This is a genomic window from Flavobacterium daejeonense DSM 17708, from assembly GCF_000425425.1.
In the GTDB taxonomy this organism is placed as follows: domain Bacteria; phylum Bacteroidota; class Bacteroidia; order Flavobacteriales; family Flavobacteriaceae; genus Flavobacterium; species Flavobacterium daejeonense.
In genome coordinates this window covers 115,343-173,013 of the sequence record NZ_AUDK01000007.1, presented here as the reverse complement: position 1 = coordinate 173,013, position 57,671 = coordinate 115,343, and the positions used below count along the sequence as shown (strand labels likewise).

General features: G+C 33.8%; 48 protein-coding genes, 3 tRNA genes and 1 pseudogene (1 of these 52 cut by a window edge). 32 read left to right on the top strand and 20 right to left on the bottom strand.

What is annotated here, in order from left to right:
* The 7 genes from H599_RS0108290 to lon form a co-directional block, all read left to right on the top strand.
* Nucleotides 1-827, top strand: the 3' portion of a protein-coding gene (locus tag H599_RS0108290; protein WP_026713706.1) for a glucose-1-phosphate adenylyltransferase. The gene continues 454 nt to the left of window position 1, outside the view; only the last 827 of its 1,281 coding nucleotides appear in the window; the start codon falls outside the window, past its left edge; it ends in the stop codon at nt 825-827.
* Between the two features lie 66 nt (nt 828-893).
* Complete coding sequence (gene glgB / locus H599_RS0108285; protein WP_026713705.1) at nt 894-2,798, top strand: 1,4-alpha-glucan branching protein GlgB; 1,905 nt, start codon at nt 894-896, stop codon at nt 2,796-2,798.
* Between the two features lie 193 nt (nt 2,799-2,991).
* Nucleotides 2,992-5,388 (top strand): glycoside hydrolase family 31 protein, encoded by a 2,397-nt coding sequence (locus H599_RS0108280; RefSeq protein WP_026713704.1) that lies wholly within the window; start codon nt 2,992-2,994, stop codon nt 5,386-5,388.
* Nucleotides 5,389-5,421: 33 nt separating this feature from the next.
* Nucleotides 5,422-6,240 (top strand): M48 family metallopeptidase, encoded by an 819-nt coding sequence (locus H599_RS0108275; protein WP_026713703.1) that lies wholly within the window; start codon nt 5,422-5,424, stop codon nt 6,238-6,240.
* Nucleotides 6,241-6,367: 127 nt separating this feature from the next.
* Nucleotides 6,368-7,702 (top strand): MFS transporter, encoded by a 1,335-nt coding sequence (locus H599_RS0108270; protein WP_026713702.1) that lies wholly within the window; start codon nt 6,368-6,370, stop codon nt 7,700-7,702.
* A gap of 35 nt (nt 7,703-7,737) precedes the next feature.
* Nucleotides 7,738-8,628, top strand: a complete 891-nt coding sequence (locus H599_RS0108265) for a DUF6252 family protein (RefSeq protein ID WP_026713701.1) — start codon at nt 7,738-7,740, stop codon at nt 8,626-8,628.
* Nucleotides 8,629-8,853: 225 nt separating this feature from the next.
* Complete coding sequence (lon, locus tag H599_RS0108260) at nt 8,854-11,304, top strand: endopeptidase La (RefSeq protein ID WP_026713700.1); 2,451 nt, start codon at nt 8,854-8,856, stop codon at nt 11,302-11,304.
* A gap of 94 nt (nt 11,305-11,398) precedes the next feature.
* On the opposite strand, the gene H599_RS0108255 is transcribed toward lon, so the two are convergent.
* On the bottom strand, nt 11,399-12,130 hold the full coding sequence (locus tag H599_RS0108255; RefSeq protein ID WP_035141340.1) for a Dph6-related ATP pyrophosphatase: 732 nt from the start codon (nt 12,128-12,130) through the stop codon (nt 11,399-11,401).
* Between the two features lie 100 nt (nt 12,131-12,230).
* On the opposite strand from H599_RS0108255, the gene H599_RS0108250 reads away from it, so the two are divergent.
* Nucleotides 12,231-14,291 carry a M1 family metallopeptidase gene (locus H599_RS0108250; RefSeq protein WP_026713698.1) on the top strand — a complete coding sequence of 687 codons (2,061 nt, stop codon included), beginning with the start codon at nt 12,231-12,233 and terminating at the stop codon, nt 14,289-14,291.
* 7 nt (nt 14,292-14,298) lie between these two features.
* Nucleotides 14,299-15,207 carry a patatin-like phospholipase family protein gene (locus H599_RS0108245; protein WP_026713697.1) on the top strand — a complete coding sequence of 303 codons (909 nt, stop codon included), beginning with the start codon at nt 14,299-14,301 and terminating at the stop codon, nt 15,205-15,207.
* Here H599_RS0108245 and H599_RS0108240 read toward each other — a convergent pair.
* Nucleotides 15,199-15,720, bottom strand: coding sequence for a DUF7935 family protein (locus H599_RS0108240; protein ID WP_026713696.1), 522 nt, complete (start codon nt 15,718-15,720; stop codon nt 15,199-15,201). The two genes, H599_RS0108245 and H599_RS0108240, sit on opposite strands and share 9 nt — an antisense overlap.
* 109 nt (nt 15,721-15,829) lie before the next feature.
* Between H599_RS0108240 and H599_RS0108235 the strand changes: the two genes are divergently transcribed.
* Both H599_RS0108235 and H599_RS0108230 read left to right on the top strand, forming a co-directional pair.
* Complete coding sequence (locus H599_RS0108235; protein WP_026713695.1) at nt 15,830-18,163, top strand: ATP-dependent helicase; 2,334 nt, start codon at nt 15,830-15,832, stop codon at nt 18,161-18,163.
* A gap of 90 nt (nt 18,164-18,253) precedes the next feature.
* Nucleotides 18,254-18,874, top strand: coding sequence for an L-threonylcarbamoyladenylate synthase (locus H599_RS0108230; RefSeq protein ID WP_026713694.1), 621 nt, complete (start codon nt 18,254-18,256; stop codon nt 18,872-18,874).
* 148 nt (nt 18,875-19,022) lie between these two features.
* Here the strand turns inward: H599_RS0108230 and H599_RS0108225 are convergent, their stop codons facing one another.
* The 3 genes from H599_RS0108225 to H599_RS0108215 form a co-directional block, all read right to left on the bottom strand.
* On the bottom strand, nt 19,023-19,853 hold the full coding sequence (locus H599_RS0108225; protein ID WP_026713693.1) for an OmpA/MotB family protein: 831 nt from the start codon (nt 19,851-19,853) through the stop codon (nt 19,023-19,025).
* A gap of 76 nt (nt 19,854-19,929) precedes the next feature.
* A complete protein-coding gene (locus H599_RS0108220; RefSeq protein ID WP_026713692.1) occupies nt 19,930-20,919 on the bottom strand; it encodes a glycosyltransferase family 2 protein in 990 nt (329 codons plus the stop codon).
* Nucleotides 20,920-20,925: 6 nt separating this feature from the next.
* The gene (locus H599_RS0108215; protein ID WP_026713691.1) at nt 20,926-21,381 is read right to left on the bottom strand and encodes a type I restriction enzyme HsdR N-terminal domain-containing protein; all 456 of its coding nucleotides are present in this window, start codon (nt 21,379-21,381) and stop codon (nt 20,926-20,928) included.
* Nucleotides 21,382-21,486: 105 nt separating this feature from the next.
* On the opposite strand from H599_RS0108215, the gene holA reads away from it, so the two are divergent.
* From holA to ettA, 5 genes are all read left to right on the top strand, one after another.
* Nucleotides 21,487-22,491 (top strand): DNA polymerase III subunit delta, encoded by a 1,005-nt coding sequence (holA, locus tag H599_RS0108210; RefSeq protein WP_026713690.1) that lies wholly within the window; start codon nt 21,487-21,489, stop codon nt 22,489-22,491.
* Nucleotides 22,492-22,549: 58 nt separating this feature from the next.
* Complete coding sequence (locus H599_RS0108205) at nt 22,550-22,732, top strand: CAL67264 family membrane protein (protein WP_026713689.1); 183 nt, start codon at nt 22,550-22,552, stop codon at nt 22,730-22,732.
* 239 nt (nt 22,733-22,971) lie between these two features.
* Entirely contained in the window at nt 22,972-24,450 is a 1,479-nt protein-coding gene (locus tag H599_RS0108200; RefSeq protein WP_026713688.1) for an alkaline phosphatase PhoX, read from the top strand.
* A gap of 75 nt (nt 24,451-24,525) precedes the next feature.
* On the top strand, nt 24,526-26,349 hold the full coding sequence (locus H599_RS0108195; RefSeq protein WP_051590682.1) for a cytochrome-c peroxidase: 1,824 nt from the start codon (nt 24,526-24,528) through the stop codon (nt 26,347-26,349).
* 98 nt (nt 26,350-26,447) lie between these two features.
* Nucleotides 26,448-28,142: an energy-dependent translational throttle protein EttA gene (gene ettA, locus H599_RS0108190; protein WP_026713686.1), complete on the top strand. Its 1,695-nt coding sequence runs from the start codon at nt 26,448-26,450 to the stop codon at nt 28,140-28,142.
* Nucleotides 28,143-28,209: 67 nt separating this feature from the next.
* Here the strand turns inward: ettA and H599_RS0108185 are convergent, their stop codons facing one another.
* Nucleotides 28,210-29,997 (bottom strand): ABC transporter ATP-binding protein, encoded by a 1,788-nt coding sequence (locus tag H599_RS0108185; protein WP_026713685.1) that lies wholly within the window; start codon nt 29,995-29,997, stop codon nt 28,210-28,212.
* 203 nt (nt 29,998-30,200) lie between these two features.
* Here H599_RS0108185 and H599_RS0108180 point away from each other — a divergent pair.
* Both H599_RS0108180 and H599_RS0108175 read left to right on the top strand, forming a co-directional pair.
* Nucleotides 30,201-30,275: transfer RNA gene (locus H599_RS0108180), tRNA-Val, on the top strand.
* A gap of 27 nt (nt 30,276-30,302) precedes the next feature.
* A tRNA-Val gene (locus tag H599_RS0108175) sits at nt 30,303-30,377 on the top strand.
* Nucleotides 30,378-30,632: 255 nt separating this feature from the next.
* Here the strand turns inward: H599_RS0108175 and H599_RS0108170 are convergent.
* Nucleotides 30,633-30,959 carry a hypothetical protein gene (locus H599_RS0108170; RefSeq protein WP_026713684.1) on the bottom strand — a complete coding sequence of 109 codons (327 nt, stop codon included), beginning with the start codon at nt 30,957-30,959 and terminating at the stop codon, nt 30,633-30,635.
* A gap of 19 nt (nt 30,960-30,978) precedes the next feature.
* Nucleotides 30,979-31,329 carry a heavy metal-binding domain-containing protein gene (locus H599_RS0108165; protein WP_026713683.1) on the bottom strand — a complete coding sequence of 117 codons (351 nt, stop codon included), beginning with the start codon at nt 31,327-31,329 and terminating at the stop codon, nt 30,979-30,981.
* Between the two features lie 333 nt (nt 31,330-31,662).
* Between H599_RS0108165 and H599_RS0108160 the strand changes: the two genes are divergently transcribed.
* Nucleotides 31,663-32,670 carry an LLM class flavin-dependent oxidoreductase gene (locus H599_RS0108160; RefSeq protein ID WP_026713682.1) on the top strand — a complete coding sequence of 336 codons (1,008 nt, stop codon included), beginning with the start codon at nt 31,663-31,665 and terminating at the stop codon, nt 32,668-32,670.
* A gap of 2 nt (nt 32,671-32,672) precedes the next feature.
* Here H599_RS0108160 and H599_RS0108155 read toward each other — a convergent pair whose 3' ends face one another.
* The 9 genes and pseudogenes from H599_RS0108155 to H599_RS0108115 form a co-directional block, all read right to left on the bottom strand.
* Nucleotides 32,673-33,605, bottom strand: coding sequence for a hypothetical protein (locus H599_RS0108155; RefSeq protein ID WP_026713681.1), 933 nt, complete (start codon nt 33,603-33,605; stop codon nt 32,673-32,675).
* Between the two features lie 20 nt (nt 33,606-33,625).
* Nucleotides 33,626-34,477, bottom strand: a complete 852-nt coding sequence (locus tag H599_RS0108150) for a substrate-binding domain-containing protein (protein WP_026713680.1) — start codon at nt 34,475-34,477, stop codon at nt 33,626-33,628.
* The gene (locus tag H599_RS21190; protein WP_155960762.1) at nt 34,474-35,376 is read right to left on the bottom strand and encodes a GNAT family N-acetyltransferase; all 903 of its coding nucleotides are present in this window, start codon (nt 35,374-35,376) and stop codon (nt 34,474-34,476) included. Before H599_RS21190 ends, H599_RS0108150 begins: the two co-directional genes overlap by 4 nt.
* A 42-nt stretch (nt 35,377-35,418) precedes the next feature.
* A complete protein-coding gene (locus tag H599_RS0108140) occupies nt 35,419-36,291 on the bottom strand; it encodes a nucleoside phosphorylase (RefSeq protein ID WP_026713678.1) in 873 nt (290 codons plus the stop codon).
* Between the two features lie 99 nt (nt 36,292-36,390).
* Nucleotides 36,391-36,723 carry a translation initiation factor gene (locus H599_RS0108135; protein ID WP_026713677.1) on the bottom strand — a complete coding sequence of 111 codons (333 nt, stop codon included), beginning with the start codon at nt 36,721-36,723 and terminating at the stop codon, nt 36,391-36,393.
* A 98-nt stretch (nt 36,724-36,821) separates the two neighbouring features.
* The gene (locus tag H599_RS0108130; RefSeq protein WP_026713676.1) at nt 36,822-37,772 is read right to left on the bottom strand and encodes an isopenicillin N synthase family dioxygenase; all 951 of its coding nucleotides are present in this window, start codon (nt 37,770-37,772) and stop codon (nt 36,822-36,824) included.
* Nucleotides 37,773-37,921: 149 nt separating this feature from the next.
* Nucleotides 37,922-38,002 (bottom strand) — tRNA-Tyr (locus H599_RS0108125).
* A 184-nt stretch (nt 38,003-38,186) separates the two neighbouring features.
* A pseudogene (locus H599_RS0108120) lies at nt 38,187-38,582 on the bottom strand (TlpA family protein disulfide reductase); the annotation flags it as partial.
* A gap of 12 nt (nt 38,583-38,594) precedes the next feature.
* Complete coding sequence (locus H599_RS0108115) at nt 38,595-39,362, bottom strand: DUF4369 domain-containing protein (protein ID WP_026713674.1); 768 nt, start codon at nt 39,360-39,362, stop codon at nt 38,595-38,597.
* A 231-nt stretch (nt 39,363-39,593) separates the two neighbouring features.
* On the opposite strand from H599_RS0108115, the gene H599_RS0108110 reads away from it, so the two are divergent.
* The gene (locus tag H599_RS0108110; protein ID WP_026713673.1) at nt 39,594-39,815 is read left to right on the top strand and encodes a hypothetical protein; all 222 of its coding nucleotides are present in this window, start codon (nt 39,594-39,596) and stop codon (nt 39,813-39,815) included.
* Nucleotides 39,816-39,851: 36 nt separating this feature from the next.
* Here the strand turns inward: H599_RS0108110 and H599_RS0108105 are convergent, their stop codons facing one another.
* Nucleotides 39,852-41,396, bottom strand: coding sequence for a hypothetical protein (locus tag H599_RS0108105; RefSeq protein ID WP_026713672.1), 1,545 nt, complete (start codon nt 41,394-41,396; stop codon nt 39,852-39,854).
* A 154-nt stretch (nt 41,397-41,550) separates the two neighbouring features.
* Here H599_RS0108105 and H599_RS19375 point away from each other — a divergent pair, with 154 nt between their 5' ends.
* From H599_RS19375 to acs, 8 genes are all read left to right on the top strand, one after another.
* Nucleotides 41,551-42,726, top strand: coding sequence for a 2-isopropylmalate synthase (locus H599_RS19375; protein WP_051590678.1), 1,176 nt, complete (start codon nt 41,551-41,553; stop codon nt 42,724-42,726).
* A gap of 55 nt (nt 42,727-42,781) precedes the next feature.
* The gene (gene leuB, locus H599_RS0108095; RefSeq protein ID WP_026713671.1) at nt 42,782-43,900 is read left to right on the top strand and encodes a 3-isopropylmalate dehydrogenase; all 1,119 of its coding nucleotides are present in this window, start codon (nt 42,782-42,784) and stop codon (nt 43,898-43,900) included.
* Between the two features lie 272 nt (nt 43,901-44,172).
* Entirely contained in the window at nt 44,173-45,846 is a 1,674-nt protein-coding gene (gene ilvD, locus H599_RS0108090; protein ID WP_026713670.1) for a dihydroxy-acid dehydratase, read from the top strand.
* 47 nt (nt 45,847-45,893) lie between these two features.
* Nucleotides 45,894-47,582, top strand: a complete 1,689-nt coding sequence (ilvB, locus tag H599_RS0108085; protein WP_026713669.1) for a biosynthetic-type acetolactate synthase large subunit — start codon at nt 45,894-45,896, stop codon at nt 47,580-47,582.
* A 4-nt stretch (nt 47,583-47,586) separates the two neighbouring features.
* The gene (gene ilvN / locus H599_RS0108080; protein ID WP_026713668.1) at nt 47,587-48,117 is read left to right on the top strand and encodes an acetolactate synthase small subunit; all 531 of its coding nucleotides are present in this window, start codon (nt 47,587-47,589) and stop codon (nt 48,115-48,117) included.
* A gap of 15 nt (nt 48,118-48,132) precedes the next feature.
* A complete protein-coding gene (ilvC, locus tag H599_RS0108075; RefSeq protein WP_026713667.1) occupies nt 48,133-49,605 on the top strand; it encodes a ketol-acid reductoisomerase in 1,473 nt (490 codons plus the stop codon).
* 264 nt (nt 49,606-49,869) lie between these two features.
* Nucleotides 49,870-50,316: a VOC family protein gene (locus H599_RS0108070; protein ID WP_026713666.1), complete on the top strand. Its 447-nt coding sequence runs from the start codon at nt 49,870-49,872 to the stop codon at nt 50,314-50,316.
* 421 nt (nt 50,317-50,737) lie between these two features.
* Nucleotides 50,738-52,645: an acetate--CoA ligase gene (acs, locus tag H599_RS0108065; RefSeq protein WP_026713665.1), complete on the top strand. Its 1,908-nt coding sequence runs from the start codon at nt 50,738-50,740 to the stop codon at nt 52,643-52,645.
* Between the two features lie 41 nt (nt 52,646-52,686).
* On the opposite strand, the gene H599_RS0108060 is transcribed toward acs, so the two are convergent.
* Together H599_RS0108060 and H599_RS0108055 are read right to left on the bottom strand one after the other, a co-directional pair.
* On the bottom strand, nt 52,687-53,286 hold the full coding sequence (locus H599_RS0108060; RefSeq protein ID WP_026713664.1) for an exonuclease domain-containing protein: 600 nt from the start codon (nt 53,284-53,286) through the stop codon (nt 52,687-52,689).
* A 3-nt stretch (nt 53,287-53,289) separates the two neighbouring features.
* Nucleotides 53,290-55,194 (bottom strand): DUF294 nucleotidyltransferase-like domain-containing protein, encoded by a 1,905-nt coding sequence (locus H599_RS0108055; protein ID WP_026713663.1) that lies wholly within the window; start codon nt 55,192-55,194, stop codon nt 53,290-53,292.
* A 256-nt stretch (nt 55,195-55,450) separates the two neighbouring features.
* Between H599_RS0108055 and H599_RS0108050 the strand changes: the two genes are divergently transcribed.
* The 4 genes from H599_RS0108050 to H599_RS0108035 all read left to right on the top strand — a co-directional run bounded on the left by H599_RS0108050 (nt 55,451) and on the right by H599_RS0108035 (nt 57,634).
* On the top strand, nt 55,451-55,759 hold the full coding sequence (locus H599_RS0108050) for a hypothetical protein (RefSeq protein WP_026713662.1): 309 nt from the start codon (nt 55,451-55,453) through the stop codon (nt 55,757-55,759).
* Nucleotides 55,760-55,762: 3 nt separating this feature from the next.
* Nucleotides 55,763-56,065: a hypothetical protein gene (locus H599_RS0108045; protein WP_026713661.1), complete on the top strand. Its 303-nt coding sequence runs from the start codon at nt 55,763-55,765 to the stop codon at nt 56,063-56,065.
* Between the two features lie 8 nt (nt 56,066-56,073).
* Nucleotides 56,074-56,289 (top strand): hypothetical protein, encoded by a 216-nt coding sequence (locus H599_RS0108040; RefSeq protein ID WP_026713660.1) that lies wholly within the window; start codon nt 56,074-56,076, stop codon nt 56,287-56,289.
* A gap of 148 nt (nt 56,290-56,437) precedes the next feature.
* The gene (locus tag H599_RS0108035) at nt 56,438-57,634 is read left to right on the top strand and encodes a hypothetical protein (protein WP_026713659.1); all 1,197 of its coding nucleotides are present in this window, start codon (nt 56,438-56,440) and stop codon (nt 57,632-57,634) included.
* Nucleotides 57,635-57,671 lie beyond the last annotated feature (37 nt).

Genomic DNA, 57,671 nt, shown 5'->3' with positions numbered 1-57,671 from the left:
TTGCAACTTTACCTGTTAATGCTAAGGACGCACCTGAATTTGGTATTTTGAAAACAAACAGTGAAAGTTGTATTGAGTCTTTTATTGAAAAACCAGTAAAAGAATTATTGCCGGATTGGGTTTCAGATGTTAGTGAACAAATGAAAGCTGAAGGAAAAAATTACCTGGCTTCAATGGGTATTTATATTTTTAATAAAAAGCTTTTGGTGGATTTAATGGCTAATCCTGATACCAAAGATTTTGGAAAAGAAATTATTCCTCAGGCAGTTGGAAAACAAAAAATCCTGAGTTATCAATATGAAGGATATTGGACAGATATCGGAAATATTGATTCTTTCTTTGAAGCAAATATTGGTTTAACCGAAGATATTCCTAAATTCAATTTGTTTGATGATGTGAATAAAATTTATACCCGACCAAGATTATTGCCTCCTTCCAAATTTAAAAATGCAATGGTTGATAAATCTTTAATTTCGGAAGGTTCTATTATTAATGCTAAAGAAATTGTTCATTCCGTAATTGGAGTTCGTGCCCGAGTAGGAAAAGATACTGTCATTAAAAATACTTATGTGATGGGAAATGATTTCTATCAAAGTATTGAAGATATGGAAGAGGATACTAAAAACAATAAAATTCTGGTTGGAATAGGTGAAGGTTGTTTTATAAATAATGCTTTAGTAGATAAAAATTGCCGCATAGGAAACAATGTTTATATCAACGGTGGCAGTCATTTAGAAAATACTACTAATGATTTGTATGCTGTAAAAGAAGGAATTGTAGTTATTAAAAAAGGTGTGACTTTACCGGATAATTTCAAGATTGAATAAGTTAATTAACTGTTTTTATTTATCAATATTCTATTTTGTAAAATTTAGAATAATACCAATACGACTATGAGTAAAGTTATTTCGCATTCCCTTTTTACTGATTTTGATATTAACTTATTCAAAGCTGGAAAACATTTTAGATTATATGAAAAGTTAGGAGCTCATTTAATAGAATTAAATGGAGTTCAGGGTGTTTATTTTGCTGTTTGGGCTCCTACGGCTCATTCAGTTTCTGTGGTTGGCGATTTTAATTATTGGACACAAGGAGAACACGAGCTTTATGTACGTTGGGATTCTTCAGGAATATGGGAAGGATTTATACCTAACATTGAAAAAGGAACAAATTACAAATACAAAATACTATCTAATATTGAAGGTGTTATCACTGAAAAAGCCGATCCGTTTGCTTTTTATTGTGAAAAACCGCCGCATACTGCTTCGGTAATTTGGGATCTTGATTATAAATGGGATGATTCTAAATGGATGCAAACCCGTAAAGAACATAATGCACTTGATAAGCCGTATTCTGTTTACGAAGTTCATCTGGGTTCTTGGAAGCGTGGAGAGGGAAATCAATTTTTGAGTTATCATGATTTAGCCGAAGATTTAGTAAGTTATGTTAAAGAGATGGGATTTACTCATGTTGAGTTTATGCCTATTATGGAATATCCCTATGATCCTTCATGGGGGTATCAATTAGTTGGATATTTTGCACCAACTTCCCGTTTTGGAGATCCTCAGGGATTCATGTATTTGGTTGATAAATTGCATCAGGCAGGTATAGGTGTTATTCTGGACTGGGTTCCGTCACATTTTCCGGATGATTCTCACGGATTAGGCTATTTTGATGGTTCGCATTTGTATGAACATCCGGATCGTAGAAAAGGCTATCACCCTGATTGGAAAAGTTTGGTGTTTAATTACGGAAGAAATGAAGTTCGTTCGTTTTTAATTAGTAATGCCTTATTTTGGTTGCATCATTATCATATTGATGGTTTAAGAGTAGATGCTGTAGCTTCGATGCTTTATTTGGATTATTCAAGAAATGATGGCGAATGGGAACCAAATATCTTTGGAGGAAGAGAAAATTTAGAAACCATTAGTTTTTTAAAAGAATTCAATGAAGTAGTTTATGTTAATTATGAAGGTGTTCAGACAATTGCCGAAGAGAGCACTTCGTTCCCGATGGTTTCCAGACCAACAGATGCAGGAGGTTTAGGTTTTGGAATGAAATGGATGATGGGATGGATGCATGACACTTTAAAATATTTCCAAAGAGCAACAGTTTATAGAAAGTACCATCAAAATGATTTAACATTTTCGATGACGTATGCTTTTACAGAGAATTTTATGTTGCCTTTATCTCATGATGAAGTGGTTTATGGAAAAAAATCCATTGCTGACAGAATGCCCGGAGACGAATGGCAAAAATTTGCCAATTTACGACTTCTTTATGGTTACATGTTTACACATCCGGGAACAAATTTATTGTTTATGGGAGGTGAATTTGGTCAAATGGCTGAGTGGAATTTCCAAGAAAGTTTAGATTGGCATCTGTTGCAATATCCTGTACACAATGGAGTTCAGCAATATATTAAGGATTTGAATGCTTTGTACAAATCGGAACCTGCTTTATACGAAAAACAGTTTAGCCATGAAGGTTTTGAATGGATTAATTATTCCGATCATCAAAATGCGGTACTTTCTTATATTCGAAAAGGAAATAATCCAAAAAACGATTTAGTAGTTGTTTGTAATTTTACACAAATGGTTCGCAAAAATTACAGAATCGGAGTTCCAAGAAAAGGAAAATTAAAAGAAATTTTCAATAGCGATTTAGAAAGGTACCAGGGAAGCAATGTGTTGAATACTTCCCAATTAAAAGTGGAATCTTCTCCTTATGATGGCAGAGATTATTCGGTTGAATTGTTAGTGCCGCCATTAAGTGTGACGGTTTTTAAAATTTTATAATCTTTTTAAAAAGAGACTTATATGAATAAATAATTTAAATTGTAAAGAAGTATTAATTTTGAAGTTAATACTTCTTTTTTTTGAAAAATACTCAACTATAACGTTTTCGTGAATATAAATGCTATTATTTATTTATAAAAAGGATTTTTCGTAAGTTTGAGAGAGAGCGTAATATTAATCAAAAGGCATAGAGATGATTACAAATACTGAATTAGAATACAAAGGGGATTTATATCCGTCAAAAATAGTTTCATATACACTTGATGTCGATTCGGTCTATTTTTATACAGACAATAATGTAATTTTAAAACTGACCGTTTTAAGAGATAGTTTAATTCGTTTTCGTTTCACTACGAAAGGTTATTTTAGCAACGATTTCTCTTATGCCATTGACAAAAGTCATTCTCATGGATATAACCATTTAGAAGTAATTGAAGAGAAGAATTATTACCAAATTACGACCAATAAAATTGTATGTAAAATTCAAAAAGCTGATTTAAGAGCTTCTATTTACGATTTAAAAGGAAATGTAATTCTGGAAGATGAATTAGGTTTTCACTGGGAAGAATGTTACGAATTTGGAGGAAATATTGTAAAAATGAGTAAATCTTCCCGTGACGGAGAGTGTTTTTACGGATTAGGTGATAAAGCCACTCAATTGAATCTTAAAGGGAAAAGGGTTGAAAATTTTGCAACAGATCAATATGCATTTCAAAAAGAACAGGAACCTTTGTATAAAGTAGTTCCTTTTTATATAGGCTTACATCACAAACAGGCTTATGGGATTTTCTTTGACAATACCTTTCAATCTTTTTTTGATTTTTGCCATGAAAGAAGAAATGTAACCAGTTTTTGGGCTCATGGTGGCGAAATGAATTATTATTTTTTCTACGGTCCAAATATGCAGGATGTGGTAACTTCCTATACGGATTTGACCGGCAAACCGGAATTACCGCCATTATGGGCTTTAGGTTACCATCAGTGTAAGTGGAGTTATTATCCGGAAAGTAATGTAAAAGGGGTGGCAGCCAAATTTAGAGAATTGCAAATTCCATGTGATGCCATCTATCTGGATATTGATTATATGGAAGGGTTCAGGTGTTTTACCTGGAACAAAGAATATTTTCCAGACCCAAAAAGAATGGTTTCTGAATTAGCCGAAGATGGTTTTAAAACCATTGTGATTATCGACCCAGGGATAAAAATTGACAAAGATTATTGGGTTTATAAAGAAGCTTTAGCCAAAGATTATTTTTGCAAAAGAGCCGATGGTCCTTACATGAAAGGAAAAGTTTGGCCGGGAGAATGTAATTTTCCTGATTTTACAAATCCGGAAGTTAGAGAATGGTGGGCGGGATTATTTAAAGAATTAATTTCGGATATTGGAGTAAAAGGCGTTTGGAATGATATGAATGAGCCAGCTGTTATGGAAGTTCCTAATAAAACATTCCCAAATGATGTTCGTCATGATTATGATGGGAATCCTTGTAGCCATAGAAAAGCACATAACATTTATGGAACGCAAATGGCAAGAGCGACTTATCATGGTGTGAAACGCTTTGCATATCCAAAAAGACCTTTTATTATTACAAGATCGGCTTATTCAGGAGCTCAACGTTATACTTCATCGTGGACAGGAGATAATGTGGCCAGCTGGGAACATCTTTGGATTGCTAATATTCAAGTACAAAGAATGTCAATCTCAGGTATGGGATTTACCGGATCAGACATTGGTGGTTTTGCGGAGCAACCTTCCGGAGAATTGTATGCCCGTTGGATACAATTAGGTGTTTTTCATCCTTTCTGCAGAACGCATTCGTCAGGGGATCACGGAAATCAGGAACCTTGGGCTTTTGATGAAGAAGTGATTGATATTACCCGGAAATTTGTTAGTCTCCGTTACCAATTATTACCGTATTTATACACCATGTTCTGGCAATATATTGAAGAAGGAACTCCTATGTTAAAACCATTGGTGTATTTTGATCAGGAAGATATTCAAACGCATTACCGAAATGACGAATTTATTTTTGGAAATCAAATTTTAGTTTGTCCAATTTTAGAGCCAAATGCATTGGGAAGAAGAATGTATATTCCTCGCGGACAATGGTATAATTACTGGAATAATACTTTAGTAAAAGGAGGAAAAGAAATGTGGGTAGATACTAAATTTGATGAAATTCCTGTTTTTGTAAAAGCAGGTGCGATTATTCCAAAATATCCGGTGCAGCAATATGTAGGCGAAGTAGAGTTTGATGAATTGACTTTAGATGTTTATTATAAAGAAGGAAAAGAAAAATCGGTGGTTTATGAAGATGGACAGGATGGTTATGATTATAAAAAAGGAAGATTTAGCTTTTTGTCTTTTCAAATGACAGGAAAGGAAAAAGAAGTCAATATTCAGTTGCACAAAGAAGGGAAATATGATACCAACTATACCAAATTTAAAATCAACTTTATAGGCTTGCCTTTTGATATTAAAATTATAGAAATTGACAACGAAGAAATAACTTTTGATGCTAAAAGTTTTAAAGAAAATCAATATTTAATTGTGCCTAAGGATTTTAATGTTTTGCATATTATTGGATAATAATCGTACTTTTGTTAGTAAAATAAAACTATCATGAAAAATAATTTAGTATTTATAGGAATTGCAACTTTAGGTTTGATTTATTCTTGTGCAACAAACCCGTTGACAGGAAAAAAAACGTTGAATTTTGTTTCTAATAACGAATTGTTTCCTTCTTCTTTTCAGCAGTATGGAACTTTTTTGAAGGAAAACAAAGTAATTTCCGGTACAGCCGATGCTAAAAAAGTAGAAACGGTTGGTATTAAAATCAAAACTGCTGCTGAGCGTTATTTAGCTTCTTTGGGACAGAATGATTATTTGAAAGATTACCAATGGGAATACAAATTAGTGGATAGTAAGGAAGTAAATGCCTGGTGTATGCCCGGAGGAAAAATTGTAGTGTATTCCGGAATTTTGCCAATTACTAAAAACGATGCGGGATTAGCGACAGTAATGGGACATGAAGTTTCGCACGCATTAGCTAATCATGGAGCGCAACGTATGAGTGCTTCACAGTTGCAAACATTAGGTGCTGCGGGTGTTGCTGCTGCAACCGGAAATATGAGCGCAGAGAAACAACAAATGTGGCAACAATATTATGGAATTGGATCAAATGTAGGTGGTATGCTTCCTTTTAGCAGAAGCCATGAAACTGAAGCCGATAAAATAGGTTTGATATTAATGGCAATTGCAGGATATAATCCGGAAGAAGCAATTAGTTTTTGGACCCGAATGTCAGCTAATTCAGGAGGTCAGGCGCCGGCTGAGTTGTTAAGTACACACCCTTCAGATGCTACCCGAATTGCGAATTTAAAAGCAATGGTTCCTGAAGCCAAAGCTGTTGCAGCTAAGTTTGGTGTAGTTTTTAAATAAGATAATCAGGAAAAAAGTTATAGGCCAATTCGTTTGAATTGGCTTTTTTTATGTTTGTTGGGATTATTTTTTGAAGTTTTAGTTAAAACCATTTTTAAATAATAAATTCGTCAAAAAAATCAGAATCATGAGTCACTTAAAAAAAGGAGATAAGAAGTTGTTGAACGCCTGGGCATTTTATGATTGGGCTAATTCGGTTTATCCGTTAGTCATTACATCAGCCATTTTCCCTATTTTTTATGAAGCCTTATTTTCAAAAACAGGACATTATATAACGGTCTTGGGTTTTAGTGTGAAAAATTCGGCCTTAATTAGTTTTGTTACGGCGTTAGCCTTTTTAAAAGTAGCTTTTTTATCGCCTCTTTTATCCGGAATCGCTGATTATGTGGGAAACAAAAAGTTTTTCATGAAGTTTTTCTGCTATATGGGCGCTTTGTCCTGTATGGCTTTGTATTGGTTTGATTTAGGAAATATCTATTCAAGTTTGCTTTTTTATTTTTTAGGATTAATAGGTTTCTGGGGAAGTTTGGTTTTTTATAATTCCTATTTGCCGGATATTGCTTTTGAAGAACAACAGGACTCGATTAGTGCTAAAGGGTATTCTTTAGGCTACATTGGCAGTGTGATTCTTTTGCTTGTAAATTTGGCAATGGTAATGAAACCGGAATTGTTCAATATTACCGATGTTGCTGGAGAACCATCAGCTATGAAAGCAATGCGCTATTCCTTTGTGATGGTTGGTGTTTGGTGGATTTTATTTAGTCAATATACTTATTTTTATTTGCCAAAAGGCTGTAGAGATTCTCAACAAAAAGTGACCAAATCTATCGTTTTTAACGGATTTAAAGAGCTTAAAAAAGTTTGGTTTTTATTGGAAGAGAATGTACGTCTAAAAAAATATTTAAGCAGTTTTTTTGTTTACAGTATGGCGGTACAAACAGTAATGCTTGTGGCGACTTATTTTGGTTCTCAGGAGATTAGTTGGGAATCCAAAGAACAAAGCACTGTCGGGTTGATTATTTGTATTTTATTGATTCAGATAATTGCTGTTATTGGAGCTTTTACTACTTCAAAAGCTTCAGCAAAGTTTGGAAATATACCTGTTTTGCTATTTATAAACAGTATTTGGGTTGTTTTATGTATTGCGGCTTATTTTATAAAATTACCGATACATTTTTACATCATGGCCGCTTTGGTCGGTTTGGTGATGGGAGGAATTCAGTCTTTGTCCAGGTCAACCTATTCTAAATTTTTACCGGAAACAGAAGACACGGCTTCTTTTTTTAGTTTTTATGATGTAGCTGAGAAAATAGGAATCGTTATTGGAATGCTGGTATATGGTATTATTGATCAAATAACAGGAAGTCCAAGATTCGCTATTGTGTTTTTAGCTGTTTTCTTCATTCTTGGAGTAGTTTTGTTAAGAAAAGTACCTAAAAAAATAGTAGGAAAAATAAAATAAAAAATTATATTTGGAGTTCAAAAAAAGCTCCAATTATGAAATCTATCCAATTTAGACCACAAATTTTTGTTTTGTTTCTGGCAACATTGTTTGCTTCCTGCGTTTATGAACCTATTGATGGTACTGTAGAATCCGATCCCGGCTCAGGAGAAAATACTTCCGGTGAATTTAAAGCCGATTTTAGTGGAAAAACCTGGACAGCAGCCGAGACAGAGGTTGTTATTTCAGAAAATTTCATTGAAATTGCTGCTTTTAAATCAAATGGAGAAGTTTTTTCTTTGATTATTGAAGGGGCTTCAGAAGGTACTTATGCCGCTAATATTAATGTTTTGGCTTATGTGCCTGCAGATTCTGAGTATGGTTATTGGGGGCTTAATGATAATAATCCGGATGAAAACACAGGTTCAATTACGATTACAAAAATAGATACCGAAAAGAAAACTATTTCAGGGACCTTTCAGTTTAAAGGTTATTGGTCCGATTATGATAATCCAAGAACACCAATTCAATTTACAAATGGAGTTTTTACCGATTTACCATATATTACCGAAGCTGAAACAAATGATAGTTTTTCGGCAAAAGTAGGCGGAACCAATTTTGTGAGTACTGATATTATGGCAGAAGTTTTGGGTGTGAATACTGATGATTGGATTGCCATTGGTGCTGAAGATGCTAATATGAATGTTATTTCGGTTTCTTTAAAAAGTGATTTAGTAGCCGGAACAACCTATTCCATAACTGCAAACCGATCAACCGATGATGTTCAGGCTTCTTATGAAGATGATAATGGAGAGCATGTAGCCGTTTCAGGGAGTGTTACAATTGTTTCAATTACAGATGACAGGGTGAAAGGAACTTTTTCGTTTACAACTAATGGTTCAACATCATTTAACATAACTGAAGGAAGTTTTGATGTTGCTTATTGATTGAGAATTTAATTTTTTAGGAATTGCCCTTAAAAAGTAGTTTGCTTTTTCAGGGCAATTTGCTTTTTAGGTGTGTTTTTATGGCACAAAGATTGTTTTATAATGGATGCATAATACTGTTAATAGTGATTATTATTTGATTTTCAGTAATGTAACAGTGTGTTAATACTAACTTTGTTATTAAATGGTAAATAAATTTAATGACAAAAAGACTTAAATTTTACTATGTCAAAACATAAAATACTTACACTTGACAATTTGTCACAACAAGAATTCGATTCAGAAGCGGAATTAATACCATTATTAACTCCTGAAGATGAAGAAGAAATGATTAAAGAGCAATTGCCGGAATCTTTACCGATTCTTCCTTTGCGAAACATGGTGTTGTTTCCTGGAGTTGTAATTCCTATTACTGCGGGTCGTGATAAGTCGATAAAATTAATCGATGATGCGAATGCCGATGGTAAAATTATAGGTGTTGTTGCCCAAAAAAATGAAGATATTGAAGATCCTACTAAAGAGGATATCAATTCTATTGGTACAGTTGCACGTATTTTAAGAGTGCTTAAAATGCCTGACGGAACCACTACAGTTATTTTGCAAGGGAAAAAGCGTTTTGAAATCGAATCGATTACATCGGAAGAGCCTTATCTTTCAGCTATTATTAAGGATTTTTCAGAAGACAGACCTGAAAGTGATGATTCTGAATTTTTAGCCATATTGGATTCTATCAAAGAATTAGCAATCCAAATAATTAAGGTGAGTCCTAATATTCCGAGTGAAGCTACTTTTGCTATAAAAAATATCGAAAGTCAGTCTTTCCTAATCAATTTTGTGACTTCTAATATGAATTTATCTGTTAAAGAAAAGCAAGATTTGTTAGCAATCAATAATTTAAAAGACAGAGCTTTAGAAACTTTAAAATATATGAATGTCGAGTTGCAGAAATTGGAACTTAAAAACGATATTCAGTCTAAAGTTCGTTTTGATTTAGATCAGCAACAAAGAGAATATTTCCTGCACCAACAGATGAAAACCATTCAGGAAGAATTAGGTGGTTCGACTCAGGAGGAGGAAATGGATGAAATGTTAGTAAAGTCTAAAACTAAAAAATGGGACGAAAAAACGCAGCAGATTTTTGAAAAAGAACTGACTAAAATGCGTCGCATGAATCCGCAGGCTCCTGATTACAGCATTCAAAGGAATCACTTAGAATTGCTGTTGGATTTGCCTTGGAATGAATTTTCTAAAGATAATTTTGATTTAAAAAATGCTCAAAAAATTCTGGATAGAGATCATTTTGGATTAGATGAAGTAAAGAAAAGAATGATTGAGCACTTGGCTGTTTTGAAGTTAAGAAACGATATGAAATCGCCAATTATTTGTTTGACTGGACCTCCGGGAGTGGGAAAAACTTCTATCGGACGTTCGGTTGCTGAAGCTTTAGGTCGTGAATATGTTCGTATTTCTTTGGGTGGATTACGCGATGAAGCAGAAATTCGCGGTCACAGAAAAACCTATATCGGAGCGATGCCCGGAAGAATTATTCAGAGTTTGAAAAAAGCAGGAACTTCTAATCCGGTTTTTGTTTTAGACGAAATCGATAAATTATCGAATAGTAATCACGGAGATCCTTCATCTGCTTTGTTAGAGGTTTTAGATCCGGAGCAAAATAGTGCTTTCTACGATAATTTTGTAGAATTGGGCTATGATTTGTCTAAGGTGATGTTTATCGCTACTTCAAATAATATGGGCGCTATCCAGCCGGCATTAAGGGATAGAATGGAAATCATCAAAATGTCAGGTTATACCATCGAAGAAAAGGTTGAAATCGCTAAACAACATTTGTTTCCGCGTCAGTTAAAAGAACATGGGTTAACTTCGAAAGATTTGACCATTGGTAAAAAACAATTGGAAAAAATTATTGAAGGATATACCCGTGAATCAGGTGTTCGTGGTTTAGAAGCCAAAATTGCACAGGTGATTCGTAATGCGGCTAAATCTGTAGCAATGGAAGAGGAATACAATAAAAAAGTAACCGACGAAGATATTGTAAAAGTACTTGGTGTTCCTCGTTTGGAGCGTGACAAATACGAAAACAATGATGTTGCCGGAGTAGTTACGGGATTAGCCTGGACAAGTGTCGGAGGGGATATTTTGTTTATAGAATCTTTGCTTTCGCCGGGAAAAGGAAGTATGAGTATTACCGGAAATTTAGGCAATGTTATGAAAGAATCGGCAACGATTGCTTTGGAATATATCAAAGCCAATGCGGAGCAATTAGGTTTGAATCCGGAAGTATTGACTAAATATAATATTCATTTACATGTACCGGAAGGAGCAACGCCTAAAGACGGACCAAGTGCCGGAATTGCGATGTTGACTTCTTTGGTTTCTTTGTTTACACAAAAAAGAATAAAGAAACACATTGCAATGACCGGAGAAATTACGCTGAGAGGAAAAGTGTTGCCGGTAGGCGGAATCAAAGAAAAAATCCTGGCTGCTAAAAGAGCTAATATCAAAGAAATCATTTTATGTCACGAAAATAAAAGTGATGTAGATGAAATCAAACCGGAATATTTAAACGGTGTTACTTTTCATTATGTAAAAGAAATGAGCGAAGTTTTGGCCATTGCTATTACCAATCAAAAAGTAAAACACGCTAAGAAATTGTAAAATACAGCTTTTAATAAGTCTTGTAAATAAAATTTACCGCAAATTCGCAAATTAGTTTACTTTATAATAATTTGCAAATTTGCGGTTTTTTGTATTATTTAGGAATCAAATCGCAATACCAAAAACCGTAATCGTAGGCGGTTGAATCATCAGAATCGCAGGCGGTGTTTGAGGATTCTTGTTTGGGTTTTTCGTATTTTCGATAAACGATTTCGCCGGTTTCAAATTCAATTGGTTTTTGGAAAATAGGTCCGTCAAAACAAAAAGTGTGAAATTCTCCGTTTTCTCCACATACATCCACGTTTTCCGGTAAATCATCAATAAATTGCTGGTCAATGATTCTGCCCACGAAACTTTGGTCTAAATAACGCTCGTTTACGCAAACAACGATTGTTTTAAAACCTGAAGCAATAAATTCCTGTATCAAATCTTTAGTTGGGATTTTCCAAATTGGGAAAACTCCTTCGAATCCAATTGTAGCCAATTTATCTTCGCGATATTGGCGTAAATCTTCCAGAAAAATATCTCCAAAAACCGAATGGGTAATGCCTTTTTCTTTTAGTTTTTCTAACGTTTGCTGCATCACATTTTCGTAAACTTCCATAGAAGGCATTTCCGGAATTTGCATGATTTCCAACGGAATTCCGATGCTTTTGGCTTGTTGTTCTAATAATTCAACCCGAACACCGTGCATGGAAATTCGCTGAAATTGATGATTGACACTGGTTAACAGGTATTCAATTTTAAAATCGGGATTTTGAAGTATTTTGTATAAGGCTAAAGCAGAATCTTTTCCGCTGCTCCAATTAAAAAGGGCTTTTTTCAAGGTGATTTTATTAAAACTTTATGAGGTAAACATACAAAAATACTTCGATTTGTTGGTGAAACCTTTGTAACTTTGAAAATCTGCTATAATTATTTTTTTGATGAAATACCTGTTTCTTTTTCTTTCCACCTTTGTTTTTGCCCAGCAAACTAAAAATATCGATTTTACTTCTGTTGCTGCCCGTTTACAATTAAATACTGATGAAAAATCGATTTCAGGAAATGTAAATTATTCTTTTACAATTTTAAATCCGATTGATACTTTGAAAATTGACGCTCAAAATATGCAGTTTTCTAAAGTAGAATTGAATCATGAAAACATTTCGTTTATCAATTCCGGAAAACAGCTTTTGATTGTTTTTCCTTTTCGAAAAGGTAAAAACCAAATTAGTTTTGAGTACAAAGCAACACCAAAACAAACGCTGTATTTTGTGAATTCTGAAAAAGATACCGATTTGCAAATTTGGACACAGGGGCAGGGTAAATATACCAGTCATTGGTTTCCAAGTTTTGATGATGTAAATGAAAAAGTAATTTTTAATCTTGAAGTTTCGTTTAAATCAGATTATAAGGTAGTTAGTAATGGTGTTTTAAAGCAAAAAAGCAATATTGAAAATATCACTAAATGGACTTATGAAATGGAAAACCCAATGAGTTCTTATTTGTTAATGTTGGCTATTGGAAAATTTGAAAAACAACAACTATTAAGCAAAAGTAAAATTCCTTTAGAATTATATTTTGAACCAAAAGATAAGTCACGTTTTGAGCCAACGTATCGTTATTCAAAACGGATTTTTGATTTTTTAGAAAAGGAAATTGGAGTGAAATATCCTTGGAAAGTTTATAAACAAGTTCCGGTTCGGGATTTTTTGTATGCTGGGATGGAAAATACTTCCGCAACTTTATTTGCAACCCGCTATATGGTGGATTCTATTGGTTTTGTAGATCGAAGTTATACCAATGTTGATGCGCATGAATTAGCACATCAGTGGTTTGGCGATTTGGTTACGGCTCGCAGTGGGAAACATCATTGGTTGCAGGAAGGTTTTGCAACTTATTATGCGTTGTTAGCTGAAAAATCTATTTACGGAGAAGATTATTTTTATTCTAAAATGTACGAATCCATTCAGCAAATAAAATATGCTTCAGGAACGGACACCATTCCGATTTTGAGTGATAAAGCGAGTTCAATGACTTATTACCAAAAAGGAGCCTGGGCTTTGTTTGTGTTACATCAGGAAATTGGTGATAGAAAATTCAAAAGACTGGTAAAAAATTATCTGAAAAAATATGCTTTTAAAACGGTAACTACCGAAGATTTTTTAGCTGAAGTTAGAAAAGTAAGTAATTTTGATACGGATTTATTTTCTAAAGAATGGCTCGAATCAACTATAATTAATACTACTAAAATCAATAAGTTACTTTATAAAAATAAAATCACTAAGTTGATGCTCGAAGTTGATAAACGAAAGTCTGAATCTTTAGCAACCAAACAAGGTTTTTTTAAAATGATTCTCATGTCGGATGCTCATTATCTTTTAAAAGAGATGGTGGTTAATCAACTTAGAAATGAAAGTTTTGAAGCAAAAAGAGAATTATTGGAATTAGCTTTAAATAGTAAAAAGCTGCAAGTTCGTCAGTCGGTTGCTTATAATTTGCCAAAAATTCCGGAAGCATTCAGAATGGAGTACGAAAGTTTGTTGGAAGATGATTCGTATCAAACTCAGGAAATTGTCTTGTTATATTTGTGGCGCAATTTTCCTAAACAGCGTTTGGAATATTTGGAGAAATCTAAAAAATGGATTGGTTTCAACGATTTCAATTTGCGCACTTTATGGCTGTCTTTGGTTTTAATGACTCCTGAATACGTTTGTGATAAACAGGCTGTAATTATCGAATTAATTGATTATTCATCTGAAAAATATGAAGCTACAACCCGACAAAATGCATTGGAAAAACTCATTGGTTTTAAAATTATCAACGACACTGTTTTGATTAATTTAGTTAAAGCCACTACGCATCATATGTGGCAATTTTCAAAATTTGGACGCGACAACATTCGAATATTATTGAAAAATCAGGAATACAGGACAGCTTTTATTCGAATTTTACCTAATTTAAGCGACAAAGAACAATTTCAACTGAATCGATTATTAAATTAAAATATTTATGCGGGCATTGGTTATTTCCGGAGGAGGAAGCAAAGGCGCTTTTGCGGGCGGCGTGGCGCAATTTCTATTGGAAAATAAAAAAGTAAAATATGATTTGTTTATTGGAACTTCTACCGGAAGTTTGCTGATTCCTCATTTGGCACTGGGAAATATTGACAAAATACATCGTATTTATACCAATGTGAACATGGGTAAAATATTTAATATCAATCCGTTTGTCGTTAAAAAAAAGAATGGTGTTGATGTAGTAAGCATCAATCACTTTAATGTTTTGTTGCAGTTTTTTAAAGGGAAAAGAACCTTTGGCGAAAGCAAAAAACTACGTTCGTACATCAAGAAAAATTTACCAATTGGGGAATTTAATCAATTGAAAGCTCAGGAAACGGATGTGGTGGTTACAGTAACGAATCTGACTAATAATCAGGCAGAATACAAGTCGATTAAAGACTGTACGTATGACGAATTTTGCGACTGGATTTGGATTTCGAGTAACTATATTCCTTTTATGAGTATTGTAAATATCAAAGGAAAAGATTATGCTGACGGCGGATTTTCCAGCTTGGTTCCAATCCAGGAAGCTATTAATCGCGGGGCAACTGAGGTGGATGTTGTTATTTTAGAAACAGAAAAATCAACGCCCAGAGTTGCTATAGGAAAAAATCCTTTTTCATTACTGATTGATTTGTTTCAAATAGAATTGGATCAAATTGAAAAGCATGATATTCTTATCGGAACCTTATCGGCTTCACATAATAATGTAAAACTGAATATGTATTACACTCCGATTGATTTAACTAATAATGCTTTGATTTTTAATAAAGTAAAAATGGCGCAATGGTGGGAGGAAGGTTTTCAGTATGCCAAGAAAAAAAGCGAAGCTTTGGAATTGAAAAGCAGTTTACCATAATTCGGCAATTTCATTTTTTATAAAAGCCAAAGCGGTATTGTTAGGAGCATTTTTTTCTAATAATTCACTGATTACAAAAGTTCTCAATTCGTCGGCATTGTTTACTTTTTTATTTTTTGCAGCGGCGCGAATCATTTGAATAATCGCATTTTTAGCGGTTAAAATAACAGCCCAGCATTGGTCGGAAATATAAATTTGTTGGGCAATATTGTGTTCAAATTCCTGTTCGATATGCGCAATAATGTAATTTTCGTAATCATTTTTGTTGTCAGAAATCGGATTAATTCGCACTACCAATTGCGAAGGATTAATACGTTCCATAAACAAAGCCATTCTCTCGTAAGCCTGTAATCTCAACGGTAAAGCAATTTTTTGGTTGTCTCTTTGAATCAGCCAGCGTCTTGTTTTTTGCTGGTCTTTAAAATGAGCCTGAAATAAAAAATAGGCAACTCCTCCTGTAATGATAGAAGGAATAGTGTAAGCGAGTATTTCGATGATGTTTGTAGAATTCATTGGTGTAAATTTTGAAAGCAAAAATATGCTTTTTGTTGGGAATTAGAATGAATCATTGCTACTATAATTAATTCTTAAATACTTATTTTTGCATAAACAGTTTTAGATAATGCAACAATATATTTCTCAACTTAACGAAGCACAACGCGAACCGGTATTACAAAAAGATGGACCAATGATTATTATTGCCGGAGCCGGTTCGGGAAAAACCCGTGTGTTAACCATAAGAATTGCTTATTTGATGTATCAGGGCATTGATGCATTCAATATTTTATCGCTTACGTTTACCAATAAAGCGGCTCGTGAGATGAAAAATCGTATTGCTGACATTGTGGGAGCGAGTGAGGCAAAGAATCTTTGGATGGGAACTTTTCACTCTATTTTTGCTAAAATTTTGCGTTCGGAAGCAGATAAATTAGGTTATCCGTCAAATTTTACGATTTATGATTCTCAGGATTCGCTTCGTGCTATTTCGGGAATTATCAAAGAAATGCAATTGGATAAAGATATTTACAAACCAAAACAAATTTTGGGACGAATCTCTACTTTTAAAAATAGTTTGATTACGGTAAAAGCGTATTTTAACGATCCCGATTTGCAGGAAGCCGATGCGATGGCAAAAAGACCCCGAATGGGCGAAATTTACCGAAATTATGTAGATCGCTGTTTTAAATCCGGAGCGATGGATTTTGATGATTTATTGTTGAAAACCAATGAATTACTGACTCGTTTCCCGGATGTTTTGGCCAAATATCAAAACCGTTTTCGATATATTCTGGTGGATGAGTATCAGGATACGAATCATTCCCAATATTTGATTGTTCGGGCTTTGTCGGATAAATTTCAGAATATTTGTGTAGTAGGTGATGATGCGCAGAGTATTTATGCCTTTCGTGGAGCGAACATCAACAATATTTTGAATTTCCAAAAAGATTATCAGGGAGTAAAAACCTTCCGTTTGGAGCAAAATTACCGTTCGACCCGAAACATTGTGGAAGCGGCTAACACCGTGATGGATCACAACAAAACGAAGTTAGACAAAGTAGTTTGGACAGCCAATGATTTTGGACCGAAAATAAAAATACATCGCAGTTTGACTGATGCTGAAGAAGGCCGCTTTGTGGCCAGTACCATTTTTGAACAAAAAATGCAACATCAGCTAAACAACGGACACTTTGCTATTTTGTATCGAACCAATGCGCAATCCCGTGCTATGGAAGATGCTTTGCGAAAGAGAGATATTCCGTATCGTATTTATGGAGGTTTGTCGTTTTATCAAAGAAAAGAAATCAAAGATGTGTTGTGTTATTTGCGTTTGGTAATCAATCCAAAAGACGAAGAAGCATTGGTGCGCGTGATTAATTATCCGGCACGTGGAATTGGAGATACCACTATTGAGAAATTAACCGTTGCGGCGAATCATTATAAAAGATCTATTTATGAGGTGATGCAGCATATTGATAAAATTGATCTGAAATTAAATGCGGGAACCCGACAAAAATTGCAGGATTTTGTAACGATGATTCAGAGCTTTCAGGCTTTGAATGAAACGCATGATGCTTTTTATCTAACGGATCATGTGTCAAAAAAAACCGGATTAGTTCAGGAATTGAAAAAAGATGCTACACCGGAAGGGATGGCCCGAATTCAAAATATCGAAGAATTGTTAAACGGTATCAAAGACTTTACCGAAGGACAAAAAGAAGTGGATGGAGCAAGAGGTTCGTTGGCTGAATTTTTAGAAGATGTGGCTTTAGCTACCGATTTAGATAAAGATACCAGTGATGAAGATCGCGTAGCTTTGATGACGATTCACCTGGCAAAAGGACTGGAATTTCCTCATGTTTTTGTAGTAGGTATGGAAGAAGATTTGTTTCCTTCGGCGATGAGTATGAGTACGCGCTCCGAATTGGAGGAAGAACGTCGATTATTTTATGTGGCGCTAACCAGAGCTGAACATCAGGCTTATTTGACTTATGCGCAGTCACGTTATCGCTGGGGAAAACTGACAGATAGCGAACCTTCTCGTTTTATTGAAGAAATTGACGGACAATATTTGGAATATTTAACGCCTGCCGAAACAAATTATCGTTTTAAACCGATGATTGACAAAGATATTTTTGGAGATGTAGATAAGTCTAAATTGCGTTTGGCAAAACCGGTGAGTTCAACTCCGCCAAAATACATTACGGATAATCAGCCTAAACCGGAAGCAGCCATTCGAAAATTAAAACCGGTTTCTTCTCAGGCGCCTTCGGGAACGGCAAATTTGTTTGATAATAAATTAACCGCAGGAAATATCGTCATGCACGAGCGTTTTGGTCGCGGACAGGTATTGAATTTAGAAGGAGTAGGCGCTGATAAAAAAGCGGAAATTAAATTTGAAGTAGGAGGAATCAAAAAGCTTTTGCTGCGATTTGCGAAGCTGGAAGTGATTGGCTAATCAGGTAGCAGAAAGCAAAAATTAAATGCAGATAGATTTATTCCATAGATTTTCTTAACTTTAATAGTGTTATAAGTAATAAAATATAAAATGGCAGAGTTCATTAAAATATACGAAGACAAACCTTCCGAGGCGGCGATTGCTAAAGTGGTTAAGGTTTTAAAAGATGGTGGTTTGGTAATTTATCCAACGGATACTGTTTATGGTTTAGGTTGTGATATAACTAATTCAAGGGCATTGGAACGTATTGCAAAAATTAAAGGCGTAAAATTGGAAAAAGCCAAATTTTCTTTTATTTGTCACGACTTGAGTAATCTTTCAGATTATGTGAAGCAAATTGATACTTCGACTTTTAAGATTTTAAAGAGAGCCTTACCGGGACCATATACTTTTATTTTGCCGGGAAATAATAATTTACCGAGAGAATTTAAAAAGAAAACGACTGTAGGTATTCGTGTGCCAAACAATAATATTACGTTGGAAATTGTGCGTCAATTAGGAAATCCTATTGTAACGATGTCTATTCGTGATGAAGATGACGTAGTAGAATATACCACTGATCCGGAATTGATTTTTGAAAAATGGCAGAATTTGGTAGATATGGTCATCGATGGCGGTTACGGTGATAATGTGGCTTCCACTATTATCGATTTATCAGGTCACGAACCGGAAGTAATTCGTGAAGGAAAAGGAGATTTGGATATTTTGTAGGAGTTGGAAGCCAGAAGCTGGGAGTTTGAAAAATGAATAAATAGATTAGTGAAATTAAGAGATTAATTTCGGGAATAAGGTATAAAAAAAACGTCCCATCCCGATAGCTATCGGGATGGGACGTTTTTTATGCTGAAATCTAAAAAGATTATTTTTGTTTTTTCATTTCTTTTTCAACCATATCATAGAATTGGTCAATTTTAGGTAATACTAAGATACGAGTTCTTCTGTTTTTAGCTCTGTTCTCAGCAGAAGTATTTGGTACTAAAGGCACGTAAGAACTTCTACCTGCAGCAACTAATTGTTCTGGTTTAACACCTAATTCGTTTGTCAATACACGGATGATAGAAGTAGAACGTTTCACACTTAAATCCCAGTTGTCTAGCAAGATTCCGTTTCCAATGTAAGGAACGTTATCAGTATGACCTTCAACCATACATTCAAAATCAGGTTTATCATTAACTACTTTTGCTACTTTTGCTAAAACACTCTTAGCTCTGTCAGTTACATTGTAGCTTCCTGTTTTAAATAACATTTTATCAGAAATAGAGATGTAAACCACTCCTTTTTCAACATTGATTTCGATATCCGGATCGTTCAATCCTACTACGCTTTTTAAGCTCGTAACCACTGCAAGAGTAACGCTGTCTTTTTTGTTAAGTGCATCCTGCATTCTGTTGATTTTTAAATCTTTTTCTTTGATAGATTCTAAAGCTTTTTCAATGTTTTCAGCTCCTTTTGCGGTCAAAATGGTCATTTCTTTAGAAGTGGTAATCAAGGTTTGGTTGTGTTCTTTTAAACCTTCAACACGAGCTGCAAGACCAGCTTTTTCTTCTAAACATGAATTTAACTTGATAGTAGCAGTATTTAATAAATCTTGAGTTTCTTTATTTTTAGCTTCTAAAGCAGCGTATTTCTTTTTAGAAACACAAGACGTCAAAAGAGCCAATACCGAAAGGGCGACAACAACTTTTTTCATAAATTTTTAATAGTTTTAGAGTTTTTACAAATTTAGTTTTTAATGTTTAAAAATTAAATATAAATTAATGTTAATTTTATTTAACAAAGACCTTGCCATTGTTTATGTAGTAATTAACAACGATACTTTTAACAGAATAGTATTCTTTTGATTGAAAAAAACCTCTTTTTTTGTAAGTTTTTGAAAATAAGCGATAAAAAGAAAAATGAGCTTTTAAAATGGCGGTAAAATGACTTAGTTTTCCCTGTAAAAGAAAATGTATTCCTGCTACACCATCGAGAATTAATCGGATAAATAAGGTTGAAAATAAATTTTCTTCAGGTAAATTTTTAACAAGCATTAGTAAGGAATTTCTAAAATTCAAATACGTTTTTTTAGGATTTCCTTGTTGTAAGGTAGCTCCACCAACATGATAAACAGTCGAATTCGGATTGTATTTAATGGTGTAACCGGCATTTTTGGTTCGCCAGCACAAATCGATTTCTTCCTGATGAGCAAAAAAATCATCATCAAATCCTTTTAATTCATGATAAACTTTACTTCGGATAAAAAAGCAGGCACCTGACGCCCAACTGATTTCACAACTGTCATTGTATTGTTCGTTATCTTTTTCAATCGTTTCAAAAATACGTCCGCGACAATACGGAAAACCATATTTATCAATAAAACCTCCGGCTGCTCCGGCGTATTCAAAATAAGCTTTGTTTTTGAAATCTAAAATTTTAGGCTGGATAATGGCTGTTTGTTTTTCCTTTTCAAACATTTCTAAAACGGGAGCCAACCAGTTTTCGGTTATTTCAATATCCGAATTCACTAAAGCGTAAATCCCGGCATCAATATGTTGTAAGGCTTCATTATATCCTTTTGCAAAACCATAATTCCCCGAATTTTTCACAATTTTTACAGTAGGAAAATGTGTTTCTACAAAGGAAATGGAATTATCAGTTGAAGCATTATCGGCAACATAAATATCGGCTTCAGAAGAATATTGAACGACAGAAGGCAAAAATTGTTCTAATAATTTTACTCCGTTCCAATTAAGGATTACAACGGCTATCTTTTTCAAAATGTATTATAATTTTATAAGTTTATAATCAGGTAATTCCGGCTGAAAATGGTATCTTTCATTTTCATAATCCATTTGGCAAAAATAATGATTCAATCCGTTGCTAACCATTAAAAAACTGGATTTCATCGTCATGTTGTAACGGGCAATCTGGTCAAAAGTGCTCTGGGTAATTTTGACTTCCGGCGCTTTGCATTCCACTAAAATATGAATAGAACCGTCAGGATTAAAAACAACTACATCGTATCTTTTTCTTAATCCGTTGACCAAAAGTACTTTTTCAACATTGATGAGGGATTTTGGGTATTGTTTTTCTTCTAGTAAAAAATGAACCACATGCTGACGAACCCATTCTTCAGGAGTAAGAATGATGAATTTTTTCCTGATTTCATCAAAAATTGCCGTTTTATTTTCGCTATTTTTGAAACGAAATGAATAAGAAGGGAAATTGAGTTTTTGCATGAAGCAAATATAATTTGAAAATTAGACAATTTGAAAATTAGTTTGGCTAATGAACAATGAATTCATAAAACTGAATACTGCCACTGAACACTGAATACTAGAATAATGGATGAAGTTGTAAAAATTGTCAATGATATTAAAGCAGGGAATATCAAGCCTATTTATTTTTTAATGGGTGAAGAACCTTATTATATTGATAAGCTTTCGGAATATATTGAAGAAAATGTGTTGTCGGAAGACGAGAAAGGTTTTAATCAAACGGTGATGTATGGTCGCGACGTTTCGGTTGACGATATTGTTTCGACCGCTAAACGTTACCCAATGATGGCCGAACGTCAGGTGGTGATTGTAAAGGAAGCTCAGGATTTGACAAAAACCATTGACAAGTTAGAATCCTATGCCGAAAATCCGATGACATCGACTGTTTTGGTGTTTTGTTACAAATACAAAACATTAGATAAACGAAAAAAAGTAACTAAGAATATTGCTAAAACCGGCTTGATTTACGAAAGTAAAAAGTTATATGAAAATCAGGTAGGTGATTGGATTAAACGTGTTTTGTCCGGAAAGAAATATGCGATAGAACCTAAAGCTTCGGCAATGTTAGTAGAGTTTTTAGGAACCGATTTGAGTAAAATCAATAACGAATTGGAAAAACTGCAAATTATTTTGCCGAAAGGCAGCACCATTACTCCAAAAGATATTGAAGAAAATATTGGGTTTTCTAAGGATTTCAATGTTTTTGAATTACGAAAAGCCATTGGAGAACGTAATCAACTGAAAGCCTATACTATTGCCGAGAATTTTGCCAGCAATCCAAAAGAAAATCCTATGGTGGTAACCACAAGTTTGGTTTTTGGTTTCTTTGTACAATTATTAAAATACCATGGTTTAAAGGATAAAAATCCAACTAATGTAGCCAAAGTTTTAGCTGTAAATCCTTTTTTCTTAAAAGAGTATGATTTAGCTTTAAAAAATTATCCTATGCGAAAAGTAAGTCAGATTGTGGCCGCATTGCGGGAAATTGATGTAAAAAGTAAAGGTGTAGGAGCAAATGCCTTATCAAATGCAGATTTATTAAAAGAAATGCTTTATCATATTTTTAATTAGCCGTTTAAATTATCGATATTTGTAGTTCTAAAAACGAATTAAAATACCACAAGAACTAATGGGAATGAATAAGAATACTATCCTTGGATGGGCTACCTTTATAATGATTGTAATGGGATTAATTTTAATTGCACTAGGTATCTTTAAATACAGAGATGTTTCCGGAATTGGATTTGCTGCGGTAGGAATTGGATTTTTTGCAATTGCCTGGGTTTTTAGCTCGCTTAAGGGAAGGGTTTAACTATATCAAATAAAAAGGAAACAGCTGTTGCCAAAAAAGGTGACAGCTGTTTTTTTTTGTAGCTTAATTCGATAGTTTTACGGCTTAATTTATATTGATTTTAATTATTTACTTTAAATTAACTTTTGATGTTTTTTTACGGAATTGTCTTAACTTAATAGTCATTATTTCAATAAAGTCAGTTAACCTAGGCGTGGATTTTAGAATATAGTTTTGTCATAAATAAAAATATAAAAACTATGAAATTTAATTACCTAAAAAAAGCAGGGGTTTTGTCTTTGTTAAGTTTAGCTGCTATCAGTTGTCAAAATGATGAAAATGATTCAAAAAAAACGAATGCAGATATTGATTTTACCAATGCCTCAGTAGAGCCAGCTTTAGTTGTGGCTAAAGAAGGTTTTGAAAATTTAAAAATATCAGCTATGATAAGTAGTACTGATGTATTATCAGGATCACCAAGTTTTGTTTACGGTGCACAACCTGACGGAGCAGGATTTATGAAAGATCCTAATAGTGACGGTTACATAATGATAACTAACCACGAAATTTTACAATCTGTTTCCAGAGTTTATTTTGATAAAACATTAAAAGCAATAAAAGGTGAATATATAGTTGATGGAATCGGTGGAATGACCAGATTGTGTTCGGCTACATTAGCTACTCCGGCTGTTAATGGTTTTGGACCTTTGTTTTTAACTGCTGGAGAAAGTGGTGAAGAAAGTATGGTTCACGGTATTGACCCACTTGGTTTAGCAACAGATAAAAGCAGAAAAGACCGAGTTTTGCCAGCTCTTGGAAAAGCAAGTATGGAAAATGCTGTTCCTTTGACTAAGGATGCTTATGCAGGAAAAACTGTTATATTAATTGGTGAAGATCAGTCTTACGGAACTTCTCATGCTAGTGCCGGACAGGTGATTATGTATGTAAGTAATACAGTTGGTGATTTAAACAATGGTAAATTATATGCTTTAAAAAGAAACGATGGAAATCAGGTAGAAACTACTATGGGAGTAGGTACTTCTTTTGATGTGTCATTTGTAGAAATTCCAAATGCTAAAAATTTAACGGGTGCTGAAATTAACACTACAGTAAACAGTTTAGGTGCTATTCGTTTCTCAAGAGTTGAAGATGTAGATTACCGTAAAGGATCGGCCAAAAATAATCGCGAAATTTATTTTACAGCAACAGGACAAGCTACGAATAATGCTCCTGTAGATGGTTATACGATGTGGGGAAGAGTTTATAAATTAAACTTAGATGATAAAGATCCTTTGAAAGGAAAATTAGAATTAGTAGTTGAGGGAGATTCTACTCCGGGAACTGGAATTATCAATCCGGATAACCTTTGTGTAACTGAAAATTATGTTTATATCCAGGAAGACGGAGATTCTTATTATTCTGCTGCAAAACATGATTCTTATATCTGGCAATATAATATCGCTACTAAGGTAAATAAACCTTGGTTAACAATGAATCATAAACGTGAGGATGCAATTTGGAATGCAAATTATAACCAAACAGGGGTGATGAAATTTGGAAGCTGGGAATATGGTGCTATGGAAGATATTTCGGATGTTATTGGTGTTTCAAATACATTTTTAGTGAATATCCACCCTCATACTTGGCAAAAAGATGCTTTCCAATATGCTGATGGAAGTAAAGTAAACACTAATAAAGAAGGAGGTCAGACTGTGATCATTAGAAATGTTCAAAGATAATTTTTGAAATTAATGAATATAAAAACAGCCCTTTTACAGGGTTGTTTTTTTGTTTTTATTTATCTAAAAAAGAAAATGAAATTGCATACCAATAATTGGAGAAACGTCAGATTACTTATTTTAAGCTTAGCATTTATTGTGCTGCTTAGCTCATGTGAAAAAAAATATACAGATTTATCAATTCAGGAAGAATTGATTTTGAATATCCAAAAACTAAATCAAAAAGTTATAGATTTTGAGAAAGTTGCGGAGCAAAGTAATGATGAAAAAAAGATACAACTAGCCTTCAATCAGGCTCGTTTGGAATATAAAAAAATAGAGTGGGCGGTAGAATATTTTGCTCCAGATCCGGCTCGTTTTATTAACGGACCCGCATTAGACGAATTAGAGGTTGCCGAAAACACCTTTTTTCCGCCTAATGGCTTTCAGGTCATTGAAGAACTTATTTATCCGAAATATTCAATTGAAAATAAAGAGGAATTAGTTCGAAAAATTAAGATTCTAAATGGAAATTTAAAGCAAATTGAGCAACATTTCGGTGCAATTAGTGTTTCTAATTCACATATCATGGACGCTGCAAAAATGGAAGTAAATCGAATTTTATCTTTGGGAATCACTGGTTTTGATTCACCAATTGCTTTTCAGTCAGTTCCGGAAGCTGTTGTGAGTTTGACATCTTTGAAAACATTATTTTCAAAAATGAGTTTCGATAATCCGCAATCTGTTAAGTGTGAAAAAGAAATAACAAACCTGATTGATAATGCAGAGAAATTTTGTTTAAACAATACTGATTTTAAGACTTTTGACAGGGTTTATTTCATTAAAAACTTTCTTAATCCGATTAGTAAAAACTTAGTTGCTTTTCAAAAAATTAATAAAATAGAAAAAAGTAACAGGAATAGTGTTGTTAATCCTGAAGCTACATCTGTTTTTGATAAGAAAGCTTTTAATGTAAATGCTTTTATTCCTTCGGAAGAATATCAATTTTCAACTGCAAAGGCTGAATTAGGGAAGCAATTGTTTTATGAAAATTCACTTTCAAATAGTAATACGCGTAGCTGTTCGAGTTGTCATAATCCTGAAAATGCTTTTACAGATGGCTTGAAAACAAATCAATCGCTAAGCGGAAATCTTTTAAACAGAAATACACCAACACTAACGTATGCTTCTTTGCAAAACGCTCAATTTTGGGATATGCGACAATTGGATTTGGAAAAACAAAGTTTAGATGTTATTCAGAATAAAGATGAAATGCATGGCAGTATTTCTAAAGCAATTGTTGTTTTAAATACCGACAAAAAATATCAGCAGTTATTTAAAAAAGCTTTTCCAAAATCAAAGAAAATAGAAGAATGGCAAGTTCAAAATGCTTTAGCTAGTTATATTCGTTCTTTAAATGCCTTTGATAGTAAATTTGATAGCTACATGCGTGGTGATTCGAATAATTTTACTGTCGAAGAAAAATTAGGATTTAATCTTTTTGCCGGTAAAGCCAAATGTGCTACCTGCCATTTTATTCCATTGTTTAATGGAACTGTTCCGCCTAATTTTCAAAAAACAGAACAGGAAGTGATAGGAACTCCTGCTGATAAAAATGGAAAGAAAATCAGCCCGGATTTAGGTAGGTATCTTCAATATCAAATGCCTCAGTTAAAAAATGCTTTTAAAACCCCTTCTTTGCGAAATGTTGCAGTTACAGCTCCTTATATGCACAATGGTGTTTTTACAACATTAGAAGAAGTCGTGGATTTTTATAATAAAGGCGGAGGAGTTGGTCTAGGTTTAAATATAGAAAATCAAACTTTACCTTCGGATAAATTAGAGTTATCTCCTAAGGAAATGAAAGCTTTGGTAACCTTTATGAAAACCTTGTCAGATAAAGAATATCAGTTGAAATAGTAATAAAAAAAATTAAAACCGAATGTCTTTCAATTTATTTATTATTTCTGCAATAATCCTATATTTGTATTCTTTTTAAAATTAAAAACACAATACAAATGTCAGACGATAAGAAAGTAATATTTTCAATGTCAAAAGTGAGTAAGACTTACTCAAGCAGCAACAAGCAAGTGTTGAAAGATATCTATTTAAGTTTCTTCTATGGAGCTAAAATTGGTATTTTAGGTTTGAATGGTTCAGGTAAATCTTCACTTTTAAAAATCATTGCAGGAGTTGATAAAAATTATCAGGGAGATGTAGTTTTTGCTCCCAATTATACAGTAGGTTATTTAGAGCAGGAACCGGAATTGGATGATTCTAAAACCGTTTTAGAAGTAGTTCAGGAAGGGGTTGCCGAAACTATGGCAGTATTAGACGAGTACAACAAAATCAATGATTTATTTGGTTTGGAAGAAAATTATTCTGATCCGGATAAAATGGATAAACTCATGGAGCGTCAGGCAGTTTTACAAGATAAAATTGATGCTTTGGGAGCTTGGGAAATTGATACCAAGTTAGAAATTGCTATGGATGCTTTGCGTACTCCGGATGGTGACACTCCAATAAAAAACCTTTCTGGAGGAGAGCGTCGTCGTGTAGCATTATGTCGTTTGTTGTTGAAACAACCAGATGTATTGCTTTTGGATGAGCCTACCAACCACTTGGATGCAGAATCTGTACTTTGGTTAGAGCAACATTTAGCGCAATATGCAGGAACAGTAATTGCTGTGACGCACGACCGTTATTTCCTGGATAACGTAGCAGGTTGGATTTTGGAGTTGGATAGAGGAGAGGGTATTCCATGGAAAGGAAATTATTCTTCTTGGTTGGATCAAAAATCAAAACGTTTAGAGCAGGAAGAAAAAGTTGCTTCTAAAAGAAGAAAAACGTTGGAACGTGAGTTGGAATGGGTACGTCAGGGAGCTAAAGGCCGTCAAACGAAACAAAAAGCACGTTTACAAAACTACGATAAATTATTAAACGAAGATCAAAAACAATTGGATGAGAAATTAGAAATCTACATTCCTAATGGTCCGCGTTTAGGAACTAATGTAATTGAAGCTAAGAATGTAGCCAAAGCATTTGGTGATAAATTATTGTATGACAATTTGAATTTTACCTTGCCTCAGGCGGGAATCGTGGGAGTTATTGGACCAAATGGTGCCGGTAAATCGACTATTTTCCGAATGATTATGGGTGAACAACAAACAGACAGCGGAGAGTTTACAGTAGGGGATACCGTTAAAATTGCTTATGTAGATCAATCGCATTCTAATATTGATCCTGAAAAATCAATTTGGGAAAACTTTTGCGATGGTCAGGAATTAATTATGATGGGAGGTCGTCAGGTAAATTCACGTGCTTATTTAAGTCGTTTTAACTTTGGCGGAAGTGACCAAAACAAAAAAGTTTCGATGCTTTCCGGTGGGGAACGTAACCGTTTGCACCTGGCAATGACTTTGAAAGAAGAAGGAAACGTGTTGTTACTGGATGAGCCTACGAATGACTTAGACGTAAATACTTTGCGTGCCTTAGAAGAAGGTCTGGAAAATTTTGCAGGTTGTGCTGTAGTAATCTCTCACGACAGATGGTTCTTAGATCGTATTTGTACGCATATTTTAGCTTTTGAAGGAAACTCGGAAGTATATTTCTTTGAAGGAAGTTTTACAGAATATGAAGAGAATAAAAAGAAACGTTTGGGAGGTGATTTAACTCCAAAACGTATCAAATACAGAAAATTAATTAGAGGGTAATTCTTCTGATGAAACCAATAAAAAAGGGATGATTTTCAAATCATCCCTTTTTTTGTGCTTGTTATTTTTACGAATTACTAAACTGTAAATTACTTAGATTTTTATAAATTCCGTTTTCTAAATTGATTAATTCTGAGTGAGTTCCTTGTTCGCTAATTACCCCATTATCAATTACTAAGATTTGATCAGCGGAACGAATAGTTGAAAGACGATGTGCAATGATAATACTGGTTCTTCCTTCCATTAAAACCTCCAATGCTTCCTGAACTAATTTTTCGCTTTCACTATCTAAAGAAGAAGTAGCCTCATCCAAAATTAAAATACTTGGGTTTTTCAATAAAGCACGGGCAATAGCAATACGTTGTCTCTGTCCACCGGAAAGTTTGATTCCTCTTTCTCCCACAATAGTATCCATTTTTTCAGGGAAACTTTCGATAAAGTTTAAAGCATTGGCTTGTTTTGCTGCTAAAGAAATCTCTTCATCAGTGGCGTTTGGCTTTCCGTAAGCAATATTTTCTCGGATAGTTCCGCCAAATAAAATAACATCCTGAGGAACAATACTCATATTCCCACGTAGATTTTCTAAGTCGTAATCATAAATGTTTTTATCATCAATAAGAATGTTTCCTTCGTCTATATCGTAAAAGCGTAACAACAAGGAAGCAATAGTCGATTTTCCGGCACCACTAGATCCTACAACGGCAATTTTTTGTCCGGAACCGGCCGTGAAATTAACGTCTTTTAAAACCTGGATTTCTTTACGCGAAGGATAGCTGAAAGCGACATTTTGAAAGCTAACATTTCCTTTGATTTTTTCGATGTTAGGGATATGCGCTTCCGCATTGATTTTTTCCGGTTTTTCATCCAATAATTCAAAAACACGTTCGGTAGCACCAATCGCTTTTTGAACCTGAGCATATAGTTCGGCAATTCCACCCGAAGAAGCACCTACATAACTGGAGTATAAAATAAAGGTAAAAAGTTCACCAACGGTTATTTCGCCTGCAATACTCAATTGTACGCCGTACCATACCACCGCTACAATTGTTCCAAATAAACAAATGATAATAAATGAAGCAAAATATCCTCTTAATTGTCCGCCTTTGATGGCAATTTTAACGACTTCTTTGATTTTAGTTCTGTAACGTGCAATTTCATACCATTCATTCGCAAAGGCTTTTACGATGCTAATTCCCTGCATGGTTTCTTCAACAACTACTTGGCTTTCGGCAACCTGATCCTGCACTTTTTTAGAATATTTTCGAATATACCGCCCAAAAAGAACCGCAGCAACTCCCACTAACGGAACAATAGAAACCATCATAACCGTCAATTTGATGTTGATACTGGCCAGCATTACAAAACTTCCGATGATCAATATAAACTGACGTAGAAATTCGGCAATCGTTGTGGTTAATGTATCCTGAATTTGTGTAATGTCATTACTGATTCTGCTGTTTAGTTCTCCAACTCGTTTTTGAGAAAAGAAAGTCATTGGGAGTTTAACTAAATTGGTATATAAGGCTAAACGAACATTTGCCAAGGTGTTTTCAGTAAAATTGACAAATAATGACAATCTGAAAAATGAAAACACAGATTGTAAAATTAAAACTAATCCAAGTCCTAAAGCAATTTGGTTGGCTAATGAAGCATCTTTTTTGTTGACACAATCAACAAGCATTCCCATGAATTTTGGAAAAGCTAGGGCTGTAACACTGGTCAATAATAAAAACAGGAGTCCTACATAGAATTTCCAACTGTTATTGCCGGCATATTTGAAAATTATTTTGGCTTTGTTGAGTGAAGTTGCGGTAATTTTTGATTTAGGTAAATCATTTTCTTTGAATCTTGCCATTTAATTTGAAATTAGATTACAAAAATACTATTATCAGAGAGTGATTGCAAAAAAAAGTGCGGTTGAAGATATTGCTTAATCATCTGTTTTTGAATGTTAAAGAAAATAAGTTTAAATTTTTATTAATTTATTTTTCATTTTTGCTTGCAAATACGAAATCTAGCTGTATTTTTGCATTCACAATCAGGAAATGATAGCGCAAAGGGTGATTAGCTCAGCTGGTTCAGAGCACCTCGTTTACACCGAGGGGGTCGGGGGTTCGAACCCCTCATTACCCACAAATCGAAAGATTTATTTTTAAAATAGGGCGATTAGCTCAGCTGGTTCAGAGCACCTCGTTTACACCGAGGGGGTCGGGGGTTCGAACCCCTCATCGCCCACAAAATTTTAACAAACCTCTAAAGTCACTGATTTTAGAGGTTTTTTTATGGTTCTGAAATTTCCTTTATTTTTTATGATTTCCGCTAAGTACTATTCCCGTTGATTTTATTGGTTCGAACTTTGCAAGGTTGTATTAAAAATAAATTTATAATTCAATTAACTACTTATTAAAAAGGTTTTTCCATTTTTTTATATGAAAAAACTCTTTTTATAGTCAAAAAAAGTTTTTAGAACATCGAATTAATCTTCAAAACTTAATTATATTTCACAGCAACTCCCGAAATACCTGTTCTTTGAGCTACTGAGTTTAGCTTGGTCAGCTTGCAATATATAATCGCATCAGCTCCGATTTTAGAAGCTTTTTTCTTTAATAATTTTTCTGCAGATGTAGAACTACCCGCAGCATCAACTGCAATACTCCCTAATACAGTATACTCTTTATTGATATCATTTGAATATAATTTAATATTTTCTATTGTCGTAGGATTATATTTTGCAGATTCATCTTGAGCATAATAAGCTGAAATAGAACAACTACTGAGGGTTATTAATAAAACTAATGTTGATAGTATATTTTTCATCTAAATATTTTTTAGGAGTTTATTTTATCTTTACTGCCGTTCCGGATGCTTTAATAGAATTTGACCAATTTCCCATTCCTATTTCTAATCTAAGATCAATTATCGCATCAGCCCCGAGCAAAGCAGCTTCTTTTTTTAATAAATCAACAGAGATTTTCGTATTCTGACCTGCATCTGCACAAGCAATTACTTGCCCCAATACATCAAATTTTATATTTTGATTAGGTTTTGTAGAATAAACTAGAATTTTTTCTGAATCAGTTTTGGGTAGATTATTAGTAGTAACATCTTCCGTTTGTAAATGCCCAACTGATGAACAGCTTACAAAGAATAGTGATGGAATAATCCATTTTAGAACTTCTTTTTTCATTTGTATAATTTTAAACACACTTATTTTTCGCACAAAAGTAATTTATTTAGTCTTTATTTCTAATATTTTTTTCAGATTAATTTTATAAAAATAATAAGAACAATAGTTATATAACTAAGTATAATCATAAAAGTAAAGTCAAAATGATATTTTCTTCAAATCCTGCAAAAAATGGTTCGAAAACAGGTTCGTATCGCCCACCAAAAACTCCTTAAGCAATTAAGGAGTTTTTTTTTATTCCAAAATTCAAATTTAACTTAGCATTAGTATTTCCTTGAGGGTAAAGCATGGATACAATGCTTATTTTTGTGTTTCCAAAATAAGATGATTTTTATGGCTTCAGAAAAACTTTCCCAAATTAAAATTTCTGTACTCGATTTAGCAATAGTCAGAGATGGCGGAAATCCATCTGATACTTTTAAAAACAGTTTGGATTTGGCACAAAAAGCAGAAAAATGGGGCTATGAGCGTTTTTGGCTTGCCGAACATCATAATATGCAAGGCGTGGCGAGTAGTGCTACGGTAGTTTTGATTGGTCATATTGCTTCAGGAACTTCAACTATAAGAGTGGGTTCAGGAGGAATTATGCTTCCTAATCATGCTCCGCTTGTTGTGGCGGAACAATTTGGAACTTTGGCTACGCTTTTCCCGAATCGGATTGATTTAGGATTGGGTCGTGCTCCGGGAACAGACCAATTTACGGCTGCGGCTTTAAAAAGAGACGAACACGCCGCGATGGAATTCCCGGCTAATGTGGAAGAATTACAATTGTATTTCTCAGAAGGAAATAAAAACGGAAGAGTGCGTGCGATTCCGGGAGAAGGTTTGGATATTCCTATTTGGATTTTAGGTTCGAGTACTGATAGTGCTTATCTGGCGGCTTCAATGGGATTGCCGTATGCATTTGCGAGTCATTTTGCACCGGCACAATTGTATAAAGCACTGACTATTTACAGAAATAATTTTAAACCTTCAGAAAAGTCAAAAAAACCGTATGTAATTGCCTGTGTAAATGTCATTGCCGGAGATACCGATTATGAAGCACAAAAATTAGCGACTTCTTTTAAGCGTTTATTTTGGGGAATAATTACAGGTAAAAGAGAACAGCTGAAACCGCCGGTAAAACCAGAAGATGATTTTAGAGATGCAATGGAAGAAGCCGCTTTACAACAAATGACCCAATATACATTTATAGGTGGCCCGGAAAAAATTAAAGACGATTTGAATCGTTTTATTGAGTTTGCACAAATTGACGAATTAATGGTTTCGAGTGCGATTTACGAACACGAAGCTCGATTGCGCTCTTTTGAAATTCTGAGCAAATTACACAAAGAAAAATAATTTTAATTCAGAGTCAAAGCTCCCAGAATTTCTTCCGACATAAACGGTCCTCCGGGATATTTGGCCGTATAATCCAGATTCAGCCATATTTGATTGCGCTCGTCAATATGATAATGCAATTGTTTGCCGTAACTTTCTTTTGGGAACAATTTGTTTTTAATTAAAAAGTTTACGGTTTCCAGGTCGTTCATACTTCCGATTAAAATTTCGGGATAAATGTGTCCTTTAGTATGAATTAATCTGGGAGTTCCTCCAATGGCGCGAACGCAGGCTGCCATTAAAATAGAATGGTCGTCACAATCGCCGGATAAGAATTGCAAAGATTCGCTGGCGGTAGCTATATAATCGCCGTCTTTTGGGTCGCTCACATAATTCCAGCGACTGTTAATTTCTTTAAAAACAGCAAAACACTGAATAATAGTTCGGTAATCCGAATAGCCTTTAACATCCTTAAAATGTTTATTGACAGCCATTACCGCAAAATTTCGAACTTTTGGATTTTGATATTCAATAGCATTTTGAATTTCAGACTTATTAGGAAAAGGTAATAATTTTGAAATGATAATGTCCTGCGGAAAAGGATTGTCGGACATGGTATAAATCATCGAATCATAATCTTCAAAAACGCTTTGAAAACCATAATTCCCGGATAAAGTGCCGTACAAAAGAACCAAAATATAAACCGCAATACAAATTATAATGATGGTTCTAAGCAAGCGCAGTATTAATTGAATGCCAATGATGATAAAAAGGAATAATAAAAAGCGGTCTAAATTAAATGGCCAGTTAAATTCAATTAAGTTTTGATGCGCAATGATAAACGCCGGAATACTAATCAAAATGTTTAAAACAAAGATAATCACATCATCCCAAGGCTTCTTGACCTGAAGTTTTTGTTTTATATTTTGAAAAGTAAGTTGCTTAAAATTTATCATGCGAGTTTAAAATGGTAAAACTATACGGTTTTAACAATTTCATCAAATGTACCTATTTTATCAATAATTTTAAGTTCCAGTAATTGATTTTGAATTTTGTTTAACATTTCTTCAGATAATTGGTTTTGAGACCAATCGGTTAACGAAAGCCATTCCTGAATATCAACTGTTTTTTGATGGTATTTTTTAGCTAAAATAATATCAATTTCCGGTAGCGATTTGAAAGAAGCTGTTTTTTTATTGATAATGCTCAAAATCGCGTGAATAGTTTCAGGTTCTTTTTCTAAAATTTCGTTTCGAACCGCAATTACAAAACAAGGCCAGGGAGTAGGGCAGTCGGCAATTTTTCTAAAAGTTCCATTATCAACCAGCGGTTTGGTCATAAAACGTTCCCACATGAAATAATCGGCTGTTTCTTCTGTTAGTGCTTTTACAGCTCCGTCAATGGTATTTACAATTTCAAATTGCAGTTTTTCGGTATTCCAATTTTGATTATTAGCATTTACATAAGCCATTAATTGCGAACCGGAACCTAATCTTGAAATAGCTGCTTTGGTATTTTCTAAATCGGAAAGGGTTTGAAATTTGGATCGAGCGCCCACATGAATCCCCCAAATCAAAGGCGAATCAACATAAATCTGAACAATTTTTGACAGATTGCCATCCATAATATCCTTAACAATTCCTTCGGAAAGAATTACCGCAATATCCGTTTCTCCGTCACGCAACATCTGACACATTTTTCCGGTTCCTTCCGGTATATCGGTCCATTGTAAATCAATATTTTGCGTTTCGAATTCTTTGTTTTCCAAACACAAATGCCAAGGCAAATTAAAGTGTTCCGGTACTCCGGCTATTTTTATTGTTTTCATATTGCTTTATTTTCTAATTCATACCAAATGCATTTAATACCCTCAGAGTCAAATTCATTTTTTTGCTGCATACCAATTTTTTCAAGTATCCTACGTGAACCCATATTTTCAATATGTGCTGAAGCATAAATAGTTTTAATTTTCAATGTTTTAAAACCATAATCAAGCCAGGCTTTTGCAGATTCATACCCAAATCCATATCCCCAATAATCCTCTATAAATCTATATCCTATTTCGTAAAAATTAACATGATTATTTTCAAATTCTGTAATAAATTTAATCCCACACCAACCTATAAATTCATTTGTTTCTTTGAGGATGACTGCATATCTACCAATTCCATTTTCTACATATTGTTTTCTGATAAAATCAATATATTTTTGACTTTCTTCAATTGAAACAACAGGTTTATTACCAAGAAATTCATGAACATTTGGATTTGAATCCAAACGAAACATTCCTTCATCATCAGAAGGAAGTAACTCTCTAAGAATTAAACGCTTGGTTTCTATGGTTATATTCATTTTTATTCTTAAATGTGATATTACAATTCTAAAACCATCAGGATCCAGAATCATTTTTCCGTTGTCCTTCCAGTAAGGGTTTTTAGGAATAACAAAGTTAATATTGTTGTTTTTAATTGATGCGATTAAATAGTTGTATTCGTCAGTTGTCTCTGGATAAAAAACGATGCAATCATCATCATCAAAATGGTGATTTGCTAATTCGTCAGATTCTGTAAATTCTAAATGCCAGTTGAGATTTGATTTTCCTAAAAAGCATCCGTTATAATTACAATGATTTTCAAAACTTCCTAATACTTCTAATCCTAGAATTTGAGTATAAAATTCTGTTATGAGTTGTAAATTATTAGTATGCCTTGCAATTCTTAATATCATTTTAATTTTTTTTTGTATCCTACAGCTTTAACTCGTTTTAAATTATTCAATTCTTAGTATTTTGTCTAGAGTATAAGAAATCAATTTATCTATAGTTTCATAAGGTTTGTTACTAAAAGTCCCATTGGCACGATTAGCAATAATAGCATTCAAAGAAATAGCCTGATGACCTAAAAGAGCCGAAAGTCCGTAGATAGCGGCGGTTTCCATTTCGAGATTGGTAATTGGAATACCTTTGTATTCGAACTGATCCATTTTTTGATTCAAAGCGGCATCCTGAATATCGAGTCTTAAAACTCTGCCTTGCGGTCCGTAAAAACCGCCTGCTGTGGCTGTAAATCCTTTGTGAATTTCTGTTGAATCAAATTTCTTTGCTAAAATTTCACTGGAACGGATTACATAAGGTTTTCCTTTTTGCAAATCCCAATTGGTTTGTTGGATAAAAGCAGTTTCGATTTCGGTGTTTGAAACTAAATTAATTTGATAGGAACGAAGCATGTTATCTAAACCAATAGCAAACTGACTCATTACAAAGCTATCCACGGGAATATTTTGTTGCAGCGAACCCGAAGTCCCAATTCGGATAATATTTAACGAAGTTAATATCTCTTTTGGTTTTCGGGTTTCGAAATCGATATTGACTAAAGCGTCTAACTCGTTCAAAACAATATCAATATTATCCGGACCAATTCCGGTAGAAATGACGCTAATTCTTTTGCCTTTATAAACACCGGTTTGGGTTTTAAATTCTCTTTTTTGAGTACTAAATTCGATAGAGTCAAAATAAGCAGTGACTTTCTCTACACGATCCGGATCGCCCACAAAAATAATATCCTGAGCAATATTTTCAGGTTTAAGATTGAGATGGTAAATACTTCCGTCGGGATTGAGAATTAATTCTGATGCTGCTATCATTTTTTAAGTTATTGAGATACTGAGTTTCTAAGGTTCTAAGTTTTAAAACAATTTTAATTTTGCAAAAAACTAAAATCTGCAATCTAAATTCTAAAATTATTAACCGCCAACACGTTTGGTTTTAAAGCCTTTTTCCTGCAAAATTTTCATGATTTTATCACGATAATCACCCTGAATAATGATGGCTCCATTTTTGAAACTTCCGCCCACGCTTAGTTTGGTTTTAATTTCTTTAGCCAGAATTTTAAAATCTTCGTCATCGCCTTCATAACCCTCGATAATGGTGGTCGGTTTGCCTTTTCTCTTTTCAAATTTGCAAATCATTGGTTCTTTTTGAACCAATAATTCATGTGCAGTTTCTTCCGGTTCTTCCGGTTCGTTGCCAGGAATATGATCCGGAAATAAGTTTTTTAATTGGTCTTGTAAATCCATAAATTTTTTATGCTAAAAATAAAATTCAATTTTTTAAACTCCAAATACCAAAAGTTACTCATTGGAATTTGTAATTTTAATATTGGGATTTATTGGTGTTATTTTTTGATTAATCCTAAATCAACCAAACGTTCGTATAGAAAATTACCGGCTGTAATATCTTCGTATAATTTTGGATTGTTTTCATCAATACAGTTTTCTAAACAATTTAGAGACATATCGCTCACAGGATGCATAAAAAACGGAATTGAATATCGGGATGTTCCCCATAATTCTCTTGGCGGATTAACCACCTGATGAATGGTTGATTTCAATTTGTTATTAGTATGTCGGGAAAGCATGTCTCCAACATTGATAACCAGTTCGTCATCGGCGGCAATGGCGTCTATCCAATCGCCATTGTGGTTTTGAACCTGAAGTCCTTTGCCCTGAGCTCCCATCAAAAGCGTAATCAAATTGATATCACCATGTGCGGCAGCTCTAATTGCATTTTCCGGTTCAGAAGTGATAGGAGGGTAGTGAATCGGTCTTAAGATAGAATTTCCTTCTTTAGCATAATTGTCAAAATAGAATTCGTTTAAACCTAAATGCAGTGCCAAAGCTCTCAAAACATAGATTCCCGTTTTTTCCAGCATTTGATAAGCTTCTTTTCCTACGGTGTTAAAACGTGGTAATTCTTCTACGACGATATTTTCAGGGTATTCTGTTACGTATTTTGAATTTTGATCTACATATTGACCAAAATGCCAAAACTCTTTTAAATCTCCCTCTTTGCGTCCCTTAGCGTGTTCTTTTCCAAAAGAAACATAGCCTCTTTGTCCGCCGTTCTCCGGAAACTCATATTTTCTTTTGTTTTCTAATGGCAAATTAAAAAACTGTTTGATTTCATTATATAACTCGGTTACTAATTGCTGGTCTAAAAAATGCCCTTTTAAGGCTACAAAACCAATGTCTTCAAAAGCACTTCCGATTTCACTAACAAATTTATCTTTTCGAACCGGATCATTTGAAAGGAAATCACGTAAATTAACACTAGGGATATTTTGCATGAAATAATTATTTTAGGATAAGAATTTGAAACTGATTTTTTCTTTGGTTTACAAATGTATTTAATAATTGTTTCAATAGGAATTTTAGAAATAAAAATCATTTCCGGAATAGTGCAAAAAAAAACGCTTCAATTTCTTGAAGCGTTTTGTGGGAAGAGCAGGATTCGAACCTGCGAAGGTTTCCCAACGGATTTACAGTCCGTCCTCGTTGGCCGCTTGAGTATCTTCCCATGCTTTAAAGCGGCGCCTTGCTGTTGCTTAGCGGTTGCAAATATAGGAACACTTTTGATGTTTGCAAACATTTTTTGCAGTTAATTTCAATGTTTTTTCAATCTTTTTTTTAAAGTGTTGGTCTTGAATAAAATAAAAAAATCTCCACGAGGGAGATTTTTTATTATTAAGCTTAAAAAAGATTTATTTTGCTAAAAGTTCTTCGATTTTTGCTCGAAGTTCAGCGCCTCTCAAGTCTCTTGCAACCACTTTTCCGGAAGCATCTAATATGAAAGTAGCAGGAATAGCTTCTACTTTATATTGAGCGGCAATTGGGTCTCCCCAGCCTTTTAAGTTGGAAACCTGATTCCATGTTAATTTGTCTTTAGCAATGGCTTCTTTCCATTTGCTTGCATCCTGATCGAGTGATACACCTATAATATTAAGTCCTTTAGAATGGAATTCTTTATAAATTGCCACTACATTAGGGTTTTCTCTTCTGCAGGGACCACACCAGGAAGCCCAAAAATCAATAATTGTAACTTTTCCTAAACTCTGTTTAAGAGAGATTACTTTGCCTTCCGGATTAGGAGCAGAAAATTCAGGTGCTCTTCAGTTAGCAGCTGGTGCAGCAGGAGCAGCAGGAGCTCCCGGTACAGAAGAATTGACTGCAGTAAGTCTTTCTTTGATAGCTTTACCAGGTTTTGTGTTTTTCAATTCTTCGTCAAAACTGTTGTAGATTTTTTCTGCTTTCTTAAGGTCAGCACTTGGATCTGCAAGCATACTTTGAATAATTAAAGCACTGATAAGTGATTTTGGATGAGTTTCAGAGTAACTAATGTATTTAGTTTTTGATTTTTCACCTACTTCTTGTTGTAATTTTTGGTATTCAGCCATTAAACTATTGATTGTAGCCGTATCTTTAGTTTGTTGTGCCTGATTCATTTTTAAAGTGTTATTCTTTTGGAAATCCATTAATTTCTTTTGAACTACTTTCATTTCGTCGTTAAATTTTACATACTCGTCATTGTTGTAAGTACCTGAAATTTTAGAGTTTTGAATACTGTCTTTATCAATTTCAATATTGATTTCACCTGATTCAAGGATGAAAGGAACAGGTTGTTGGATTGTTTCTAATTGTAATATATAGAAAGAAGGTTCAGTAACTTTTCCTGTAATTTCAAATTTTCCGTTTTCAACTTTTACAGTATCAATATTGATTAATCCTCCCATTCCGCTTGGATCCTGAGTTTTAAGGATGATTGTTTTTCCGTTTTCGATTCCTTTAGCAGTTCCTGTGATGATGTATTCACCTTTACCAACTTTACTGCAAGAAAATAATACAGCAGAGGCAGAAAGCAATAAAAATAATTTTTTCATTGTTAATTAGTTAAATTAGTTAAGTGTGCAAAAGTATTTAAATTTATATAACAGCAATAATTTAAATCGCTAAATTTTTGTTATAATTACTATTGTTACCACTTAGTTGCGAATGATTTTAAATAGCCGTTAAAACAATAACTGAATCCTAATTTCAAAGCCTAAGTGTTGCTGATTTGTTTATCTGAGAAGGCTGTTCTATTTTTGAAGAAAAAATAAGAAATTGGTTTTATGAGGCCTTTAAAGGAAAAGTTATTGATAAAAGATGCCACTATAAATAAGGTGCAATTCGATAAAGAATGGTTTTTTAGTTTTGAAGATATAGCGTTTTATTTAAAAGAAGATTTATCAGAAGTAGAATTTATTCATTTACCTATGTTGATTGACGGAGTGGAGGAGATAGTAAAATGTTGTACTTTTGAAGATATTCTCAGAGGAAGAAAAGAATTGTAAAAAAGAACAGGCTGCCTTTTATGACAGCCTGTTTTGTTATCGGTTATTAAGTTTCGCTTTTTCTTTAATAATATCGCCAATTTTTCGGTTTTTGATTTTGCTTTCCAGCCAGGAAATAATGTCGAGATAAAGAAAAGCTCTTTTTTCATAGGTGTTTTGTTCTAATTCCACAAAACGCTCTTTCATTTTTACAAATTCTTTTTTGATGTCTGTTGGATAAATCGAATTTAAGTTTTTCAGAAATCGGATGATTTCTTTTTGTACTTCATGCAAATCGTTCATTTTAATTAAAAACTTGTAGGTGTTTTTTAACTGACTTTCCAGGTAATAATCTTTCCCAAGTTCGTAATGCGCAATTAAACATAAAATGCGGGCAAAACACATCAGGTCTTCGCGCATACTTAAATTCTTGTTGTTAATAATTTTTTCTAAATAGAAAATAGATTCATTGTACTTTTCGTTGCCAAAATAAATACTGGCAAATTTGTAGAAAAACAACATTTCGTGATGTTCGTCTAAATGCTCATTGTGTATTTTTAATTTGTTTAGGATTTCAGGAATTAAATATTCACTTTCGGCAAAAGTTCCCTGCATTATATGGTAATTCAATTTATTATTATAAACATATAAAAATGACAATGAGGCAATATTGTCGTTAATCGGGAAACGTTCATCTTTAATGGTTTCTTCAAGCAGGTTTAAATATTCTTTGAATTTTGTCTGGTACTTTAACATATATAAAGACTCCAATAAATAATGGTTTCCTTTTAGAAAAAATACCGGATTCAGGTAAATCATATTAGAATTATCATAAAAAAGAGTCACCCATTTTGAGGCAAATTTGTAGCTGGACAAAAAATCCTGAACTAAAAAACTACGCCATAAATTAGCATTATAAAACCAATATTTTTCTCTGAAACCAAACTTATTTTCGTCCAGTTTTGAAATGTGTTTATTGAAATAATCGTCGATATATTGATATTCCTCATCGCTTTTTACGTAACCTGTTTTAAGCATGATGCCATACAATTGCAGCGATAAATTGGATAACTTACTCGAAATCGTATTTTGGTAATTCAGTTCTTTAGCCTGGATTACTAATTCGTCAGCTCTTCCCTGAATGCTTCGGGTGATATATTGGGATTCGATTAGTTTTTCAAATTCTACAATTTCATAAGCCATTAATTTTTCGTCATTTTCAATAGCCTGTGATTTGGTTTTGTCAAGAATTTTTAAACTTTGTTTGTATAATCCTTTGTTGTACAAAATTGTAGCAAAATCAATTTGCTCTCTGAGTTGGTAACGAATATTCTGGCTGGGAATATTTAGTCGGATACTAACTAGAATTTGTTTGTACAAATACGATTTTAAATTGGATAATTGTACTTTTTTGATGACGCCACTTTTTAAAATAAGCTTTTCGTCATAACTCTCCGATTTGTCTAAAATATTAAATAATTCAATAAATTTTGTATTCGAACTGGTCTCTAAACGACTGGCAAAAATCTTAAATTGGCGCTTTTCAGATTTAGATAAGGACTTTATCAGAACGAATAAAAAATCTTTTTGATGGTTAGCCATTGTAAAATAAGTAGATTTAAATAATTGATTATCAATTGATTAGTTTGTCTTTATCAAACTTATAAACAGTATATTCAATTAAAATGAATTTTCGGTTCAAAGTAAAGAATATATTTTTGTTATCAAGATGTGAAATTACATTAAATAAATGAATATGAATAGAGAGAAAGTCCAAATTTTTGATACCACTTTACGAGACGGAGAACAGGTCCCAGGATGTAAATTAGATACCAAACAAAAACTTGTTATTGCAGAACGCTTAGATAACATGGGGGTTGATATCATTGAAGCAGGTTTCCCTATTTCTAGTCCCGGAGATTTTTTATCTGTTACTGAAATAAGTAAGGTTGTTAAAAATGCTACCGTTTGTGGTCTTACCAGAGCCGTTAAAAAAGATATTGACGTTGCTGCTGAAGCTTTAAAACTTGCTAAAAAACCACGTATTCACACCGGTATCGGAACGTCTGATTCTCATATTATACATAAGTTAAATACCACCAGAGAAGATATTATTGAGCGCGCTAAAGCGGCTGTTGCTCATGCAAAATCTTATGTTGAAGACGTAGAGTTTTATGCAGAAGATGCTGGTAGAACTGACAATGCTTTCTTGGCACAGGTTTGTGAAGAAGTAATCAAGTCAGGAGCTACAGTGCTTAATATTCCGGACACTACAGGTTATTGTTTGCCTGAAGAATACGGTGCAAAAATTAAATACCTTAAAGAAAATGTAAAAGGTATTGATAATGTTACTATTTCCTGTCACTGTCATAACGATTTGGGAATGGCTACAGCCAATTCTATTTCGGGAGCAATAAACGGAGCCAGACAAATCGAATGTACAATTAATGGTATTGGTGAAAGAGCCGGAAACACAGCGCTTGAAGAAGTGGTAATGATTTTTAAACAACATCCGGATTTAAATCTTTATACAGATATTAATACAAAGCAATTAAACGAAATGAGTCGTTTAGTTTCTGAAAGTATGGGGATGATGGTGCAGCCAAATAAGGCTATTGTGGGAGCAAATGCTTTTGCACACAGTTCCGGAATTCATCAGGATGGTGTGATTAAAAACAGAGCTACTTATGAAATTATTGATCCTGCAGATGTGGGAGTTAATGAATCTTCAATTGTTTTAACAGCAAGAAGCGGTAGAGCTGCTTTAGCGTATCGAGCTAAAAAAGTAGGTTACGAATTAACAAAAACACAGTTAGACGTAGTTTATATTGAGTTTTTGAAATTTGCTGATATGAAAAAAGAGGTTTTGGATGACGATATTCATTTGATTATTGCCGCTTCTAAAATTGACGGAGATTTGATTAAACGATAATTAAGACAAATCTTTTTAAAATTGTATTTTTGCAGCTTTTTAATAAAATAAACTCATGAACTTAAAAATAGCTGTATTGCCGGGTGATGGAATAGGTCCTGAAGTAATCTTGCAGGCTAAGAAAGCATTGTATGCGGTCGGAGTGGTTTATGAGCATGATTTTATTTTTGAAGAAGCACTCATTGGAGCTGTTGCTATAGATAAAACCGGAACTTCACTTCCTGAGCAAACTTTAAATCTTTGTTTGAATACTGATGCGGTTTTGTTTGGTGCAATTGGAGATCCTAAGTATGATTCTGATTCAACACTAAAAAATCGTCCGGAAGAAGGTTTACTTAAATTAAGAAAAGGTTTGGGGCTTTATGCGAATATCAGACCGTTAAAGCCTTTTAAAGGATTGTTGGATGTTTCCCCTTTAAAAAGGGAAATAGTGGAAGGGGTTGATTTTGTAATTTATCGCGAACTTACCGCAGGAATTTATTTCGGAGAAAAAAAGTTAAATGAATCAGAAACTATTGCCTCTGATTTATGTGAATATACAGAAGAAGAAATTACGAGAATTGCGCATTTGGCTTTTCAATCAGCCCAAAAAAGAAGAAAGAAATTAACCTTAGTTGATATGGCTAATGTTTTGGAAACTTCCCGTTTGTGGCGAAAAGTGGTTACTAAAATCAGTGTCGATTATCCGGAAGTGAGTTTGGATTATCTTTTGGCTGATAATGCAGCAAAGCAAATAATTTCGAATCCCAAACAATTTGATGTGGTTTTAACCAGCAATTTATTTGGAGATCTTTTATCTGATGAAGCCAGTGTAATAACTGGATCAATAGGAGTATTAGCCTCTGCTTCATTAGGAGAAAAAAACGCGTTATTTGAGCCGGTTCACGGTTCTTATCCGCATGCAAAAGGAAGAAATATAGCGAATCCGTTTGCAGCAATACTATCGGCAGCGATGTTGTTAGATTATTTTGGTTTAAACGAAGAGGCTAAAAAAATTTATGAAGGGGTAGAAAAAGCAATAGAATATAATGTTGTTACCTTAGATTTAAATCCGGATTCAAAATTTGGAACCAATGAAATTGGAGAGTTTATTTCTAATTTTATTTTAAATAAAGATGACTTGATGTATTTTAATAATGATAATGTACATTTAGGTCAGTCAACGATAGTATAAAAGTATGTTTTGATAAATAATTGAGATTAATGATAAGAAATTAATAAAATTTTATTTTTTATTTTTTTAAATATAAAGGTTTTTATACTTTTGCTACATCAAAAAAAGAAAATGAAAAATTCAATTGTAATAGTTTCTGTCGTTAGTGTCGTTGTTGTTTCAACAAACGCATAAGGGAAGCTATTAATATAATTGGAAAACAATATATATAACTCCCATAAATTGGGAGTTTTTTTTTTGAATTATATTTTTTAAATATAAAAAACATCAGGATGGAATTGAATAAATACAGCAAGACGATTACTCAGGATCAAACACAGCCTGCAGCACAAGCAATGTTGTACGGAATTGGTTTGACTGAAGAAGATTTAAAAAAAGCTCAGGTGGGGATTGTAAGCATGGGTTACGAAGGAAACACCTGCAACATGCACCTGAATGATTTGGCTAAAGACGTAAAACAAGGGGTTTGGGATGCGGATTTAGTTGGATTAATATTCAATACTATCGGAGTAAGTGATGGTATTTCAAACGGAACAGACGGAATGCGTTTTTCATTGGTTTCCCGTGATGTAATTGCTGATTCTATTGAAACCGTAATGGGAGCGCAATGGTACGACAGTATGATTGCTATTCCCGGATGTGATAAAAACATGCCTGGTGCAGTAATGGCAATGGGAAGAGTAAATCGTCCCGCTATTATGGTTTACGGAGGAACTATTCACTCCGGAAAATGGAAAGGAGAATCGTTAAATATCGTTTCTGCTTTTGAGGCATTAGGTAAAAAATTAAATAATACCATTACTCCTGAAGATTTTAAAGGAGTAATTCAAAATTCCTGTCCGGGAGCAGGTGCTTGTGGCGGAATGTACACGGCTAATACGATGGCTTCTGCTATTGAAGCTTTAGGAATGAGTTTGCCATACAGCTCCTCTAATCCTGCATTAAGTAAAGAAAAGAGGCAAGAATGTGCTGATGCCGGAAAAGCAATCAGAGTACTTCTTGAAAAAGATATTAAGCCAAGAGACATTATGACTCGTAAGGCTTTTGAAAATGCCATTACAATTGTAGCTGTTTTAGGAGGTTCTACTAATGCGGTAATGCACTTAATTGCAATGGCACATTCGGTAGATGTTGAAATCACTTTAGATGATTTTCAGACTATCAATGATAAAACACCGGTTTTGGCTGATTTAAAGCCAAGCGGAAAATACATGATGGAAGATTTACACGCAGTAGGAGGAGTTCCGGCTGTGATGAAATATCTGCTAAAAGAAGGTTATCTTCATGGTGATTGTTTAACAGTAACCGGAAAAACATTAGCCGAAAATTTAGCATCAGTTCCGGATTTGCAAGATGGTCAGGAAGTAGTTTATGAAATTCATAAAGCATTAAAACCAACCGGAAATATTCAGGTTTTATACGGAAATCTGGCTTCAGAAGGTTGTGTGGCAAAAATCAGCGGTAAAGAAGGCGAATTTTTCGAAGGTACTGCAGTAGTTTTTGAAAGCGAATTTGAAGTAATTCCGGGAATAGCCAAAGGGATGGTCAAACCAGGTAATGTCGTCGTCATCCGGTATTGTGGACCAAAAGGTGGTCCGGGAATGCCCGAAATGCTAAAACCGACATCAGCAATTATAGGAGCCGGTTTAGGAAACAGTGTAGCATTGATTACAGACGGTAGATTTTCCGGAGGTTCACATGGCTTCGTGGTTGGACACGTTACACCGGAGGCGTATGACGGAGGAGCAATTGCCTTAGTTCAAAATGGAGATGTGATTACAATTGATGCGGTAAAAAATACCATTAATTTGAAAATCTCTGAAGAAGAATTTGCAAAAAGGAAAGCCAATTGGGTTCAGCCGCCTTTAAAAGCCTCAAAAGGAGTTTTATTAAAATATGCAAAATCAGTTTCAAGCGCCTCAAAAGGTTGCGTAACCGATAAATAACAGACAATTTTAGTTTTAAAAAATGTCAAAAATATAAATAAAAAAGAATGAAAATATCAGGAGCAGAAGCAGTTATCAGATGCTTATTAGCCGAAGGAGTAGATTTGGTTTATGGTTATCCAGGTGGAGCTATTATGCCAGTTTACGATGAATTATATAAATTTCAAGATCAATTACACCACGTATTAGTACGTCACGAACAAGGTGCAGCTCATGCCGCTCAGGGATTTGCCAGAGCTACCGGAAAAGTAGGAGTTGCTATCGCGACTTCAGGACCGGGTGCAACCAACTTAGTTACAGGTATTGCTGATGCTCAGATTGACTCTACACCAATGGTATGTATTACCGGACAGGTAGGAAAGCATTTATTGGGTTCTGATGCTTTTCAGGAAACAGATATTATCGGAATTTCAACTCCGGTAACCAAATGGAATTATCAAATTACTGAAGCTCATGAAATTCCTGAAATTATGGCTAAAGCATTTTATATTGCCCGTTCAGGACGTCCTGGACCGGTATTAGTAGATATTACTAAAAATGCTCAGTTTGATACTTTAGATTTTAGTTATAAAAAATGTACTGATATCAGAAGTTACCACCCAAAACCAGTTTTAAAAATCGAAAAGGTACAGGAAGCAGCTGAAATTATCAATAAAGCTAAAAAACCGATGATCGTTTTTGGTCAGGGAGTTATCCTGAGTAAGGCTGAAGAAGAATTAAAAGCTTTTATCGAAAAATCAGGAATTCCTGCGGCCTGGACTATTTTAGGTTTATCGGCATTACCAACTGATCATGAGTTGAATGTGGGAATGGTAGGAATGCACGGAAATTACGGTCCTAATATTTTAACGAACGAATGCGATGTTTTAATCGCTTTAGGAATGCGTTTTGATGACCGTGTAACAGGTAATCTAAATACGTATGCTAAGCAGGCTAAAATTGTTCATTTCGAAATTGATCCGGCTGAAGTTGATAAAAATGTAAAAACAGATGTAGCTGTATTAGCCGATTTAAAAGAAGCATTAACAGCTTTATTGCCTTTAATTGAAAAGAATTCTCATGAAGACTGGCACAATGAATTCAAAAAGAAATACGATATTGAATTAGAAGCCGTAATCAATGAAGAGTTGGCTCCGTCTGAAGGAAAAGGAATTTCGATGGGAGAAACTATCGAAATGATTAATAAGCATTCTAATGGAGATGCTATTATGGTTTCAGACGTAGGTCAGCATCAAATGTTTACCTGTCGTTATGCAAAATTCAATCAGACGAAGAGTAATGTGACTTCGGGAGGATTAGGAACCATGGGATTTGCTTTACCGGCGGCTATTGGTGCTAAAATGGGAAGACCGGATCGTGAAGTAGTTGCTATTATTGGAGACGGAGGTTTCCAAATGAACATTCAGGAATTAGGAACGATTCATCAAACTAAAGTTCCGGTAAAAATTGTAGTATTAAATAATGAATTCCTTGGAATGGTAAGACAATGGCAGGAATTGTTTTTTGATTACCGTTATGCTTCAACAGTGATGATTAATCCAAATTTCTGTGCAATTGCTGAAGGATATTATATCAAGTCACGCAAAGTTACTAAGAGAGAGGAATTAGACGATGCAATAGCTGAAATGTTAGCTTCTAAAGATTCTTATTTCCTTGAAGTTATGGTTGAGAAAGAAAACAATGTATTCCCAATGATTCCAACAGGAGCTTCGGTTTCTGACATTCGATTAAGTTAATATTATGGAAGAAAATAAAACATTTACCATTTCTGTTTATACAGAAAATAACGTGGGCTTACTAAACAGAATATCAGTGATATTCCTGAAACGCCACATCAATATATTGAGTTTAAATGTATCCGAATCGGAAATAGAAAACGTTTCGAGATTTGTAATTGTAGTAGATACTACTGAAAAATGGGTACGCAATATTGTAGGTCAAATTGAAAAACAAATTGAAGTTATCAAAGCATTTTATCATGTAGATGAAGAAACGATTTTCTTAGAAAACGCTTTGTTTAAAATTGCTTCTAATTTGTTATTTGACGAAAGGCAAATTCAAAACATTATCAAAGAAAGCAACTCTGAAATCGTTACGGTTTCAAGAGACTTTTTTGTAATATCAAAAGCAGGAAGACGTTCGGAAATTGAAGAATTGTATGCTAAGTTAAAGCCTTACGGAATAATGCAGTTTGTACGTTCGGGAAGAATTTCTGTTTCAAAAGAAAAAATGGAAGTTACAAGTTTATTATTAGAAGAATTAAAATCATAAATTAAATATTAAAAAATGGCAAATTATTTCAATTCATTACCACTTAGATTACAATTAGAACAATTAGGCGTTTGCGAATTCATGGATCAATCAGAATTTGCTAACGGGATCGAAGCTTTAAAAGGTAAAAAAGTAGTTATCGTAGGTTGTGGTGCTCAAGGTTTGAACCAAGGTTTAAACATGAGAGATTCAGGTTTAGATATTTCTTACGCTTTGCGTGCTGAAGCTATTGCTGAAAAAAGAGCTTCTTACAGAAATGCTACTGAGAATGGTTTCAATGTGGGAACTTATGAAGAATTAATCCCAACTGCTGATTTAGTATGTAACCTTACTCCGGATAAACAACACACGGCTGTAGTTACTGCAATTATGCCATTAATGAAACAAGGAGCTACTTTATCATATTCTCATGGTTTTAATATCGTAGAAGAAGGAATGCAAATTCGTAAAGACTTAACAGTTATTATGTGTGCTCCTAAATGTCCGGGATCTGAAGTACGTGAAGAATACAAAAGAGGATTTGGTGTACCAACACTTATCGCTGTTCACCCTGAAAATGATCCAAACGGAGTAGGTTTAGATCAGGCTAAAGCGTATGCTGTAGCAACTGGAGGAAACAGAGCAGGAGTTTTACGTTCTTCTTTTGTAGCTGAAGTAAAATCAGACTTAATGGGAGAGCAAACTATCCTTTGTGGTTTATTACAAACAGGATCTATCTTATGTTTCGACAAAATGGTTGCTGAAGGTGTTGAGCCTGGATATGCTTCTAAATTAATCCAATACGGATGGGAAACTATCACAGAAGGTTTGAAATACGGTGGTATTACTAACATGATGGACAGATTGTCTAATCCAGCTAAAATTGCTGCTTTCAACGCTGCTGAAGAATTAAAAGACATCATGCGTCCATTGTTCCAAAAACATATGGATGATATTATCTCTGGTCATTTCTCTAAAACAATGATGGAAGACTGGGCTAATGATGATAAAAACTTATTGACTTGGAGAGCTGCTACAGCTGAAACTAATTTCGAAAAAACTCCGGCTGGAGATGTTGAAATTTCTGAGCAAGAGTACTACGATAACGGAACTTTAATGGTTGCTATGGTTAAAGCTGGTGTAGAATTAGCTTTCGAAGCAATGACTGATTCCGGAATTATCGAAGAATCAGCTTATTACGAGTCATTACACGAAACTCCACTTATTGCTAACACAATTGCAAGAAAGAAATTGTTCGAAATGAACCGTGTAATCTCTGATACAGCTGAGTATGGATGTTATTTATTCGATCATGCTTGTAAACCATTAATCGCTGAGTACGTTAAAAATACGCCATCTAACTTGGTAGGGCGTCCATTTAATAACGGAAGCAACGGAGTAGATAACAAAGAATTAATCGATGTAAACTACATCATCCGTAACCACCCGGTTGAAGAAGTAGGAGCTTGGTTAAGAGAGTCTATGACAGCTATGAAAAAAATTGTATAATTACAATTTTGTTAATTATAGAAAAGGCGAAGTAGTTTTACTTCGCCTTTTTTTATTCCTTTTTATGAACTGATTTTGTACATCCTTATTCATGTTTTTAATAAAAATTTATTCTTTATTATTGAATAAATAGCTTTATCGGCAAAAATAGTTGTAAAATTGATTAACTTAATGTGTTGTTTTTCAGTGTTTCATGTTGTTGTTAATAAAGTTGTATTCGGAGATAATTTTAATAAATTTATTTTAAACTTAAATTGAAAAAAAATGACAAAAAGCAATTTACTTCGAATGGACAATGTGGGGATTGTTGTGGAATCGCTGGATAATGTAATTCCTTTTTTTCTGGAACTCGGTTTGGAGTTGGAAGGAAGAACCGTAATAAAAGGTGAGTGGGCTGGTCGTGTTACCGGACTTGGTAATCAAACTGTTGAAATTGCTATGATGGTAACGCCGGATGGTAACAGTCGCTTGGAATTGTCTCAGTTTATTTCTCCAAAAGTTGTCGAAGACCATCGTACCGCTCCCGTAAATGCCTTAGGTTATTTACGTGTCATGTTTGCCGTTAGTGACATAGAGGATACTTTAGAAAGACTTTATAAACATGGTGCACAGCTTGTTGATGATGTTGTCCGGTATCAGGATGCTTACAGACTTTGCTATATTCGTGGTCCTGAGGGAATTTTAATAGGGATTGCTCAGGCTTTAAAGTAAGTGATTAAGATGAATTTTTGACTTCCAAATAATACATTTTTAAATCTTAAAAAGCATTAACAGACTTTTTTCTCTACTAAAGCAACGAATTTGAAGGGAATCTTTATGAATTCTATTTTTTTTGATGCAAATGAGCTAATAATTCTTTAAAAGCGCTAAAAGTACACTTAAAAAATAAAGAACTTGAATAGTACCGAATTATCCTCTGACTGAAAATGTTACCTTAATGAGTACATAAAACACAGTATTGTCTGCTTATTGTTGTTTTCGCAAAAAAGCCTTAAAGAAGACCATTTTTCAATAATTTGCATTTTTATTAAGATTGATTTTCGTTATTTTGATTAAATTGCACCGATTAATGAATTATTTTTTTTCCGGAATAGAAGGAGATTTAATATATTTATCAAAAATATAAAAAGGGATGAGTTACTATAAAGTTGATAATTTAGAACAATACTTTAAACACTATAATAAGTCAATCAGAGAACCCAGAAAATTTTGGGGAAAAATAGCCGAAGAAAACTTTACCTGGTACCAACCATGGGACAAAGTAGTCGAATTTAATATGGCTGAAGCCGACGTACAATGGTATGCCGGAGCCAAATTAAATATTACTAAAAACTGTATTGACAGACATCTGAATAAAAGAGGGGAGAAAACTGCTATTATTTTCGAACCGAACAATCCGGAAGAAGAAGCTTTACACATTAGCTATAACGAATTACATCAAAGAGTGTGTAAAATGGCTAACGTTTTACGCGAACAAGGCGTTAAAAAAGGCGACCGTGTTTGTATTTACCTTCCGATGATTCCGGAATTAGCGGTATCAATTTTAGCCTGTGCCCGAATTGGAGCCATTCATTCGGTTGTTTTTGCCGGATTTTCATCCAAAGCCTTGGCTACAAGAATTAAGGACAGTGAAAGTAAAATGGTAATTACTTCTGATGGTGGTTATCGCGGAAATAAAACAATTGAATTAAAAGAAATTGTTGACGAAGCCTTAGAACAATGTGAATCAGTAAGTACGGTGATGGTAGTAAAAAGAACCAACAGTGTCGTAAATATGAAAGAAGGCAGAGATATTTGGTTGCAACCTTTATTGGATGAAGCTTCTGATAACTGTGTAGCCGAAATTATGGACGCCGAAGATCCGTTATTTATTTTATATACTTCAGGCTCTACCGGAAAACCAAAAGGAATGGTACATACCACAGCCGGTTATATGGTTTTTACGGCTTATACTTTTAAAAATGTATTTAGTTACGAAGAAAATGATGTGCACTGGTGTACTGCAGATATTGGCTGGATTACCGGACATTCATATATTCTTTACGGACCTTTATTAAATGGAGCGACTACGGTAATTTTTGAAGGTGTTCCTTCTTATCCGGATTTCAGTCGTTTTTGGGAAGTAATCGAAAAACACAGAGTAAGTCAGTTTTATACTGCGCCAACAGCTATCAGAGCCTTGGCAAAAGAAAAATTAGAATACGTTCAAAAATTCCCTTTCAAAAGTTTAAAAGTAATCGGTTCGGTAGGAGAACCAATTAATGAAGAAGCTTGGCACTGGTTTAACGATCACGTAGGAGGTAAAAGATGTCCTGTGGTTGATACCTGGTGGCAAACGGAAACCGGAGGAATTATGATTTCGCCATTGGCGTTTATTACACCTACAAAACCTACTTATGCTACGTTTCCATTACCGGGAATTCAGGCGGTTTTAATGGATGAAAAAAGAAACGAAATCGAGGGCAATCAGGTAGTGGGTAGTTTGTGTATCAAATTTCCATGGCCGGGAATGGCAAGAACGATTTGGAACGATCATCAACGTTATAAAGACACTTATTTTTCTCAATACCCAGGGAAATATTTTACCGGTGACGGCGCATTACGCGATGAAGTAGGTTATTACCGAATCACAGGTAGAGTAGATGATGTAATTATTGTTTCAGGACATAATTTAGGAACTGCTCCTATTGAAGATGCCATCAACGAGCATCCTGCTGTTGCTGAAAGTGCTGTTGTAGGTTTCCCTCATGATGTGAAAGGAAATGCTTTATATGGATATGTGATTTTGAAAGAAACCGGAGAAGTCCGAAATAAAGAAAATTTATTTATCGAAATCAATCAGTATATTTCTGACCACGTGGGGCCAATCGCTAAAATTGACAAAATTCAATTTGTTTCCGGTTTGCCAAAAACCCGTTCCGGAAAAATTATGCGACGTATTCTTAGAAAAATTGCTGAAGGTAATTTTACAGATTACGGAGATACAAGTACCTTATTAAATCCGGAAATTATTGAAGTAATTCAAGACGGAAAAATCTAATACAAACAAAAAAGCGGCTTCAATTTTGAAGCCGCTTTTTATTATTTTAAACCTAATTTGTGTTTTAATTTTAAGAAGAGCAGAGCAATTTTATATGCTTTTTCCGTTACGGATTCGCCTTCTGGTTTTTGAATTTTGTAATAATCGGAAAGTTCGTCCAGTGAAAAATTTTTGTCTTCCGGAATTTCATGTAGTTTTCGGTGCATTATAGCAATATCCAACGCCTCATTACGCAGTTTCCCGCATTCCAGTCGCTCTAATGTAGCATTAATCATCGTCATGTCTTTTTCAATTTGGTGACCCACAATAATTCCGTTGCCCAAATATTCTACAAAAGTTTTTAAAGCTTCGGGCTCTGATAATTTTAAAAGTCTGCTTTCAATAATGTATTCATTAGACAAATGATTGTCATGCAAAAAACGATATTGCAACAAAATAGTTTCAAAACTGTCTTTGATAGAAATAGCATCATTTTCCACCGCAAAAGCACTAATATAAGTAATCACGTCTTTTTCGAGTGAATCGCCAGTGGATTCCGTAGCCAGAATAACATAGCGTTTTGAATTTTTTGAAAATTTAGCTAAATATTCTTTCCAAAATTCAGGGTGATCTTTATTGATATGTTTTAACCAGTCCAGCATAAATTATGAAAATTGGGTAAGTTGAAAAGTGTCTTTAATTAATTCTTCTAATTCTTTCATCGGAATCAGGGCATTTTTAAGTTTTTCTCTGTCAATTTTTGACAGTTCTTCTAAGTTAATATATTGCCCCGAATTTTCATTTTTCAATCCTTCTAAAGTTCTTATTTTCGTTAAAAACAAATAAGCTTCAGCGCAATTTAAATAAACTTCCGAGTGTTTAGGATCAGCAATAGCTAATTGTTTGAATCGGGTATAAGTATTGTTTATCCCTTTAATATCGTGACTTAAAATCAATAGTCGGGCACTGTCAATAAGTGGCATCAAAGCACGGGTTTTAATGTCAAATTTGTCTTTGTTAACGCCTTCTTCTTCCACAATGAATTTTTTGAAAAAACTTAGCGGAGAATTTTTTCGCAAGGCATCATTTCCTAAGAAATCAAAAAATAATGAGTTGTTGTTAGCATTCTCAAAAACAATATTATTGATAGCCGATTCTATTTTTTGCTCCCCGATAACTAATTCGTAATCAAAGAAAATACTACTCAGATTATCCGTATTTTCTCTTGTAGCATTCATCCAATTATTGTACTGTTTGATCCAGTCACTCAGGGATTTACACCACAACATGTTGCTTGCCATGTGTCCGAAAGGACAAAGCTCATATCCAATTTTTTCAAGAGTCTCAGTGGTCTTTTTTCCTAATTTTAAGAAATAATCTTTGACTTCAATATATTTATTTTGAGGAACATCTTCAAAAACCAAAATACTATCCTGATCAGTCAGTAAAAGTTGTTCTTTTCGTCCCTGACTCCCAATACTCAGCCAGACATAACGAGCAGGAGGGGAGCCTAATTCTAAAATGGATAATTCGACAGCACGTTTTAAAATGGCAAAGTTAATTTCGCTGGAAATATTGGTAATATGCGTTAACGGAATATTTTTTTGAATAGAAGACTGAATTAAATTTGTCAGACGATGACGAATTTCTTTCAGTTCATTAGGCGATAAGGAACGTTTGATTTCTTTGATTAAAACACCAGGGTTACTTGCTTGAGCAGCAATCAAATCGTGTTCGGAAATTACGCCCTTAATAGTTGATTTATCAGTTCCGTCAACGGTTACACATAGATGAGTAACGTTGTTTTTTAACATTAATAATTGAGCTTCTGCCAAAGAAACATTTTCTAGAACCGTAACTACAGGCGAAGACATAATATTGCTAACCGGAGTATTAATCGGGTAGCGGCCGGTTGCAATTTTAGAAGCCAAATCGGCATGAGTGACAATTCCGATTGGACCATTTTTTTCAAAAATAATAACGTTATTTTTTAAGGATTCGGCCATTAATTGGGCAACTTCCTGAGCCGTATTGTCTGAAGTAGCCAAAAGTGGCGTCGTATTATAAGCTAAAGTTTGAAAAAACTGCACTTCCGATTGTTTTTCAGAATAAAATCCGTCCGAAACTAAATTTCCTTTCGAAGAACGGTCTTCGGGTAAATTGCTGGCAAAATTTTCTAATAAAAAGTTTAAAACCTCAGAATTATTCGCGAGTAAAGGTTTGAAAACAGCAATTGGAATGGCGTAAACCAAACTTTCTTCACGGGCTTTAGCCGTTACTTTATAATTATTTTTGGCAAAAAATGGTCGTAAACCAAAAATATTTCCTTCATGGCATTTGTCTATAATATTTTCTTCGGCATCGACAATTACCGAAATATTAATCACACCCGAAGCTACTACATAAAAGCTATCATGCAGCGAATCATTGATTTTAAATAAAGTTTGTTTTTTTTCTAAATTAACTACGCGAATATTGTTAGCAATTTCAGTCAATTCATCAGCGGTCAACTGATTAAACGGCGCGTAATTTTTTAAAAAATCGGCAATTTGTCCGGTAATTATATTCATGATATTTTTCTAAAATATAGCAGTAAAATTAATAAATAAAAGAGTTAAAATAAATTTGTTTTGGTCTAAAATAGTTGTTTTACAAAAATGTTTTATGTAGTATTTTGTGTGTATTATTTGTAACGCAATTTGGCTAAAATAATTTTAACAAAATGTGAGCATAGAAGCATTTCAAGAATTTACTAAATTTTCTATTTTACATAATATAAATTATAGTTCACTTTTGTAGTCAGATATTAACTATAAAGTTTAAAAGATGGCTCTAAACCGTTCAACCCTTGAAAATTATGTGTTATTAATGGATTACGTGTTAAAAATGCGTAATACAGATTTCAAAACTAAGACTTTTTTAAAGAAAATCCGTCCATTTTGTGCAACAACTTATTTAAGTGACAAAATATTTTTTTGTCGTGTTCGTGGCTCTAAAACTGGAATTTGTGTAAAACGTGATAATAATTCATTTACAGTAACTCAAACTGGCAATGTACACGAATTTATTTTTTATACAGATTCTACAAAATTATTTCTTCAAAAATTATTAAAACATAACCTTTTAATTCCTTAAATCATGGCTACTATTAAAGAATTGCATCAAAAAAGAGAATCCTTATTAATTCAATATGCATCATTAAAATATGATTTTGATGAGTTTATTAAAAATCCAGTTGAAACGGTTTCAATCGACCAAATTAAACATCAGTTAGATTTTACTTTTGGGGAAATTGAAAGAAACGATAATAAAATTAAACAGTTGGTTGTGGCTGAAATGGAACTGTTAAAAGCTTCCTTAAAAAATATGGAAATGCTTGTAAGGCTTCAAAATGATAAAGCTTTGGAACTTCCTAAATATCATTATTCAATGTTTAAATAAAAAAAAATATGTTTCAAAAAGTAAAATTTCAATTAGTTAAGGCTTTTCAGTTAAAAGAAGGTCAAGAATTTAAATTTAGTGACGGTTCAAAGTGGTATAGATGCATTGGTCGTAATGATAAATATGTCATTTATTCAATGATAAAATTCAATAATGATGGCGAATATTTAGGTAAAGAACAGTACACAATATCACTTTATAAAATGGTTTATGCGGTTTTATGATTCTCATTTGCTCCCAAAAACAGGAAATAACTTTGGGGCGGCTCCAACGCCAAGCCCGAAAAAGTTATTCTTGTTTTTGTGGTACGAATTAAAATAAATCGTTCCCGTTGGGTATAACGGGAACTTACTCACCCAACTTAATAAAAATATGATAACCTACAGGCAAAAACATCAATTAAAAATACAATCTAAGAAAACTCAAAAAGATAAAGTTTTGGTAAACATGGATTACTTAATAATGAATTTGGAAGGCACTCCTTTTGGTGAATTTGAAGCTAAAAGCGATTTTAAAAGTCATTCTTATGAATACGGAAGTAGAACCTTTAAAAATCGTGCGGATATTATTTATAAGGATATAAAATTAGGTACGCTTTTATCCTGTCCTCATTCCTCAGTAATAAGCGAAGATTTAGCACAATTTCAGTTAGAAAATAATCTATTTTATACAATTCCGGAAAATCAATTAAAAGAAATATTATTACAGTTCTGTGATGAAACAAACTACAAATTTAAAAGCGTTAATCGCTTGGATGTCTGTTTGGATAAGAATGATAGTAAAGCTACCTATCGAAAATTATACAGTGATGTCGTTGGCGGTGCTTATCTTATATCAGGTCGTACAAAAGCAATTAATTCTTATTATGAAACTTATAAGGGAAAAAGCGTTTTAAATGGTTTCCAAATTGGAAAAAGAACTAGTGAAAAACTTATAAGATGTTATAATAAAACGCTGTCTTTACAATTAACCGAAAAGCCGTATATAAATGACTGGTATCAACAAAACGGATTAAAAAATGATGAAGTTTGGCGGTTTGAATATCAGTTAAACAGTCGTTTTTTTAGGGATTTAAAGGAATTTTCTAAAGCTGATGAAGCAACAACGGAGTTAATGACGTGGGGAATTTTCAAAAAGGAAAATCTTATTGAATTAGTAAAAATTGCAAATAAAGGTTTTTTTGAAATTCGGGAAAATACAGGATTAAGCCAAATTAATAAAGAAAAAATTGCTTTAGAATTATTTGATTTTGAACAGCTTCAAAAAAATATAACGTCCTACCCTCCTATTATTAAGCGTGTTAAGCGCGCTATTTTGTCAAGTACAACCATTAAAAAACGGCTTGTTAAGTCTTTGTTTCGTGAATACTATTCAAATAATCAGGATATAAGCTATATAGTAGCTATGAATTTGGTTTTAGAAGAAATCGACCTTACAACAAATAAGCCGTTAATAAATTGGTTTAATTCGAAATTACATTTTTATCTACATGAATTTCGATTAAAAGAAAAGATTGTACAGGTCTTTGATTTTGATTTATTCAACGAACACAAACTTTTATTTTTATAAGCCATGAAAGACGATGTTACAAGCCAAAAAGTTACAA

What these genes read in the sequence shown, in the direction of transcription:
- H599_RS0108055 (WP_026713663.1), bottom strand. Translation starts at nt 55,194, where the DNA reads ATGAATATAATTACCGGACAAATTGCCGATTTTTTAAAAAATTACGCG.
- H599_RS0108045 (WP_026713661.1), top strand. Translation starts at nt 55,763, where the DNA reads ATGGCTACTATTAAAGAATTGCATCAAAAAAGAGAATCCTTATTAATT.
- H599_RS0108150 (WP_026713680.1), bottom strand. Translation starts at nt 34,477, where the DNA reads ATGAAAACAATAAAAATAGCCGGAGTACCGGAACACTTTAATTTGCCT.
- acs (WP_026713665.1), top strand. Translation starts at nt 50,738, where the DNA reads ATGAGTTACTATAAAGTTGATAATTTAGAACAATACTTTAAACACTAT.
- leuB (WP_026713671.1), top strand. Translation starts at nt 42,782, where the DNA reads ATGAACTTAAAAATAGCTGTATTGCCGGGTGATGGAATAGGTCCTGAA.
- holA (WP_026713690.1), top strand. Translation starts at nt 21,487, where the DNA reads ATGGATGAAGTTGTAAAAATTGTCAATGATATTAAAGCAGGGAATATC.
- H599_RS0108215 (WP_026713691.1), bottom strand. Translation starts at nt 21,381, where the DNA reads ATGCAAAAACTCAATTTCCCTTCTTATTCATTTCGTTTCAAAAATAGC.
- H599_RS0108230 (WP_026713694.1), top strand. Translation starts at nt 18,254, where the DNA reads ATGGCAGAGTTCATTAAAATATACGAAGACAAACCTTCCGAGGCGGCG.
- H599_RS0108195 (WP_051590682.1), top strand. Translation starts at nt 24,526, where the DNA reads ATGAAATTGCATACCAATAATTGGAGAAACGTCAGATTACTTATTTTA.
- H599_RS0108240 (WP_026713696.1), bottom strand. Translation starts at nt 15,720, where the DNA reads ATGAATTCTACAAACATCATCGAAATACTCGCTTACACTATTCCTTCT.
- H599_RS0108265 (WP_026713701.1), top strand. Translation starts at nt 7,738, where the DNA reads ATGAAATCTATCCAATTTAGACCACAAATTTTTGTTTTGTTTCTGGCA.
- H599_RS0108225 (WP_026713693.1), bottom strand. Translation starts at nt 19,853, where the DNA reads ATGAAAAAAGTTGTTGTCGCCCTTTCGGTATTGGCTCTTTTGACGTCT.
- H599_RS0108130 (WP_026713676.1), bottom strand. Translation starts at nt 37,772, where the DNA reads ATGCAAAATATCCCTAGTGTTAATTTACGTGATTTCCTTTCAAATGAT.
- H599_RS0108165 (WP_026713683.1), bottom strand. Translation starts at nt 31,329, where the DNA reads ATGAAAAAAGAAGTTCTAAAATGGATTATTCCATCACTATTCTTTGTA.
- ilvD (WP_026713670.1), top strand. Translation starts at nt 44,173, where the DNA reads ATGGAATTGAATAAATACAGCAAGACGATTACTCAGGATCAAACACAG.
- H599_RS0108105 (WP_026713672.1), bottom strand. Translation starts at nt 41,396, where the DNA reads ATGGCTAACCATCAAAAAGATTTTTTATTCGTTCTGATAAAGTCCTTA.
- H599_RS0108205 (WP_026713689.1), top strand. Translation starts at nt 22,550, where the DNA reads ATGGGAATGAATAAGAATACTATCCTTGGATGGGCTACCTTTATAATG.
- H599_RS0108035 (WP_026713659.1), top strand. Translation starts at nt 56,438, where the DNA reads ATGATAACCTACAGGCAAAAACATCAATTAAAAATACAATCTAAGAAA.
- H599_RS0108070 (WP_026713666.1), top strand. Translation starts at nt 49,870, where the DNA reads ATGACAAAAAGCAATTTACTTCGAATGGACAATGTGGGGATTGTTGTG.
- H599_RS0108170 (WP_026713684.1), bottom strand. Translation starts at nt 30,959, where the DNA reads ATGAAAAATATACTATCAACATTAGTTTTATTAATAACCCTCAGTAGT.
- H599_RS0108060 (WP_026713664.1), bottom strand. Translation starts at nt 53,286, where the DNA reads ATGCTGGACTGGTTAAAACATATCAATAAAGATCACCCTGAATTTTGG.
- H599_RS0108270 (WP_026713702.1), top strand. Translation starts at nt 6,368, where the DNA reads ATGAGTCACTTAAAAAAAGGAGATAAGAAGTTGTTGAACGCCTGGGCA.
- ilvB (WP_026713669.1), top strand. Translation starts at nt 45,894, where the DNA reads ATGAAAATATCAGGAGCAGAAGCAGTTATCAGATGCTTATTAGCCGAA.
- H599_RS0108040 (WP_026713660.1), top strand. Translation starts at nt 56,074, where the DNA reads ATGTTTCAAAAAGTAAAATTTCAATTAGTTAAGGCTTTTCAGTTAAAA.
- lon (WP_026713700.1), top strand. Translation starts at nt 8,854, where the DNA reads ATGTCAAAACATAAAATACTTACACTTGACAATTTGTCACAACAAGAA.
- H599_RS0108050 (WP_026713662.1), top strand. Translation starts at nt 55,451, where the DNA reads ATGGCTCTAAACCGTTCAACCCTTGAAAATTATGTGTTATTAATGGAT.
- H599_RS0108200 (WP_026713688.1), top strand. Translation starts at nt 22,972, where the DNA reads ATGAAATTTAATTACCTAAAAAAAGCAGGGGTTTTGTCTTTGTTAAGT.
- H599_RS0108155 (WP_026713681.1), bottom strand. Translation starts at nt 33,605, where the DNA reads ATGATAAATTTTAAGCAACTTACTTTTCAAAATATAAAACAAAAACTT.
- H599_RS0108245 (WP_026713697.1), top strand. Translation starts at nt 14,299, where the DNA reads ATGCGGGCATTGGTTATTTCCGGAGGAGGAAGCAAAGGCGCTTTTGCG.
- H599_RS0108140 (WP_026713678.1), bottom strand. Translation starts at nt 36,291, where the DNA reads ATGATAGCAGCATCAGAATTAATTCTCAATCCCGACGGAAGTATTTAC.
- H599_RS0108235 (WP_026713695.1), top strand. Translation starts at nt 15,830, where the DNA reads ATGCAACAATATATTTCTCAACTTAACGAAGCACAACGCGAACCGGTA.
- H599_RS0108280 (WP_026713704.1), top strand. Translation starts at nt 2,992, where the DNA reads ATGATTACAAATACTGAATTAGAATACAAAGGGGATTTATATCCGTCA.
- H599_RS0108110 (WP_026713673.1), top strand. Translation starts at nt 39,594, where the DNA reads ATGAGGCCTTTAAAGGAAAAGTTATTGATAAAAGATGCCACTATAAAT.
- H599_RS0108185 (WP_026713685.1), bottom strand. Translation starts at nt 29,997, where the DNA reads ATGGCAAGATTCAAAGAAAATGATTTACCTAAATCAAAAATTACCGCA.
- H599_RS21190 (WP_155960762.1), bottom strand. Translation starts at nt 35,376, where the DNA reads ATGATATTAAGAATTGCAAGGCATACTAATAATTTACAACTCATAACA.
- H599_RS0108160 (WP_026713682.1), top strand. Translation starts at nt 31,663, where the DNA reads ATGGCTTCAGAAAAACTTTCCCAAATTAAAATTTCTGTACTCGATTTA.
- H599_RS0108275 (WP_026713703.1), top strand. Translation starts at nt 5,422, where the DNA reads ATGAAAAATAATTTAGTATTTATAGGAATTGCAACTTTAGGTTTGATT.
- H599_RS0108115 (WP_026713674.1), bottom strand. Translation starts at nt 39,362, where the DNA reads ATGAAAAAATTATTTTTATTGCTTTCTGCCTCTGCTGTATTATTTTCT.
- ettA (WP_026713686.1), top strand. Translation starts at nt 26,448, where the DNA reads ATGTCAGACGATAAGAAAGTAATATTTTCAATGTCAAAAGTGAGTAAG.
- ilvC (WP_026713667.1), top strand. Translation starts at nt 48,133, where the DNA reads ATGGCAAATTATTTCAATTCATTACCACTTAGATTACAATTAGAACAA.
- H599_RS0108135 (WP_026713677.1), bottom strand. Translation starts at nt 36,723, where the DNA reads ATGGATTTACAAGACCAATTAAAAAACTTATTTCCGGATCATATTCCT.
- glgB (WP_026713705.1), top strand. Translation starts at nt 894, where the DNA reads ATGAGTAAAGTTATTTCGCATTCCCTTTTTACTGATTTTGATATTAAC.
- H599_RS0108250 (WP_026713698.1), top strand. Translation starts at nt 12,231, where the DNA reads ATGAAATACCTGTTTCTTTTTCTTTCCACCTTTGTTTTTGCCCAGCAA.
- ilvN (WP_026713668.1), top strand. Translation starts at nt 47,587, where the DNA reads ATGGAAGAAAATAAAACATTTACCATTTCTGTTTATACAGAAAATAAC.
- H599_RS19375 (WP_051590678.1), top strand. Translation starts at nt 41,551, where the DNA reads ATGAATAGAGAGAAAGTCCAAATTTTTGATACCACTTTACGAGACGGA.